This window comes from Blastococcus sp. SYSU DS1021 (assembly GCF_054050995.1).
Map to the genome: position 1 here is coordinate 111,012 of NZ_JBJHAL010000009.1, position 56,478 is coordinate 167,489.

Sequence of the window (56,478 nt, forward strand, 5' to 3'; positions counted from 1 at the left end):
TCGTGGAGCTGCACGGGACGCCGGAGCGGTGGACGGTCGACCGGGTCGAGCTGACCGGGCTGGAGGGCGCCCTGTACCCGGACGACCCCGAGCCGGAGTACGTCGACATCGACCGCCGGGGCATCGCGGCGGTGACGCTGCAGGAGAACAACGCCATCGCCCTGGTCGACCTGCGTTCCCGCACGGTCGTCGGGTCCTTCTCGGCCGGGACCGTGACGCGCACCGACGCCGACACGTCCGACGACGGCGTGATCGCGTTCGACGACGCGCTGACCGCTCCCCGGGAGCCCGACGCCGTCCAGTGGACGCCGGGGGGCAACCTGGTCACCGCGGACGAGGGCGACCTGGCCGAGGAGCCCAGCGGCGGTCGTGGCTGGACCGTCTTCTCCCCGGACGGGGAGGTCGTCTCGACCTCCGGGGGAGCGGCGGAGCAGGCCCTCGCCGCGGCGGGCCGCTACCCCGACGGGCGCAGCGACGACAAGGGCGCGGAGTTCGAGGGCGCGGAGGTCGCCACGCTCTACGGCACCACCTACGCCTTCATCGGGTCCGAGCGCGGGGACGCCGTCCTGGTCTACGACCTCGCCGACGAGGGCGCCCCCGAGCTGCTGCAGGTGCTGTCCACCGGGGAGGCGCCCGAAGGGCTGCTCGCCGTCAAGCGCGGCCACCTGTTCCTCACCAGCAACGAGGACGACGGGACGATCTCGCTGTTCCAGCTGACGAAGCCCTGAGCACCGCGGCCGGGGGCGCCCACCGCGCCCCCGGCCCGGGTGGTCAGGCGGCGACGGCGGTGACGAACGTGCAGATGCCCTCGCCCGAGTCCGCCCGGTGGCGTATCCCGATCAGCCAGAGCAGGGCGGTCTCGATCCGGTGGGCCAGCTTGCGCGGTCCCTCGTACCAGGTGGAGCCACCGGTCGTGACCGTGATGTCCTCGAACCCCGCCAGCCGGATGTGCTCGACGAGCATCCAGTCGGGGAGGATCGAGATGTGGCCCGGCTGGTAGTAGTGCCCGGGCCCGAAGATGAACGGGGCACCGCGCAGGAACATCTTCAGCCGTGAGTGCGGGTGGGTGATGTTCGGGGTGCTCACGACGAGCCGGTCACCCGGCCGGAGCAGGGCCCGGATCGAGCGCAGCACCTGCCGCGGGTTCTCCACGTGCTCGAGCGTCTCGACGCACATCACCAGGTCGAAGGGGCCGCGGGTCTCCTCGGTCCACTGGGGGTCGTCGAGGTCGAGGCGGTGGATCCAGTCGTGCGGCGGGTCCAGGTCGGTGGGGACGACGTCGAACCCGGCGTCCCGGAGCCGGCAGGCCAGCGCGCCGCAGCCGGCACCGACCTCCAGGATCCGGCCGCCGGTGGGCAGGGCCCGCCGCGCCAGCTCGACGGCGTACTCGTGCACTCCCGGGGCGGCGTGGATGCCGTGCCCCTGGTACGACCCGGTCGCGGCGGTTCGGGACGTGGTGGTGCGCTCGTCGGCGGTCACCTTCGGGAGTGTGACCCAGCCGCCGCGTGCCCGCTCGTCGCGGCGTCGGCCGGGCCTCGGGGCGGGCCTGTGCAAGGGTGGGCGCGTGCAGACCCCCGCCCGGTTCGCCGCCCCGTGACGGGAGCGGTCGTCGCCGTCGCCGCGGTCGGTGGCCTGCTCGTGGGCGCGGCCGCGAACCGGGCCGCGGGCGCCTTCCCGTGGGGCGCCGCCGACGAGGCCACCCGGCGGTCCGCGGTGCGGCCGCCGGTGCTGGAGCTGCTCACCGCGGGGCTGTTCGCGCTCCTGGCGCTGCGGCTGGGGGCGGTCGCGGAGCTGCCGGCCTTCCTGGTCGTCGCCGGGGCGGGCGTGCTCCTCGCGGTGATCGACCTCCGGCACCGGCTGCTGCCCGACCGGGTCACCGGTCCGGCCGTCGTGGCGACCGCGGTGCTGCTCACCGGAGCGGCAGCGGTGGAGGGCTCCTCGGACGCGCTGCTGCGGGCGGGGCTGGCGGCCGCCGCGCTGTTCTGCGGCTACCTGGTCCTCGCGCTGATCTCGCCCGCCGGCCTCGGCATGGGCGACGTCAAGCTGGCCGGCCTGCTCGGCCTGCCGCTGGGCTGGCTCGGCTGGCAGGCGGTGCTGCTGGGGGCGCTGGCCGGCTTCGTGGTCCAGGCCGCGCTGGCGCTGCTCCTGCTCGCCGCGCGGCGGATCGGGCTCAAGGGGGAGCTGCCGTTCGGGCCGGCCATGCTGCTCGGTGCGGCGATCGCGATCGCCTGGAGCGGAACGCTCCCCGGCTGACGGCGACACCGGCGGTGACGCTGGGCCACCAGCGGACCGGAGCCGTCCCTCGATGGGCGGAGTGCCGTCCCCGGATCGGGTGACCCGCCCTCAAGCCCCGGTGTGTTCCGCACGACAACTCCCTCCAACGCCGCGAGGCCGGATCAACCCGATCCGGACCCGACGGCCCACAACCGGAGGAGCACCCATGCTGATCAACGCCTACGCCACCCTGGCCAGCCTCGTCGCCGTCGCCCAGGACCGCCTCAAGAACGAGGAGAAGGGCGCCACCGCCGTCGAGTACGGCCTGATGGTCGGCCTCATCGCCGTCGTGATCATCGGCGCGGTGGTCCTGCTGGGTGAGCAGCTCAACGAGCTGTTCGGGGACGTCAGCGAGAAGCTGCCGGCGGTCGAGGGCGCCACCACGGGCACGACCGGCAGCTGACCACTCGCTGCTGCGGACGACGTAGCGGAACCGGCGCAGCGGCCCTCGTCCCGAGGGCCGCTGCGCCGTCGCACGAGAAGGGCGGTGGATCGGGATGAGGGGACGGCTGCGCGACGAGCGCGGTGCCAGCGCCGTGGAGTTCGCCTTCATCGTGCCGCTGCTGATCGTGCTGGTCATCGGCATCGTCGAGTTCGGCCACGCCTTCCAGGTGCAGGGCACGCTGTCGGCCGCCGCCCGCGAGGGGGTGCGGGCCATGGCGCTGCGCAACGACCCGGTGGACGCGCGCAACGTCGTCCGCACCGCCGCCGCCTCGCTGCACCCGGCGATCACCGACGACCAGATCCACATCACCATCGTCGGCGGCACCGCCGAGACCTGTCCCACCACCGGCGCCGGCGACACCGCCGTCCGCCTCACCATCACCTACCCGAAGCCGTACCTCACGGACTTCTTCGGCGCGGGGATCGAGCTCACCGGAACGGGGGTCATGCGATGCAACGGCTGATCTCGCGGGCCCGGCGCCGGCTGGACGGCGAGCACGGCGCGAGCGCCGTCGTCCTCTCGCTGCTGATGGTCCCCATGCTGGGGTTCGCGGCCATCGCCGTGGACATCGGCGCGCTGTACGCCGAGCGCGCCCGGCTCCAGGTCGCGGCCGACGCCGCCGCCATCGCGGTGGCCCAGGACTGCTCCCGCGGCAACTGCGGCGACATGCTGGCGACCGCCCAGGAGCTGATCACCCTCAACGACCCCACGGGCACGGCCGGCCAGCCCGTGCTCAGCAGCGACCCGGTCAGCGTCACCGTCACCGGTGGCGCCCCCAAGGAGCACTGGTTCGCACCCGTCATCGGGCACGACTCCAGCCACGTCTCGGCGACCGCGACGGTCGGCTGGGGCGCGCCGAGCCATGGCACCGCGGTGCTGCCGCTGACCTTCTCCTGGTGCTCGTTCCGGGCGCAGACCGGCGGTGGGCTGCCGTCGACCGAGACGCTGCAGACGATCATGTTCAGCAAGTCCGACGACGTCGGCGGGTGCACCGGGCCGTCGGGCAACTTCGTGCCCGGTGGCTTCGGCTGGGTCGTGCCCGACGCGGGCAGGTGCCACGCCACCTCCGCGATCGGCCAGCGGCTCTCCTCCGACACGGGTGTGTCGCTGCCGTCCGGCTGCTCGGAGGCCGACCTCCAGGGCTGGCTGGGCCGGACGGTCCTGCTGCCGCTCTTCGACGAGTTCGGCGACGGCGGCAGCAACGGCTGGTACCGCGTCTACGGCTACGCCGCCTTCACCCTCACCGGCTACGCGGTCAACGGCTCGATCAGCAGCGGCAAGAAGGTCTGCGGGCCCGGCACCAACTCCAGTGACCGGTGCGTCACCGGCTACTACACCCGCTTCGTCGAGCTCTCCGACGCCTGGACCTACAGCCCGGACGCCCCGCAGCTCGGGGCCTCGATCCTCCGACTCATCCGTTAGGGGCGCCCACGTGAGACGTCGACTCCTGGCCACCGCGGTGGCCCTCGCGCTCGTCGTCGCCGGCACGGTCGTCCTCGTGGGCTACGTGCGCGGCGCGGAGACCCGCGCCCTCGCCGGCGTGCAGACCGTCCAGGTCCTGGTGGCCGAGGCCCTCATCCCCGCCGGCACCCCCGGCGCGGCCCTGGGCGAGCTGGTGGGCATCGAGCTGCTGCCGGCGAAGGCGGCGCTGCCGGGCCGGGTCACCGACCTGGCGACGCTGGCCGACCGCGTCGCCACCGTCGACCTCGCGCCCGGCGAGCAGCTGCTCGACAGCCGGTTCGTACGGCCCGAGGAGCGGCAGGCGCCCGGCACGGTGCCGGTGCCGGAGGGGATGCAGGAGGTGAGCATCGTCCTGGAGCCCCAGCGGGCCGTCGGCGGCCGGCTGGCCGCCGGCGACACCGTCGGCGTCTTCGTCTCCATGGGCGACCCGGCGACGACCCACGCCGTCCTGCACGAGGTCCTGGTCACCCAGGTGCAGGGGGCACCCGCCCCGCCCGCGGCGCCCGCCGACGGGGCGACGCCGGCCGTCTCCGCACCGGCCCCCTCCGGCAGCCTCATGGTCACCTTCGCCGTGACGGCCGCGCAGGCCGAGGCCGTCGTCTTCGCCGCCGAGCACGCCAGCGTCTGGCTGTCCCTCGAACCGCCCGACCCCGACGTCTCCCGCACCCAGGTGCTCACCCCCGACACCATCTACGGAAAGGCCTACTCATGAGCCGCGTCGTCCTGGCCGGAGCCGGCGAGGACCTGGTCCTGCGCGTGAAGGAGGCCACCGGCGGCGATCTGCAGGTGCTGCCGCCGGGCCGGCTGCCCAGCGATCCGGCGCGGCTGTTCGAGCAGCTGGTCGACGACGAGCTGCCCGACGTGCTGCTCGTCGGCCCGCACACGCCGGCGCCCGAGGTGCTGACCCTGGCCGGCCGGCTCGACGTGCAGTCACCGGGCATCACCGTCGTCCTGGTGGCCGACCCGTCCCCGGACATGTGGCGGTCGGCGATGCGCGCCGGCATCCGCGACCTGCTCCCGCCGGACGCCGACGTGGCCGAGATCGCCGCCGCGGTGGAACGCGCCGGGCACGCGGCGGCCGGCCGTCGTCGGGTGCTGCGGCCGGTGGCCGAGACCGACCGCTACGCCGGCCGGGTCATCACCATCGCCTCGCCCAAGGGCGGCGTGGGCAAGACGACGGTCTCCACGAACCTGGCGATCGGGCTGACCGCGGCCGCACCCCAGTCCACGGTGCTCGTCGACCTCGACGTGCAGTTCGGCGACGTCGCCTCCGCTCTGAGCCTGGTGCCCGAGTACACGCTGCCCGACGCCGTCCACGGGCCGGCCAGCGAGGACACCATGGTCCTCAAGACGTTCCTCACCCAGCACCCCAGCGGGCTGTACGCGGTGTGCGGGTCCGAGTCGCCGGCGGCCGGCGACACGATCACCGGTGACGACGTCAGCCGGTTGCTGGCCTCGCTGGCCCGGGAGTTCCGGTACGTCGTCGTCGACACCGCCCCGGGGCTGTCGGAGCAGACGCTGGCGGCGCTGGACCGCGCCTCCGACGTCGTGATGCTCACCAGCATGGACGTGCCGGGGGTGCGCGGGCTGCGCAAGGAGATGGACGTGCTCCGCGAGCTGTGCATGATCCCCGCCGGCCGGCACGTCGTCATGAACTTCGCCGACCCCAAGGGCGGCCTGACCGTCCGGGACGTCGAGACGACGATCGGCACGGGGGTCGACGTCGTCCTGCCCCGGTCGAAGGCGGTGCCGGCCACCACCAACCAGGGCGTGCCCATCCTGACCAGCGGCGGCCGCCGCGACCCGATGGTGCGCGAGCTGCGCCGGCTGGTGTCGCGCTTCTCCGCCACCCCGCTCATGAAGGCCAGCCGCTACCGGGCCAAGCACCGGGCGGAGGCGTGAACCTCGCCCAGCGGCTGGAGGCCGCGCGCCAGGGAACGGGGCCCGCCGCGCCCGCGCCCGCGGCCCGGCCCGCAGCCGACGCCGGCACCGACCGGCCGGCGACCGCGGTGCCCGCCCCGGTCGTGCGCCCGGCCGCCGTCCCCCGCCCGACCGGATCGCCCGCTCCCGCGCCGCCGACCGACGCACTGGCGCGGCTGAAGGACCGCGTGGGCAAGGCGCTGTTCGAGCGCATGGGCAGCCGGATGAACGACCCGTCCATGGCCGAGGACGCGCTGCGCGCCGTCGTGCTCAAGGAGCTCGACGAGGTCGTCGAGGAGGAGAACGTCCCGCTCAGCGCCGAGGAGCGGCAGCGGCTGACCGCCGAGCTCGCCGACGACGTGCTCGGCTACGGCCCGCTGCAGCGGCTGCTCGACGATGACGCGGTCAGCGAGATCATGGTGAACGGGCCGGACTCCATCTACGTCGAGCGCGGCGGCAGGCTCCAGCGCACCGCGACCCGGTTCACCTCCGAGGAGCACCTGCGCCGGGTGATCGACCGGATCGTCTCCCGCGTCGGACGGCGCATAGACGAGTCCTCCCCGCTGGTCGACGCCCGGCTGGCCGACGGCTCGCGCGTGAACGCGGTGATCCCGCCGCTGGCCTTCAGCGGCTCCACCCTGACCATCCGGAAGTTCGCGAAGGACCCGTTCCGGGTCGACGACCTGATCGGCTTCGGCACGCTCTCGCCGGAGATGGCCGAGCTGCTGCACGCCTGCGTCGACGCCCGGCTCAACATCATCGTCTCCGGCGGTACCGGCACCGGGAAGACGACGCTGCTCAACGTGCTCTCCTCGTTCATCCCGGAGGGCGAGCGGATCGTCACCATCGAGGACGCCGTCGAGCTGCAGCTGCAGCAGGAGCACGTCGTCCGGCTGGAGTCGCGCCCGCCGAACATCGAGGGCAAGGGCGCGATCACCATCCGCGACCTGGTCCGCAACTCGCTCCGCATGCGGCCCGACCGGATCGTGGTGGGGGAGTGCCGCGGCGGGGAGTCGCTGGACATGCTGCAGGCGATGAACACCGGGCACGACGGCTCGCTGTCGACGGTGCACGCGAACTCCCCGCGTGACGCCATCGCGCGGCTGGAGACGCTGGTGCTCATGGCCGGCATGGACCTGCCGCTGCGGGCCATCCGCGAGCAGATCGCCTCCGCGGTCGACGTCGTCGTCCAGCTCACCCGGCTGCGCGACGGCACCCGGCGGGTCACCCACGTGACCGAGGTGCAGGGCATGGAGGGCGAGACGGTCACGCTGCAGGACGCGTTCCTGTTCGACTACTCCGCCGGCGTGGACGCCTCGGGCAGGTTCCTCGGCAAGCCGGTGCCCACGGGGGTGCGGCCGCGGTTCACCGACCGGTTCGACGAGCTGGGCATCACCCTCTCACCGCGGGTGTTCGGCGCCGCGGAGCCGGCCCGCCCCTCGAGGTGGGAGCGGTGAGCGAGCTCCTCCTGGTGCTCGGCGTCGCCGCGATCTCCGCCGCCCTGCTGATCCTCGCGCTGGTCGTCGTCCCGGCCGGCCCCCCGCGGGTGCCCCTCACCCGGCTCGACCCGTCCGTGGCACCCCCCGCGTCCGCGCTGGCCGGCGCCGGCGCGGCGGCGGGAGCCGCGGTCGAGAAGGTGCTGCTCAAGCGTGGCCGGCTCGCCGCCGGCGCCGCCGCCCTGGAACGGGCCGGCATGGCGACGACGTTGCCGAACTTCGTCCTCGCCGTCGGGCTGACCACCGTCGTCGCCGGGCTCGTCGGCGGGCTGCTCGGCGGCCCGCTGCTCGCCGTGCTGTTCGTGGTGCTGGTGCCCGTCGGCGCCAAGCTGCTGCTCGGCTTCCGCGCCGGGCGGCGGCAGGCCGCGTTCGCCGACCAGCTCGACGACTCCCTGCAGCTGATGGCCAGCAGCCTGCGCGCCGGGCACAGCCTGCTGAGGGCGGTCGACTCGGTGTCCCACGAGGCCGAGGCGCCGACCTCGGAGGAGTTCGCGCGGATCGTCAACGAGACGCGCGTCGGCCGCGATCTCAGCGACGCGCTCGACGAGGTCGCCGCCCGGATGGGCAGCGACGACTTCACCTGGGTCGCCCAGGCGATCGCCATCCACCGCGAGGTCGGCGGCAACCTCGCCGAGGTGCTGGACGCCGTCGGGAACACCATCCGCGAGCGCAACGCCATCCGCCGTCAGGTCAAGGCGCTGTCGGCCGAGGGCAAGCTCTCGGCCGTCGTGCTCATGGCGCTGCCGTTCGGCGTGACCGGGTTCATCTCGATCACCAACCCCGCCTACATCGCGAAGTTCACCGAGAGCCTCGTCGGCTACGCCATGCTCGCCGCGGCGGCCGTGATGCTGCTGGTCGGGGGCCTGTGGCTCAAGAAGACCGTGGCGATCAAATTCTGATGAGCAGCGTCCCCGTTCCCGTCCTGCTGGCCGCCCTCGCGGTCAGCGTCGCCGTCCCGCTGCTCGGCTGGGCGCTGCTCGCCCGCTCCTCCGCCGCGACGGCCCAGGCGCGCGACAACCTGGTGCGCGGCCTCGGCCCGACCGGCGCGGCCGCCGCGGCCAGTTCCGGGCCGGGGGTGCTGACCCGCGTCGCCCGGGGCCTGACCCCCCGCGGAACGGTGGCCCGGCTCAACCGTCTCGCCGGCACGGCCGGTCGCCCGGCGGCCTGGCCGGTCCCGAGGCTGGTGGCGGCGAAGCTGGTGCTGGCCCTGATCGCGGGGGCGCTGGGGCTGCTCGTGGCCACCGCCCGGCCCGGCCCGCTGATGGTCGTGGTCGCCGTGGTGGCGACCGTCGTCGCCTACTTCCTCCCCGAACTGCTCCTGTACAGCCGCGGCCAGGAGCGGCAGGAGGCGATCGCCCTCGAGCTGGCCGACACGCTCGACCAGATGACGATCGCCGTGGAGGCGGGGCTCGGTTTCGAGTCGGCGATGGCGCGGTCCGGGAGCAACGGCACGGGGCCGCTGGCGGAGGAGCTCGTGCGCACGCTGCAGGACATCGCCGTCGGCCAGCCGCGTCGCGACGCCTACCTGGCGCTCGCCGAGCGGACGGGCGTCCCCGACCTGCGCCGCTTCATCCGCGCCGTGGTGCAGGCCGACCAGTACGGCGTCTCGATCGCCGACGTGCTGCGCACCCAGGCGCAGGAGATGCGGCTCAAGCGCCGCCAGCGCGCGGAGGAGAAGGCGATGCAGATCCCGGTCAAGGTGATCTTCCCGCTGATCCTCTGCATCCTGCCGACGCTGTTCATCGTGCTGCTCGGCCCCGCGGTCATGGACATCGCCGCAGCGTTCAGCGGCTGAGCACATCGTCGTCCTCCGGACGACACCGCGGCCCATGGCCGTTCCCCGGCGACGTGGAGCCGTTTCGTCGTCCCTGCGCGGAGGCCTCCGGCCCCCACTCGGGCCGACCCTGCACGGGCCGGCCCGAGTCAGGTCAGCCGGTGGAGCGGGGCTGGGCGGGGTTCGTCGGGTCGCCCTGCGAGGGCGGGTTCATCGCGGGCCCCGTGGTCGCCTCGGAGACCTTGGAGCCGGCCGCGGCGTGCGACGGGTCGTCGGCCGCCGGTGCGGCGGGGTCGCCACCCGAGGGCTGGGCGCCCTCGCGGAGCGCCTGGAGCCGGTTCTCCATGATCGCCACCACCTGCGGGCGGTCGGCGTGGGCGCGTTCGTACTCGAGCACGGTCTCCAGACCCTGGGCGTCCAGCGTCCGGATCCGCGAGGCCAGGCCCTCCACCGGCAGGTGGTCGTAGTCGGGCAGTGGCAGCTGGTCGTGCTCCGTCATCCCTCGTCCTCTCTGCGGGTCCGTGTCGCCGCACCGCCTACCCCCGCCTCCCGGAAACGACACCGGGTGTGAGCTTCCGGCCGGTGGGTAGGCGGCGACGGCGGGAGTCGCGGCTCCGCGCCGCCCCGCCATCCGAACACCCCCGATCGACCGAGGAGTTGTCCCCCCGACATGGACGTGTCCTTCCTGGAGCCGGTGTTCGCCGCGCCCGGGCCCTACGCCACGGTCTGCGCCGACGTCACGCACACCAACGAGAACGCCGACGCGGAGCTGGAGCTGCGCGTGCGTGCGCTCACCGAGCAGCTCGCGGAGCAGGGTGCGCCGGAGACGGTCGTCGAGGCCGTCCGCGGCCGGCTGCTCGAGGGCAACGAGGGCGGCGAGGCCGGCACGCTGAAGGGTCGCGCCGTCGTCGTCGCCTCCGACGGCTCCGTCGTGCTCGACGAGGCGCTGGCCGACGCGCCGGCCCGGGAGACCGCGGAGTGGGCCGACCAGCCCGACCTGGTGCAGATCCTGCCCCAGCTCGCGGGCCGCCTGCCGCACGTCGTCGTGGTCGCCGACCGCACGGGCGCCGACATCACCACGGCCGGGCTCCCCGGCCGGCCCGACCAGGAGAAGCAGGTGGAGGGCGACACCTTCCACATGCGCAAGGTCAAGGTCGGCGGCTGGGCGCACAACACGTACATGCACACCGCCGAGAACCAGTGGGAGGAGAACCTCGGACTGGTCGCCGACGAGCTCGACTCCCTGGCCCGGCGGCTGCCGCTGCGGTTCATCCTCGTCGCCGGTGACGTGCGGGCCCGGCAGATCCTGAGCGACAAGGCGCACGCCGCATGGTCGGACCTGGTGGTCACCATGGAGGAGGGGGGTCGCGCCGCCGGTGCCGAGCGGGCAGCGATCGACGCCCGCACCGCCGAGCTGATCGCCGAGCACGAGGCACGCGACATCGCAGACGCCCTCGAGAAGGTGCAGGCCGCCGGTGCGCACGGGCTCGCGCTCACCGGCACCGCCGCCGTGGTCGAGGCGCTGCGCAAGGGGCAGGTCGAGACCCTCCTGCTCGCCGACGAGCAGGACGACGCCACCCTCCTGGTCGGCAACGGCCCGCTCGAGCTCGGTGTGAAGCAGCAGGACATGGACTCCCTGGGCGTGCACGGCACCGTCGTGCCGGCCGGCCGGGCGCTGGTCGCCGCCGCCGCCGCCAGCGCGGCCGGGGTGCTCGTCGCGCCCCGTGCGGCGCTCCCCGACGGCGAGCCGGTCGCCGCGATCCTCCGTTACACCGACGACTCGACGCCGTCGGCCTGACATCCGCAACGAAGCCCGAAGGAGAACCACCCGTGAGCGACCCGCACCAGCCCGGCACCGCGCCCGGAACCGATCAGCGCGGCATCGAGCGCCGCGCCGCACTCGCCGAGGCCCTCGGCAAGGAGGTGTGGCCGGCCGACCGCGACCAGTTGATCGCCAAGGCGCAGGAGGGGCCCGCGGCCGACCGGGTGCTCTCGGACCTGCAGCGCCTGCCGGCCGGCCGGCAGTTCGAGAACGTCCAGGAGGTGGCCGAGGCCCTCGGCCTCGGCACCGAGCAGCAGCGGTTCTGACGTGACCACGCAGAAGCAGCCCAGCGCCGAGGCGCTGGACAACGTCACCGAGGACAACGTGGAGACGCGGTCCCAGCTGCTCCCGGAGGAGGCGGCGTTGCAGGGCAGCGGCATGGAGGAGGTCGCCGCCGAGGTCATCCTGGCCGAGTCGGAGGAGCGGACGGTCAACGCCGATCCCGACGACGCCCAGGGTGCCCACCGGCAGTCCGCCGAGACCGCCGACCTGCCCTGACGTGCGGCACGAGCACCCGGTCCGGCTGCGCTGGTCGGACCCCGACATGCTGGGTCACGTCAACCACGCGCGGGCGCTGAGCCTGCTCGAGGACGCGCGGCTCGCGCTGGGCGAGGATCACGCCGGAGGCGGCCTGATCCTCGCCCGGCTCGAGGTCGACTACCTGCGCCAGCTCTACTACCGGGTCGGCGAGGAGCTCTGCGTGCGCAGCTGGGTGACCCGGCTGGGCACGAAGTCCTTCACGATGCGGCAGGAGCTGGCGCAGGACGGCGAGGTGGCCATCCGGGCCGACGTCGTCCTGGTGGTCTTCGACTTCGCGGCGAACACGAGCCGGCCGATGACCGACGCCGAGCGCGCGCACTGGAGCAGGTACCTGGAGGGCTAGCTAGCTCTGGCCGTAGGCGGCCCAGAGCCGCGGGAAGCGGGCGGCGAACCACTCGTCGTCATCCTGCGGGAACGGCTCACCGGACGGCTCACCGAACTGGTCGTCCACCTCGTCGGGCTCCGGGTCCAGGTCCTCCTCGGCGAAGCCACGGTCCTCCAGCACCTCCAGGGGTGCGTAGGCCCACTCCTCGGCGCACCCGAAGTCGTCCTCGTCCTCGTCCCACTCGAGGTCGGCCAGGGCGTCCGGATCGGCGAGCACGCGCTCGTAGGCGGCCTGTCCCTGGCTGATCAGCCAGTTCCGGAAGTCGAGGAAGGCGTCGTCGCTCGCGCCGCCGAGCGCGAGGTACGCGGCGGCCCAGAGGTCCCAGCGGTTGGCCCGGGCGCGGGCGGCCATCAGCTGGCGGTAGAAGCCGAGGACGTCGTCGTCCGAGAGCTCCTCGAGGGCGGCCGTGAGGGTCGCGACGTGCTCGGCGACCACCGAGTCCTTCGCGGTCTCGGCCGCCTCCGCGCGGGTGTCCTCGACCAGCGTCCAGAAGGTGTTCGCGTCCACGGCGGGAACCTACCGGCGCGCGCGGTGGTGCCGTGGTCGTCCCGGCCCTCCCGTTCCTAGGAGGAGACCGGCTCGGCGGGGCGCAGCCGTGACGGGGTGGTGCTGTCACGCACGACGAGCCGCGTGGCCAGCTCCAGCCGCGGGCTCTCGATGGTTTCGCCGTCCACCATGCGCAGCACCGTCCGTGCTGCCAGCACGCCCATCTCGGTCAGCGGCTGGTGCACCGTGGTGAGCGGCGGGGAGGACCAGCGGGCCTCCGGCAGGTCGTCGAACCCGACGACGCTGACGTCCTCGGGCACGCGCAGGCCCCGGCGCCGGACTCCTTCGTAGACCCCCAGTGCCATCTGGTCGTTCGCGGCGAAGACGGCGGTCGGCGGGTCGGGCAGGGCCAGAAGGCGGTCGGCCGCGCGGGCTCCCGAGGCGTAGCCGAAGTCGCCTTCCACCACCAGGTCGGCGTCGAACGGCAGCCCGGCGGTCTCCAGGCCCGCCCGGTACCCGGCCAGGCGGGCGCGGCTGGCCCAGAGATCGGGCGTGCCGGCGACGAAGGCGATGCGCCGGTGGCCGAGCCCGGTCAGGTGCTCGGTGGCGCTGAGGCCGCCCGCCCAGTTGGTCGCGCCGATGGTCGGCACGTCCAGCTCCGGGACGCCGGCCGGGTCGACGACGACCGCGGGGACCTGCAGGTTGCGCAGCTCCGCGTCGAGCTCGGGGTCCAGCTCGCTGGTGACCAGGATGGCGCCGTCGCTGGCCCGGGCGCCGAGGTTGTCCAGCCACCCCCGGGTGGCGCTGGCCCGGCGGTGGATCGCGGTGACCACGGTGCCCACGCCTGCCGCGTGGGCGACGTCCTCCACCCCGCGGATGATCTCCAGCGCCCACGGGCTGTCGAGGTCGTTGAAGACCAGGTCGATCAGCCGCGCCCGGGCCCGGCCGCCTCGGCGCTGGTAGCCGTGGTCGCGGAGCAGCTGCTCCACGCGCTCGCGGGTCTGCGGAGCCACGTCGGACCGCCCGTTCAGGACGCGGGAGACCGTCGGGACCGACACCCCGGCCGCCGCGGCGATCGCCGCGATGGTCACCGCGCCGGTCTGCTCGTCGGCCAACGGACCTCCTCCTGGTCGGGGCGGCCAGCCTACGGCCGGCCCCGCGGCCCCGGGCGGGTGCGCCGCGGAGCTCCCCCCGACGGGCGAGGGCCGGCCTCCGGCGACGGCGTCCGATGCCCGCGGGTTCCCGTATTGACGCCCACATGTGACCTACGTAACGTCCGGGCTCCGGTTTCCGGAAACTTTCGGAAGCTGTTCCGACGTCTCGAGGGAAGGCACACCATGCGCTCTGTGAGGTTCGGTTCGCGGGCGGCAGCCCGTTGCGCGGTCGGGGTGGCCCTGGTCCCGGTCGCGATCTCCGCCGCGGTCCTGCCCGCCGCGGCGGCGCCCCAGGACCAGGCGGCACCGACGGCCCAGGCCCAGGAGGACCGGGCCGGCGGCCCAGCCATCCGGAACGGCCTGCGCACCGTCGCCCCCGACGACCTGGTCATCGGGACCGCGGTCGCCGGCGGGGGGCACCACGTGGACGCCGGCTACCCCGATCCGTTCACCCGCGACCCCCGGTACCGGAAGGTCCTCGCCACGGAGTTCAGCTCGGTCTCCCCCGAGAACCAGATGAAGTGGGAGTTCATCCACCCGGAGCCCGGGGTCTACAACTTCGGGCCGGCGGATGCGATCGTCGCCTTCGCCGAGCGGCACGGGCAGGAGGTCCGCGGCCACACGCTCCTCTGGCACAGCCAGCTGGCCGACTGGGTCACCGAGGGCGACTACACCGACGAGGAGCTCCGGACCATCCTCAAGGAGCACATCCAGACGGTGGTCGGCCGCTACGAGGGCCGCATCGACCAGTGGGACGTCGCCAACGAGATCTTCGCCGACACGTGGGACGACGGCGGCGTGCGGCTACGGGACGGTTCGACGGGCGCGACTGCCAACATCTTCATCCAGCGGCTCGGCCCGGGGATCATCGCCGACGCCTTCCGCTGGGCGCACGAGGCCGACCCGGAGGCGAAGCTCTTCCTCAACGACTACGCCGTCGAGGACATCGGCCCGAAGAGCGACGCCTACTACGAGCTCGCCAAGCAGCTGCTCGCCGAGGGGGTCCCGCTGCACGGGTTCGCCTTCCAGGCCCACCTGGACCTGCAGTACCCCTTCCCGGAGACCCTCGACGAGAACATGCAGCGCTTCGACGACCTGGGGCTGGAGACCGCGATCACCGAGCTGGACGTCCGGTTCACGCTCCCCGAGAGCGGGGTGCCCACCGCGGAGCAGCTCGCCGAGCAGGCGGACACCTACGAGGGCGTCCTCGAGGCCTGCCTGTCGGTGGACGACTGCAACTCCTTCACCATCTGGGGCTTCAACGACAAGTACTCGTGGGTCCCGAGCTTCTCGCCCGGCCAGGGGGCGGCGACCGTGATGTTCGAGAACTACGAGCGCAAGCCCGCCTACTGGGCCCTGCACGAGACGCTCGCGGAGGCGCAGGCCGGGCGGTGACCGGCCCGGTCCGACCCGCCGGACCCGCCTGAGCGCCGGGCGGTCGCTCCTCGACCCGGGGAGCGGCCGCCCGGTCCCGTCGGGCGGGTGGACCCGCCGTCCGGCGGGACGGCGGCCCGATCAGGTGATCATCTCCGTCCCCCGGGGTAGGGCCGCACCCGAACCGAGAGGAGACAGCGATGCCGAAGACGACGAAGAAGGGCGACGCGAAGCAGTCCGAGCTGCCCAGCACCCTGCGACGCTCGGACAAGAAGGCCCAGCGGACGTTCACCAAGGCCTACGACTCGGCGGTGGACGAGTACGACGACGAGGAGCGCGCCAACCGCGTCGCGTGGGCGGCGGTCAAGCACTCCTACGAGAAGGTCGGCGACCACTGGGAGAAAAAGGAGGGCGGCAAGAAGGGCCCCTCGGACGCCCAGGCCGCCGGCGGCCGCGGCACCGGCAAGCAGACCAAGGGCGGCGTCGACGCGAACGCCACCAAGGAGCACCTGCAGGAGGTCGCCAAGAAGCTCGACATCTCCGGCCGCTCGAAGATGAAGAAGCAGGAGCTGGTCGACGCCATCCAGAAGGCGAACGACAAGAAGACCGCCCAGGCCCGCACCAAGTGAGGTCACCGCGTCGCCGCTTCCCTGGTCCAGGGGAGCGGCGGCGCGTCAGCCGATGAGCTGGAACTCCGTCTGCCGGCCGGCGAGGTACTCGACGCCGTCCGCAGTGAGCGCGATGCCCTCCTCGAGCCCCAGCCGCACGCACTGGCCGTCCCACTCCGGCACGGGCCGGCGCACCGCGAGCTCCAGGGCGTAGGCCGTGTCGGCGTGCACCGGGTAGTCGCCCGCGCCCGGCACGTCCCGCTGCTGGTCCCACTGGCCGATGGCCGGCCCCGCCCCGTGGCCGTGGTAGCCGATCGGGTGCGAGTAGACGTCCCCGTCCAGGCCCTCCGCTGCCGCGGCGGCGCGGGCGGCGGCCAGCACTTCGTTGCCCGTCCGGCCCGGGAGGAGCGCGGCCGCGGTCAGCTCCTGCAGCCGGTTGGCCGCCCGCATGGCGGACCGCAGGCCCTCGGGGGCGTCGGTCTCGCCGGGCCGCAGGACGTAGGCGTTGCGCTGCGTGTCGGTCCGCAGCCCCAGCGAGCTCAGGCCCACGTCGCAGTGCAGCAGGTCCCCGGCCCGGACCACCGCGTCGGAGGGGACGGCGGGCAGCAGCGTCCCCCCGTCCTCGACCAGGGGCACGCCGGCGCGCTGCACCAGCACCGACGGCTGGAACCACGGCTCCACGCCCAGGTCGTGGAGCCGCTGCCTCAGCCACCACGCCACGTCCAGCGCGGTGGTCCGGCCCGCCCGGACGACGGCGGGGGAGAAGGCCTCCGCGATCACCTGGTGCGCCAGCCGGTTCATCCCCCGCAGCGCCTCGATCTCCTCCGGCAGGCGGGTCTCCAGCCAGCTCACCGCGAGCTGCTCGGCCGACACCAGCCGGTCCGCGTACGGGCCGAGCGCCTCGGTGAGCAGCCGGTGCTCGGTGTGGGAGAGCCCGTCGGCCAGGGCGAAGCGCTCGGAGACGTCGATGCCGATGCGGCGCGGGCCGGCCTGCTCCACGAACCGGCGGACCTCCGCCCACTGGGCGCGCTCGGCGGGCTCCCGCGGGTCGGCGGTCCACGCAGGCAGGAACTGGCCGACCGGGTAGCGGGAGACCGCGGCGGGGGTGACGCCGTCGTCGCTGCGGTGCAGCAGCAGGATGGTGCGCCGGCGGGCGGACAACCAGGTGGCCGGGAGCAGCGTGGCGAGGACCGGGTCCTCGTCGTACTCCCGTCCGGCGACGATCCACAGATCGATGCCCGCCCGGTCCATGAGACCGGGGAGGACGTCGAGCAGCCGCTGGGTGAGCCATCGGTCGCGCACGTCGGCCTGCTCGCGCAGAGGCAGAGGCACCGTCCGCGTCGGGTCGGGCGCGACGAGCGTCATGCACCTAGCGAAGCAGAGAACCGCCGAACGCACCGGTCGAGAGCACCGTCCGGCCCCCGCCGGCGGCCGGGCTAGGAGCTGGCCTGCTCCGCCCGGGGGCTGCGGGCGCGCGGGACCACCGCGGTGGCCACCCGGTCCCGCCCCTCACGCTTGGCCCGGTACATGGCGGCGTCGGCCTCGTCGACCAGCCGCCACAACGCCGCGACGGCGTCATCCCCCTCGCCCGGCCGGGTGACGGCCAGGCCGATCGACGCGGTGACCACGTGCCCGCCGGCGCCCTGTCCGCGGGCGACGGCAGCCCGCAGCCGCTCGGCCAGCCGGCGGGCCTCCGCAGGGTCGCCCACCGAGCCCACGACGACGAGCTCCTCGCCGCCGGTGCGGGCGAGCACGTCCGCGGGCCGGACGGCGGCTGACAGCGCGGCGGCCACGGAGCTGAGGACGGAGTCGCCGACGGCGTGCCCGAACTCGTCGTTGAGCCGCTTGAAGTGGTCGAGGTCCAGCACCATGGCGCAGATCCGGGTCCCGTCCCGCCGGGCCTGTCCCCAGAGGCGCTCGGCCTGCTCGACGAGGTACCGGCGGTTGTGCAGCCCGGTGAGCGGATCCAGGTGGGTGAGGGTCGCGGTCTCCACCAGCAGGCGCTGCACCCGCCGGCGCAGCAGGTAGACCGCCGTCGCCGCGACGTTCAGCGTGACGGCGCTGACCCCGACCTGGACGCCGAGGGCCACGGCGCTGTCGTAGCTGGGCCACAGCGCGGCGAGGCAGACGCCGGTCGTCACCGCCATGTGGACCGCCAGCGCCCGGAGCTCCAGGAACCAGGCGGCCGCCAGCGCGGGGAACAGGAGCATCAGCGGGGTGGCGTAGCGCAGGGGGTCCTGGATGCAGAGGACCACGACGAGGTAGATCAGATCTCCGAGCAGCACCAGGACGAGCGTGTACCCGGGGCCGATCCGGCGGCGCGCGGCGAGTGCCGCGGCGAGGGCGAGCAGCAGCAGCATGGTGCCCGCGTAGGCCCACCGCGCCACCCCCTCGCGGAGCACGCCGTCCACCAGGAGGTTGACCGAGCCCATCACACCGCCCATGGCCAGCAGCACGGCGACGGTGACGGCGGCGACGCGGTGCTCGTGCCCACCGGGGGCGGCCGGCCCGGAGCAGACGGGGGCGGAAGTGCGCAGGTCCGGGCCGATCACGGATGCAGGATGCCGCACCAACCGGCGTTCCGGCACCCCCTGTGCGCCGCCGGTCACCCTGGGGTGCGAGCCCGGGCGGTCGTCGTCCGAGCGGACCCGCGCGCCGGGTGGAAGGCTGAGGTCGTCCGACGAGTGGAGGAGGTCGCGCATGGCCGGGGGGCCCTGGTTCTTCTGTCTCAAGCACCACCGGGTCGAGGACCGCGACGGGTGCGCCGAACGCCACCGGCTCGGGCCGTACGAGACCCGGGAGGAGGCCGAGCAGGCGCTCGCGGCCGTCGCCGAGCGGAACGAGCGGCTCGACGCGGAGGACCGCGAGTGGGAGGAGCGCTGACCCCCGTCCCGGGGGCCAGGCATGATCGGTCCCAGCCGCCGGGTCGTCCGGCGCCGTGGAAGGGGTGGACGTGACGGACGGTCGCGCGGTCGAGGAACTGGTCGTGGGAGTGCTGGGCGGCACGGGCCCGCAGGGGCGTGGGCTGGCCGTCCGGCTGGCCGCCCAGGGCCAGCGCATCCTGCTGGGCTCCCGCGACGCCGAGCGCGCCGCCGAGGTGGCCGCCGAGGTGGCCGAGCGTGCCGCGACGGTGGCCGGCGGGGTCGAGGTGTCGGTCACCGGGGGCTCCAACGTGGACGTCGCGGGCGCGGCGGACCTGGTCATCGTCGCCGTCCCCTTCGCCGGACACGCCGCGACTCTGGCCGAGCTCGCCACCCCGCTGGCCGGCAAGATCGTCGTCGACTGCGTCGTGCCCATGGGCTTCGACGAGCTCGGTGCCTACGTGCTCGACGTCGAGGAGGGCAGCGCCGCGCAGCAGGCGGCCGCGCTGCTGCCGGACTCGCACGTGGTCGGCGCCTTCCACCACCTGTCGGCCAAGCTGCTCGAGGACCTCTCGAAGCCCACGATCGACGGCGACGTCATGGTGGTCGGCGACGACCGCGCCTCGATGGACACCGTCCAGGCGCTGGCCGGCCGGCTGCCGGGGATGCGGGGGATCTACGCCGGCCGGCTGCGCAACGCCCGCCAGGTGGAGGCGCTGACGATCAACCTCGTCTCGGTCAACCGGCGCTACAAGGTGCACGCGGGCGTCCGGATCACCGACGTCTGAAAGGACCCCGTCCTCCTCACCCTTCGCAGGCTCAGGGTGAGCCTCTGGGCGGGGCCAGGGGAGTTGAGCCGTGACCGGCGCTGGAATCCGCGACGACCAGCGGCGGCCCTACGCGGGGCCGCCGCCGCGGCGGGTCGTCTCGCTGGTGCCGTCGCTGACCGAGGCGATCGCGGCCACCGACACCGGGCTGCTGGCCGGGGCGACCGACTGGTGCACCCATCCGGCCGGGCTCGACGTCCCGCGGGTCGGCGGCACCAAGTGGCCCGACGTAGGCCGGGTGCTGGAGCTCCGCCCCGACCTGGTGGTCGCCAACGCCGAGGAGAACCGGGACTCCGACGTCGCCGCGCTCCGGGCCGCCGGTGTACCCGTGTGGGTGACCGCGCCGGCCACCGTCGACCAGGCGCTGGACTCGCTCGCCCGGCTCTGCGGCGTGCTGGGCCGCCCCGACCCGGGCTGGCTGGCCGACGCCCGCGCGGCCTGGGAGGCACCGGCGCGGCTGCCGGACGTGCCGGCGGTCGTCCCGATCTGGCGCCGCCCGTGGATGGTGCTGGGCCGTGACACCTTCGCCGGTGACGTGCTGGCCCGGCTCGGCGTCCGCAACGTGTTCGCCGGGCATGCCGACCGGTACCCGAAGCTCGGCCGGGACGAGCCGGCGACGGTGCCCGCGGAGCTCGTGGTGTTCCCCGACGAGCCCTACGCGTTCACCCCCGACGACGGCCCCGAGGCGTGGCCGCAGGCTCGGCCGGTGTTCGTCAGCGGCCGGCACCTCACCTGGTACGGCCCCTCGCTGGCGGAGGCGCCGCAGGTGCTGGCCCGGCAGCTGACCACCTGAGCGGACCGGTGACGTGCTGCGCCGCGCGCGGCCGGCTCCGGGGGTCGTGCGCACGCACTGGGGGCGTTGCAGGGCGCCGACAGCGGGAGCTCGACCCCCAGAGCGAGCTGAGTGGCTACTCGAAGGAGTGCTCGGGGCCGGGGAACGCCCCGCCGCGGACGTCGTCGGCGAACTCCTGCGCGGCCCGCAGCAGCTCGCCCCGCAGGTCGGCGTACTTCTTCACGAACTTCGGCACCCGGCCGCCGTTGAGCCCGGCCATGTCCGGCCACACCAGCACCTGCGCGTCGCACTCGACGCCGGCGCCGATGCCGATCGTGGGGATGGCGAGCTCCTTGGTCACCTGGGCGGCGACGGCCGCCGGCACCATCTCCAGGACGACGGCGAACGCACCGGCCTCCTGCACCGCGTGCGCATCGGCCAGCAGCTGCTCGGCCCCGGCCCCCCGGCCCTGCACCCGGTAGCCGCCGAGGGCGTGCTCGCTCTGCGGCGTGAAGCCGACGTGCGCCATGACCGGGATCCCGGCCTCGGTCAGCAGCCGGATCTGCGGCGCCACCCGCACCCCGCCCTCCAGCTTCACCGCCTGGGCGCCGCCCTCCTTCATCATGCGGACGGCGGTGTCGAACGACTGCTGCGGGCCCGACTCGTAGGACCCGAACGGCAGGTCGGCGACGATCAGCGCCCGCTTGGTGGAGCGGGTGACCGCCTTGGTCATCAGCAGGATGTCCTCGACGGTCACCGGCACGGTGCTGGTGTGCCCGAGCACGACGTTGCCCGAGGAGTCGCCGACGAGCATGACCGGGATGCCGGCCTCCTCGAAGATGGCCGCGCTGTAGGTGTCGTAGGCGGTGAGCATCGCCCACTTCTCGCCGCGTGCCTTGGCCTGCTGCAGGTGGTGGATGCGCACCCGCGCCGTCGACTGGCCGCCGTAGAGGACCGACTCGCTCACGCCTGTGCTCCTTCCCGCACGGTGGGGAGGGTCTCCCGCCAGCGGCTGGTGATGGGCAGGCGCCGGTCGCGCCCGAACGCCTTGAGACTGATCTTGGTGCCCGGCGCCGACTGGCGGCGCTTGAACTCCGCGGCGTCCACCAACCGGAGGACGCGCGCCACCACTTCTGGGTCGTGCCCCCGCTCGAGCAGCTGGGCCATGCCGAGGTCGCGGTCGACGTAGTCGGCGATCACCGCGTCGAGCTCGTCGTAGGAGGGCAGCGAGTCACTGTCCACCTGACCCGGCGCCAGCTCGGCCGACGGCGGCTTGTCGATCGAGTTCTGCGGGATCGGCTCGGTCTCGCCACGGCGGCGGGCCTCGGCGTTGCGCCAGCGGGCCAGCTCCCAGACCAGGGTCTTGGGCACGTCCTTGATCGGGGCGAAGCCGCCGGCCGAGTCGCCGTAGAGGGTGGAGTAGCCGACGGCGATCTCGCTCTTGTTGCCCGTCGTCAGCAGGAGGTGGCCGTGCTGGTTGGACAGCCCCATCAGGAGCGTGCCGCGGACCCGGGCCTGCAGGTTCTCGGCGGCGACCCCGGAGAGCTCCACCGAGGACTCGTAGGCGTCGACCATCGGCGCGATCGGCACGACGGAGTAGTGCAGGCCGGTGCGGCGCGCGAGGTCCTCGGCGTCGGCGAGCGAGTGCTCGCTGGACCACTTCGACGGCAGCCCGACCCCGTGCACCCGGTCGGCGCCCAGCGCGTCGACGGCGAGGGCGGCGCAGACGGCGGAGTCGATGCCCCCGGAGAGACCGAGCACCACCGAGGGCATGCCGTTCTTGTCGATGAAGTCGCGCAGGCCCAGCACCAGGGCCCGCCACACCTCCTCGCAGTCGCTGAGCGGTTCGGCGACCGTGGCGGGGCGCGGGTCGAAGGCGGGCACCGGCTCCTCGCTCAGCACGTGCCGGGTGACGGTCATCGGCCCGACCCGGCCCGAGCGGCGCTCGGGCACCGCGGACGGGTCCAGCGCGAGGTCGACGGTGAGCAGGTGCTCGACGAACTGGGGGGCGCGGGCCAGCAGTTCCCCGGTGGGGGAGACGGCCATCGAGTCGCCGTCGAACACCAGCTCGTCCTGCCCGCCCACCTGGTTGCAGTACAGGATCGCCGCCCCCGCCTCGGCCGCCCGGCGACGCACCAGCGGGAGCCGGAGGTCGTCCTTCGCCCGCTCGTACGGGGAGGCGTTGGGGGAGACGACGAGGTCGACCCCGGCCTGGCCGGCGACCCCGCACGGCCCGCCCTCGACCCAGAGGTCCTCGCAGACGGTGAGCGCGACGTCCACGCCGTGCAGCCGCACCACCGGCAGCTCGGTGCCGGGCACGAAGTAGCGCGCCTCGTCGAAGACCCCGTAGTTGGGCAGGTGCCGCTTGTAGTAGCGGACGACGACGTCGCCACCGTGCAGCAGGGCCGCCGCGTTGCGGGGAGCACCCCGGCGGGGGTTGGCGTCGCTGGGCCGGTCGTCGTCGGTGGGCGGCTCGTCGACCGGGGCCGGTCCGCTGCCCTCGGTGTGCGCCAGGTACCCCACGACGACGGCGAGCTCGCCCAGCCCGTCGGCGGCCAGCCGGGCCGCGAGGTCCACCAGCGCCTGCTCGCTGGCGCGGGCGAACGACTCGCGCAGCACCAGGTCCTCCGGCGGGTACCCCGTGAGCGTCATCTCCGGGAAGACGACGAGGTGCGCGCCGGCGGCCGCGGCCTCCGCCGCCCACCGGAGGACCAGGTCGCTGTTGCCCGCGAGGTCACCGACCCGCGTGTCGACCTGGGCGAGGGAGACCCGCATCTGCACCGGCTGCTGATCGCTCACGCCGCCAGTCTCGTCGCCCACCAGGGCCGACGGCCAGGTGGGGGCGCGACACGGGCACCGTCGCGGCCGGGAACCGTGTGCGGATCGCCCGGATTGGGCAGGCTTGCGCCGACGTCACACACCTGAAACGAGCGGACTGGATCATGGCCGGTATGGACCGACAGCAGGAGTTCGTCCTGCGGACCCTCGAAGAGCGCGACATCCGTTTCGTGCGGCTGTGGTTCACCGATGTCTCCGGCTACCTCAAGGCCGTCGCGGTGGCCCCGGCCGAGATCGAGGCCGCCTTCGCCGAGGGCATCGGCTTCGACGGCTCGGCGATCGAGGGCTTCGCCCGCGTCTACGAGTCCGACATGCTCGCCAAGCCCGATCCCGGCACCTTCCAGGTGATGCCGGCCCGCGAAGGCCGGGCCAGCGACACCGCGCGGATGTTCTGCGACATCACGCTGCCCGACGGCTCGCCCTCGTGGGCCGATCCCCGGCACGTGCTGCGCCGGACCCTGGCCAAGGCGGCCGACATGGGGTTCACCTTCTACACCCACCCCGAGATCGAGTTCTTCCTGCTCAAGGACCTGCCCACCGACGGCACCGCACCGGAGCCCGCCGACACCGGCGGCTACTTCGACCTCTCCACGCACAACGTTGCGCACGACTTCCGCCGCGAGGCGGTCTTCGCCCTGGAGGCGATGGGCATTTCCGTGGAGTTCAGCCACCACGAGGTCGCCCCGGGCCAGCAGGAGATCGACCTGCGCTACGCCGACGCGCTGTCGATGGCGGACAACATCATGACGCTGCGGCACGTCGTCCGGGAGGTCGCGCTGGCCCAGGGCGTGCACGCCACGTTCATGCCCAAGCCGTTCACCGAGCTGGCGGGCTCGGCGATGCACACCCACCTGTCGCTGTTCGAGGGCGACCGCAACGCCTTCCACGACCCGGCCGACCCGATGCGGCTGTCCACCACCGGCAAGCAGTTCATCGCCGGCCTGCTGACCCATGCCCGCGAGGTCACCGCGATCACCAACCAGACGGTGAACTCCTACCGCCGGCTGCTGGCCGGTACCGAGGCGCCCACCGCGGCGACCTGGGGTCGGGCGAACCGCTCGGCGCTGGTCCGGCTGCCGAGCTACAAGCCCAGCAAGGCGCAGTCGGCCCGGGTCGAGGTGCGCTCGCCGGACTCCGCGTGCAACCCCTACCTCACCTTCGCCGTCCTGCTGGCCGCCGGCCTGCGCGGCATCGAGAAGGGCTACGAGCTGCCGCCGGAGGCCGAGGACGACGTCTGGTCGCTCACCGACACCGAGCGCCGCGCGGCCGGCTACGAGGACCTGCCGGTCAGCCTCGGCGAGGCGCTGACGGCGATGCAGGGCAGCGAGCTGGTCGCCGAGACGCTCGGCGAGCACGTCTTCCAGTTCTTCCTGCGCAACAAGTGGGAGGAGTTCAACTCCTACCGGCAGAACGTCACGCCCTTCGAGCTGCGCCGGTACCTCCCCGGCCTCTGACCCGCCCGCTCTGGGAGTGCTGCTCGTGCTGTGCGGGTCCTGCAGGACTGCCAGGGCGCGGACAGCACCCGCAGAGCGCGGGTCAGCCCCGACGGCGCGGGCCACTAACCTCGGTCGCGTGACCTCCACCGGCCGCCTGCTCGTCGTCGTCCCGAGCGAGACCGATCCGCCGGCCCGGCTGGGGGAGTGGCTGCGCGACGCGGGCATGGAGCTCGACGAGCGCCGGCTCGGCCTCGGCGCGCAGCTGCCGGACGGCCTCGAGGGCTTCGACGGGCTGCTCGTGCTGGGCGGCCCCCAGTCGTCGATGGACGACGAGGAGACCAGCCCCGAGCTCGTCGGCGTGCGACGACTGCTCGGGCAGGCGCTGCGGGACGATCTGCCCACCCTCGCGATCTGCCTGGGCGCCCAGCTGCTGGCCCAGGTGGGCGGCGGCCGGACCCGGGTCGGGGTGGACGGGCCCGAGGTCGGTGCGACGCTGGTGGCCAAGCGGGACGCCGCGGACGCCGACCCCGTGTTCGGGCCGCTGCCGCTCTCGCCGGACGTGATCCAGTGGCACCACGACGAGATCTCCGAACTGCCGGGGGGCGCCACCCTGCTGGCCGGCAACCCGCACTACCCGCACCAGGCCTACCGGGTGGGGACCTCCGTCTACGGCCTGCAGTTCCACATCGAGACGACGCCGGAGATGGTGCGGGCCTGGGCCGGCAGCGACCCCGTCGGCGTCGCAGCCTCCCCGCTGGACCGGGAGACGCTGTGCGCCCGGGCTGCCGCCGCCCACGACGACGTGGCCGAGGCGTGGCGCCCGTTCGCCGAGCGGTTCGCCGAGCTGGTCCGGGCGAGGGCACAGGTGCGCGCGTGAGCGCGCCGCAGGTGGAGATCCCGCGGCGCGCGATCGTCCGCCTCGTCCGGTTCGGCTTCGAGGACGGCGAGCGCGCCGCCCGGCTGCTGTCGGACCCCGCCCTGGGCCTGTGGGACCTCGAGCGCAACGAGCCCGCCGACCCGGAGGCCGGGCCGGTCGTGGCCGCACTCGCCCGGGCAGGGGACCCCGACCTCGCCGTGCGGTCGCTGCAGCGGCTGATCGAGGCGCTGGACGCCGAGGACGACACGGGCGATGCAGCGGCCGCGCTGCTGGCGCGGCTGCGGGGGTCGGGTTCCCTCCGCGCCCGTCTGCTGGCCGTCCTGGGCGCGAGCGCCGGGCTGGCCGACCACCTGGCCGCCTACCCGCTGGACTGGGAGGTGCTCGACGACGGGAACGGGCCGAGCCGGCCCACCCCGCACGCACTGGAGCAGCAGATGCTGGCCGCCGTCGGCGCCGACCCCGACGACCCCCCGTGGGGCGTGCGGCTGGGGAAGGGAGCCCCGGACGCCGGCCCGTCGCGCATCGCGGCCCTGCGGCACGCCTACCGCCGGGCGATCCTCTCCCTGGCCGGGCGGGACCTCGGCGACGGCGTGCCGGCAGAGGAGGCCGCGGCCGAGCTCGCCGACATCGCCGCCGCCGTGCTCACCGCCGGCCTGGCGCTCGCCGTCGCCGAGCAGCCGGCGGACGCCGCCGCCTGCCGGCTGGCCGTCATCGCGCTGGGCAAGACCGGTGGGCGGGAGCTGAACTACGTCAGCGACGTCGACGTCGTCTTCGTGGCCGAGCCCGCCGACCCGAGCGACCCGGAGAGCCCGGCGCTGGCCACCGCCACCCGGGTGGCCGCGTCGCTCATGCGCATCTGCCACGAGGCCGCGTGGGAGGTCGACGCCGCGCTGCGTCCCGAGGGCAAGGCCGGTGCGCTGGTGCGCACCGTCGCCGGGCACGCCGCCTACTACGGCCAGTGGGCCGACACGTGGGAGTTCCAGGCGCTGCTGAAGATGCGGCCGGTGGCCGGCGACCCCCACCTGGGCCGCGCCTACGTCGAGGAGCTGTGGCCGCTGGTCTGGAAGGCCGGCAACCGGCCCGGCTTCGTCGGCCAGGTGCAGGCCATGCGTCGCCGCGTGGAGGCCAACATCCCGCCGGCGCAGGCCGAGCGGGAGCTCAAGCTCGGCCGCGGCGGGCTGCGCGACGTCGAGTTCGCCGTCCAGCTGCTGCAGCTGGTGCACGGCCGTTCGGACCCGAACCTCCGGGTGGGCGGGACCCTGCCGGCGCTCCTGGCGCTGTCGGCCGGTGGGTACGTCGGTCGGGAGGACGCGGCGACGCTCATCGCCTCCTACCGCTTCCTGCGCACCGTCGAGCACCGGCTGCAGCTGCTCCGGCTGCGGCGCACCCACCTGCTGCCCACCGACGAGCAGCAGCTGCGCTGGCTGGCCCGCTCGATGGGGTACAAGCCCGACCACCGCGGCGACGCCGTCGACGTGCTGCGGGCGGAGCTGGCGCTGCACACCCGCGAGGTGCGGCGCCTGCACGAGAAGCTCTTCTACCGGCCGCTGCTGTCGGCCGTGGCCAAGGTGCCGTCGGAGGCCGCGCAGCTGGGCAGCAAGGCCGCCGGTGACTGGCTGCGGGCGCTCGGCTTCGCCGACCCCGACGGCGCGCTCCGGCACCTGGCGGCCCTCGCCGGCGGGGTCTCCCGCTCGGCCTCGATCCAGAAGTACCTGCTGCCGGTGCTGCTGCAGACGTTCGCCTCCTGCCCCAACCCCGACGCCGGGCTGCTGGCCTACCGGCAGGTCAGCGAGGCCCTCGGCGGGAACCAGTGGTACCTGCGGCTGCTGCGCGACGAGGGGCAGGTCGCCGAGCGGCTGGCCCAGCTGCTGGGCTCCAGCCAGTACGTCGCCTCGCTGCTCACCCGGACGCCGGAGGCGCTGCGGCTGCTCGCCGACGACGCCGAGCTCGAGCCGCGCTCGGCGGCGACCCTGGCCCGGGCGTGGCGGCAGGCGGCCGGCCGCGCGCCGGACCCGCAGGCCGGCGTTCGGGTCATCCGCGGGCTGCGCCGGCAGGAGCTGCTGCGGATCGCGGCGGCGGACCTGCTCGGCCGGCTCGACGTGCACCGGGTGGGGCAGGCGCTGACCGACGTCGCCGCCGCCACGCTGCAGGCCGGGCTCGACGCCGCGCTGCGGACGCACGCCCTCGAGTCGCGCATCGACGTCGCCGACCTGCCGATGGACCTCGCCGTGATCGGCATGGGGCGCCTGGGCGGTGGGGAGCTCGGCTACGGCTCCGACGCCGACGTGCTGTTCGTCCACCGGCCCCGGCCGGGAGCGGACGAGGCCAGGGCCTCGGCCGCGGCGAACGCCGTGGCCCACACCCTGCGGCGGCTGCTCGGTGAGCCGGCACCGGACCCCGCGTTCGAGGTCGACGCCGACCTGCGGCCCGAGGGGCGGCAGGGCGCCCTGGTGCGCAGCCTCCCCGCCTTCCGCGAGTACTACCAGCGCTGGGTGTCGGTGTGGGAGGTGCAGGCGCTGCTGCGCGCCGTCCCGGTGGCCGGCGACGAAGCCCTGGGCGCGGAGTTCGTCGCGCTGGTCGACCCCGTCCGGTACCCCGCCGACGGGTTGTCCGGCGAGCAGGTCGCCGAGATCCGGCGCATCAAGGCGCGGGTGGAGCGGGAGCGGCTGCCCCGGGGGGCCGACCCCGCCACCCACACCAAGCTCGGCCGCGGCGGGCTGGCCGACGTCGAGTGGACCGTCCAGCTGCTCCAGCTGCAGCACGCCGCCGCGAGGCCGGCGCTCCGGGTGGCCTCCACCCCGGGGGCGCTGACCGCGCTCGCCGAGGAAGGGCTGCTGCCGGCGGAGCAGGCCGAGGCGCTCACCGCGGCGTGGGAGCTGGCCACCCGGGCGCGCAACGCGATCTTCCTGGTGCGCGGGCGGCCCAGCGACCAGCTGCCGAGGCCGGGGCTGGAGCTGGGCGGCGTCGCCCGGGCGTGCGGGTACGGCGCGGACGACGACCCGGGCCGGTTCCTCGACGACTACCGCCGCACCACCCGGCACGCCCGGGCCGTGGTCGAGCAGGTCTTCTACGGTCAGCCGCAGTCCGGTCCGGTGCCCTGACCGGAGCCCCGGCGGTACATGACGATCAGGTTGCATCGGGACGGCGGAGGTTCACCGCCGGGCGCGGCGGCAAGGGGACAGAGGTGACCTGACGCCGAGATCAAGGCAGGATCTGCGATGCGCTTCCTCCCCGCCGGAGTCTGCGCGGCTCTGCTCCTCACGGCCTGCACCGCGGACGGCGGCAGCTCGGACGGCGGCAGCTCGGACGGCGACGCCGCCGCGACCGCTTCGCCGACGGCGTCGCCGACCACGACGGCGCTGAGCGACGATCAGGCCGTCGAACCGGTCGGCGACCCGGGTACCGCCGCGGTGCAGGGTGGTGGTTTCCCCGATGCCGACCGGCCGGTCGCCCACCTGGCCGATGTCCGGGCCGCCGAGCACGACGGCTTCGACCGGGTGGTCCTGGAGTTCGAAGGCGACCGGGTGCCCAGCTACCGGGTGTCCTACGTCGAGCCACCGGTGACGCAGGACGCCTCGGGGCGCCCGGTGGAGATCGAGGGGAACGCCTTCCTGGAGCTGCGCACCAGCCCGGCCAGCACGGTCGACCTGTCCGGCGAGCGCCCCGAGCAGGTGTACGAGGGCCCCGAGCGCATCGAGCCGACGGGCGGGTCCGTGGTCACGGAGGTGGTCCAGACCGGGGACTTCGAGGCGAACATGGCCTGGACGGTCGGCCTGCAGGAGCGCGTGTCGTTCGGCGTGGCCACCCTCGCGGACCCGCCGCGCCTGGTGGTCGACGTCCGCCACCCGTCGGACGAGGAACCGGGCACCCTGCAGCCGGTCGGCGACGGCGACACCGTTGAGTCCATCGCTGCCGGCGACGCGCCGCTCGTCGCACTCACCGACGTGCGGCTCGGCGCCCACGAGGGGTTCGACCGGATCGTGTTCGAGCTGGCCGGTGAGGGCGAGGCCGGCTGGCGGGTCGGCTACACCGACGAGCCGCGTGCCCAGGGGTCCGGAGCCCCGGTCGAGGTGCCCGGCGACGCAGTCCTCGGCATCACGCTGACCAACATCGCGCTGCCGTTCGACGCCCCCGAGGGCGTGCAGCCCTGGGAGGGGCCCGACCAGCAGGCGATCGCCGGGGCGACCGTGCTGGACACCCTGGTCGAGGACACCCTCTTCGAGGGCCACTACACCTTCTTCGCCGGGGTGGACCGGGAACGGCCGTTCGCGGTCGGACTGCTGAACTCGCCGCAGCGGATCGTGGTCGACATCCTCGCGGAGGAGCCGGCCGCCCCGGTCGCGCTGTCGCAGCGCTGCGAGAGCCTCGCCGGGTTCGCCCTGTCGTATCCGGAGTCGTGGGCGGTGAACCCGGGGGACACGGTCCCCGCGTGCACGCGGTTCGCGCCCGACCCGTTCACCGTGCCGCCCGGCACCGACGCCCGGGTGGGCGCGGTGACCGCCTCGGTCGAGCCGGCACCGTTCGACCGGGTCGCCAACCCCGCGGGCGCGGAGGAGCTGAGCCGGACCGACACCACCGTCGGCGGCCGGACCGCCGTGCGGGTCGAGCGGGTCTCCTCGGGTGAGGGCCTCTGGCCCGAAGGGGTGCGGACCACCAGCTACGTCGTCGACCTCGGCGAGGGGGAGGACGGCCCGCGCACCCTGGTGGTCAACACGGTGGGCCTGCCGCAGTTCGACTACGCGCGCAACGTCCGGGTCCTGGACCGCATGGTCGAGACGTTGGAGCTCACCGAGCCCTGATCCGTTGGACCGGCGCCGTGTACCCGGGAGCCGGCAGGGCATGCTGGAGGCGTGTCGTCACCGTCGGCCGAGCCCGAACCCCCCGAGGACATCGCCGGCACGGACCCCGGCGGTGGACCGGCCGACGGCGCCACGATCACGCCCTACCGCGACGGGCCGCTGATCGTGCGCGGCAACTTCCGGTTGCTGGACCAGGACGGCGCCGAGATCGATCCCGGACGCGACACCATCGCGCTCTGCCGCTGCGGGAAGTCCGGCATCAAGCCGTTCTGCGACGGGTCCCACAAGCGCTCCGGCTTCTCCGCGCCGAGCGGGCCGAGCAGGCCGCGACCGGCCGCGCGGATCCTCCGGGACGGGCGCCGGGAGACCTGACCCGTCGCCCGTCCCGGCTCAGCGCGCGGACTCGAACGCCCGGGCCATCCGGACCTGCTCCTCCAGGATCTGCGCGATCCGGGCCTGGACGGCGTCGAGCTGCCCGATGACGGCGCTCGTCGCGCTGATGCCGGAGGTCACGGATTCCGTGCCCGCCTGGATGCCGGCGACCTGCTCGGACACCCGGCTGGTCGCCTGAGCCGTCTCCCGGGCGAGCTCCTTGACCTCGTTGGCCACCACGGCGAACCCCTTGCCGGACTCCCCGGCGCGGGCCGCCTCGATGGTCGCGTTGAGGGCCAGCAGGTTGGTCTGGTCGGCGATCGCCGAGATGATCCGGATGACGTCGCCGACGGCGGCCGACGCGCTGGCCAGCGCCTGCACCTGCGTGGTCATCGACGAGGCCTCGGCGACCGCGCTCTCCGCCACCCGCCCGGCGTCGTCGCCGGCCTCGCGGAGCCGGGAGACCGTCTCCAGCAGCTCCCGGGAGTTGGCCCGGTCGGCCTCCGCGCGGCGCAGGATGTCCAGGCGCTGGGAGACCAGCTGCTGCACGTTGCGCAGCGCCGCGGCGCGTGACTCGGACAGGTCGATGGTCTCGGTGACGAAGAAGTCCATCGTGCCCACGACGCGCCCGTCGCAGAGGATCGGGAAGCAGACGCCGGAGCGCACCCCGGCCCGCTGCGCGGCGGGTGCGCGCACGCAGTCGGTCACCTCCGCGAGGTCGGGGACGAAGACCAGGTCACGGGAGCGCCAGGCGCGCCCGGACAGGCCGACGCCCTCGGCGAAGCTGGCGGCCAGGGTGACCTGGCGGAACTCGTCCCCGGCCGAGCCGGACTCGACGGAGAACCGCAGCACGCGTTGCTCCTCGTCGAGCGCCCAGAACGAGCCGTAGGCCCAGCCGAAGGCGGTCCGGACCGTCTCGAGCGCCACCCGCAGGGCGGTCGCCTCGTCGTGTGCCTCGCCCACCCGGGCGACGACGGTGGTCACCGCCTCCCGGTCGTCCAGGGTCTCGCGGAGCGTGGCGGCGGTCAGCGCGCTGCGCCGGGCGTGGGCGATCAGCCGGCCCAGAGCCTGCCACTTCTCGGCCCGCCCGCCGAAGAACGGCAGCTCGCGCTCGCTGTAGTACTCGAGGACCGCGGTCACCCGGTTGCCCTCGACGACGGGGAGGAAGCAGCCCTGACGTGCGCCGGCCGCGTGGGCGGTGGCCCACCGCAGGCAGGTGCCGGTGGCCGTGCCCGCATCCATGAGCACCGGCGTCCGCCGGCGCAGGGCCTCGCCGCCGTAGCCCGCGCCCGCCACCATCGCCTCGCCGGTGGGCCATCCGGCGGCCATGGCCGCGGCGGCCGTGCCCTCGGTGACCCGGAGGACGTAGTTGCCCTGCCCGTCGGGCAGCCAGGCGGCGCCGTAGCTCAGCCCGAGCGCCTCCACGAGCGTGCGCATGATCCGCCGGTGGGCGTCCAGCTCACCGGTCACGTCGCCCTCCAGCGACGCGATGACGCGCTCCAGGGCCTCGACGTCGCGCGGTTGCTCCGCCTGCTCCGGCGTCCGACGCGTCTCCCGCCTGCGCATGGCACCCTCCCGTGGTCCGCGCCGCGCCCGGTGGGGAGCGGTCTGATCGCGCACGAGGTTTCGGCCTGCAACCACGGTTGTTGAGCCGTACCCGAGACGGGCCGGGAACGGAACGGCCGGGCCCGCGACACGGAGGGGTGGCCTGCGGCGGGGCCGGTTGCTCGATGTGACCCGCATCGCACAGGATGCGCGCAACGTCCTGCCCGGCGGGCTCCCCGGCCGGTGCCCGAACGGAGGACCCATGGATTCCGCGCTCACCGCCGTCGCGCTGCCCCTGGCGCTGGCCGTCGTCATGTTCGGGCTCGGGCTCTCGCTCACCCCCGGCGACTTCACCCGCATCGCCCGGCAGCCGAAGGCGGTCGTGATCGCCCTGGGCCTGCAGCTGCTGGCGCTGCCGGTGCTCTGTTTCGGCTTGGTGCTCCTCTTCGACCTCCCCCCGCTGCTGGCGGTCGGCATGCTGCTGCTCGCGGCCTCGCCCGGGGGCACCACGGCGAACCTGTTCAGCCACCTCTACCGGGGCGACGTCGCACTGAACATCAGCCTCACCGCGCTGAACTCGGTGATCGCCGTCGTCACGCTGCCGGTGGTCACCAACCTGGCGATCGGCTACTTCGAGCCGGCCGCCGGCGGCAGCCTGGGCCTGCAGTTCGGCAAGACGCTGCAGGTCTTCGCGATCGTGCTGGTCCCCGTGGCCCTCGGCATGCTCGTGCGCCGGTCGGCCCCCGCCTTCGCCGACCGCTCGGACAAGCCGGTGCGCGCCCTGTCGGCGGTGGTCCTCGCGCTGGTCATCGTCGGCACCATGGTCGCCGAGCGGGAGAACATCGGGGGCTACCTGCGCGACGTCGGGCTCCCGGCGCTGCTGTTCTGCCTCTGCAGTCTCGCGATCGGGTTCGCCGTGCCGCGCCTGTTCGGCATCGCCCGGGCGCAGTCGATCGCCAGCTCCTTCGAGATCGGCGTGCACAACAGCACCCTGGCGATCGCGGTGGCCGTCAGCGTGCTCGGCAGCGTCGAGCTGGCCGTGCCGGCCGCGGTCTACGGCGTGCTGATGTTCCCCGTCGCCGCGGCGTTCGGCTGGGTGATCACCCGGAACCGCGCCACCGCTCCGGGCCGGGCCGACACCGCGGGAGTCGGTGAGGTGACCGGCCCGTCGCGGTAGGGCGGTCGAACGGTCAGGCCGCCAGCGCCGGGCGCCGGAACAGGCCCGACTGGCCGGCCTCCCACGCGCCCAGCAGGTGGTGGGCGGCCAGCCCGTCCATGGCCAGCGAGCTGGCCGCCCCGAACAGCACGTCGGGGGCCAGCTCCGGTTCCGCGGCGACCAGTGAGCCGCACATGTCCACGGAGGCGATCTGCTCGTGCACGGCGTCGGCCTCCACGTGCTCGTCGTAGAAGACGGTGGTCCGCTCGTCGAACCCCAGCCGGCGCAGCCCGGCCGAGTACCGCCGGCTGGGCTCGGAGGAGGTCATCTCCACGGTCGCCAGGTGTCCCAGGGCGGCTCCGCGCCAGCGGCGGTGCAGCCCGAACAGCGACATGGTGTTGACCGAGGCGAACGCCACGGCAGGCGCCTCGTCCCACAGCGCCCCGTAGCCGGCGTCGAGCCCCAGGTCGCGCATCAGCCCGGCGAACAGCTCGCTGTGCATCCGCTCCGCCGAGCCGCCGCCGTACTCGTCGGCCTGGATCTCGACCATGGCGGCCTTGGTGCGCCCGCTCAGCCGGGGGATGGCGAACGTGTGCGGGTCGGCCTCCTTGAGGTGGTAGACCGACCGGAGGACGAGGTACTCCCGCCACTGCTCCAGCGTGCCCCGCTTGGCCATGTAGGCCGACAGCGACGGACCGTCGTCCGCCGCGATCAGGGCGGTCAGCTGCCGGTCGATCGGCTCACCGGTGACCGCCACCTCGCCCACCAGCCCGCGCAGCGCGGCGAGGTGCCGCCGTTCCAGCCCGGTGCGCAGCCGGAGCAGCTCCGGGTCCCACTCCCAGTCCTCCGACACCCCGTCGAACCCGCGGTAGTGGAGCTCGTAGCAGATCGCGAGGGCGAGCTGCAGGTCGTCGTCGAGGAGGGCCCCGGAGCGGTGGGGCTCCAGGCGCTGGGCGCACTCCCGCGTCGCGGCCGACAGGTCGGCGCGGGTGGCGAGGTCGCGCGCGAGGGCGTCGCTGAGGGGGCCCCGGGGCTCGGGCAGGCGCATGATCGTGAGCATGCCCAACGAACGTCGGTTCGATGCGCCGGCGGATGTGATGTCCCCCGCGGGTAGGACAGGGGCATGACCACCTCGGCTGAGCGCGTCGTCCTCGTCACCGGCGGCAGCGCCGGCATCGGTCGTGCCACCGTCGCCCGGCTGGCCGCGGACGGTGCGCGGGTGGCGACCTGCGCCCGGGACGGTGAGCGGCTGCGGGCGGCGGTGACCGGGGTGCCCGGGGTCACCGCCACGGAGGCCGACGTCGCCGACGCGGCGGCCCGGGCCGAGCTGGTCGACCGGGTGCTGGCCGAGCACGGCCGGCTGGACGCGGTCGTCCACAACGCGGGCCTCGGCTGGGCCGGCCTGCTGGAGGACATGCCGGGGGAGGTGGTCGCCGGCGTGGTCGCCACCAACCTGGTCGCGGTCGTCGAGCTGACCCGGCTGGCGCTGCCCCACCTCCTGCGGTCGGCCGCCGAGCGGGGCCGGGCCGACGTCGTGACGGTCTCCTCGGTCGCCGCCTGGTCGCAGGTGCCTCCCCTGACCGTGTACTCGGCGACGAAGGCCGGGGTGCAGGGCTTCTCGTCGGGGCTGCGGCGGGAGGTCGCGGCCCGGGGCGTCCGCGTGCACACGGTGAACCCGTTCTTCGTGTCGACCGAGTGGCTGGCACGCGGCCACGGTCACGCCCCGGCGTCGGACGCCGACGCGCGCGGGCGGCTGTCCCGTGGCATCGCCCCCGAGCGGGTGGCCGACCGGGTGGCCGAGTGCCTGACCTCGCCCCGGGCGCGGACGATCTCGGTCCCTCGCTGGTCGGGGCTGGCGCGGTTGGGGGAGCTCCCCCCGGTGGACCGCCTGCTGGACCGGGCGCTGTCGGCCAACGCCGGCCACATCCGGGCGGCCGCGGAGCGGGCGGTGCGCCGCCGGGTGTGACGCGGCAACCCGCCGCTGGCTGATGTGGTGCGCCGTGCGGTGGGCCGCCTTCGCCGACCCGGTCCGGGGACAGGGGTGGTGGCGCAGCGCGCCGGCCGTACTCGGTATCTCGCTGCTCGCGGCGCCGGTGGTCGTGCCGCCCGCGGCGCTCGTCGCGGTCGCCCTGGTGGTCTACGGCCTGGCGGAGGCGGCGGTCGGGGTGCTCACCGGCACCGCACCGGAGGACGCCGGTTCGATGCGGACCTGAGCCCGGCCGGCCGTTGCTGCCGGCGCTGGGTCAGGCGGCGGCGAGGAAGCGGTCGAGCGCCTCGGCGATCTGGCGGTGCCCGGTCGGGGTCGGGTGCACACCGTCGCCCGACATGCCGAAGTCCGGCAGCGCGGACAGGTCGGCGAACGCGTACCCCTGGTCGGCCGCCACGTCCGCCATGGCCTGGAGGTAGGCGTCCCAGGCGGCGACGGAGACGTCGGTGCGCCGCGGGTACCCGACGATCAGGACCGACGGGTCGGGACCGACGTCCGGTCCGCGGAGGTGCCCGATGGTCGCGGTGAGGTAGTCGCGGAACTGGGCGGCGGTGAACCCGGCGACGACGTCGTTGTAGCCGAGCGCCACCACGACCAGGTGCGGCGCGGCCGCGGCGACCGCCTGGCCGTGCTGCGGCGCGGTGGGCAGGTTGGCGTAGTCCTCGGCCTGCCAGCCGGAGTGGCCGGCCTCCCACACGCGGACACCGGCGGCCTCGTCCCCGTCGTACACGCTGATGCCCTCGATCAGCACGGTGCGGCCGCTGGTGTTGGTCAGGGTGACCGTGTGCGGGCCCGGGGGCAGCGGGGGCGAGGTCCAGCTGCCGCCGTCGCTCGGGGTGTAGCCACCGCCGGTGGTCGTGACCGGGATGCCTGCCGTGCCGTCGACGGAGACGGTGATCGTCCCGGTGTTGAGGCTGCTCGCGTAGTGCAGCTCGAACGAGGTGCCGGTGAAGGTGGTGGTCATCGAGTTGCCCGCGCCGGAGGGCATGTGGTTCGCCCGCATGCCGAAGCCGTACTGGGAGCCCAGCGTGGACGTGCCGCCGAAGGTGAACCGGTCCACCATGCCGGCGGCGGCGTAGTAGGCAGGGACGTAGCCCTCGCCGCCGGCGACGCCGGGCGGCTGGTGGCGGGCCCGCAGGAGCCCGAGCAGGTGATCGACCCAGCGGTTGCCCTTGCCCACGTCGCGGCCCTCGGTCACCGAGTCACCGACCACGACCACGTCGAGCGGGCCGCGCCCCGCGGCGCTGTCGGTACGGGCCGCGCGGAAGGCGTCGAGCCCTTCCGTGCCGCCCGAGGGAGGCGGCGTGGTGGTGGGTGCGGTCGTGGTGGTCGGTGCAGTGGTGGTCGTGGGTGCGGTCGTGCTGGTCGGCGTCGTGGTGGTCGGGGCCGAGGAGGTGGGCGCGGGGGTCGTCGTGCTCGGCGCCGGGGAGGTGGTGGGGGTGGGCGACGGCGCCGGGGTGAACGACGCGGCGATCTCCCTGGCCGCCTGCAGCATCAGTGGGCGGTAGCCGGTCCCGGTGTGGATCTGCGACGCCTGCTTGAGCGCCGCGAGGGACGGGGAGACGCCCTGGTGCAGGAGGCGCGCCGCGTCGAAGTCGCAGGCGACGTCCCGGGCGAGGCAGAGGTCGAAGACCGGGGACGTCGTCACGACGTCCCGTGCGCCCGGCTGCAGGGCCGTGCGGACCCCCTGCGCGGTGGCGGGCGCGGTGCCGCGGCGGGTGGCGGCGGTCTGGCCCACCCGGTCCCCGTCGGCGACGAGGACGCTGGCGGTGATGCGGGACAGCAGCCCCGCCCGGCCGTCGTCCGCGAGCCGGGCCAGCGCCTGGTGCACCACCATGGCGCCCTGCGAGTACCCGGCCAGGACGAAGCCCGCGCCCGGGCACCGGGTGTGCAGCGCGACCATCTGGTCGACGGCGGAGCCGACGCCCTGGTCGACGCTGTGCGTGTAGGTCCCCAGGCGTTCGGTCGTGTAGCGCTCCATCGCCGCCGGCCGCCGCGCCGGGTCCGCCAGCTGGGTCAGCTCGGCCCTCGTCGGCGTCAGGACGGTGACCGACGTGGGGGAGTGGGTGACCGCGACGTTCTCGACCACCAGCCCGCTGCCGTGCCTGGCCCTGAGCTCGCGCTCGAGCCCGTCGGCGAAGTAGTCGGCGTTCGTTCCCATCCCGCGGTTGGCCGTGGTGATCGGCTCCGTCGATCCCCGGGCGCCCACGATCGCCACGTCCGGGCAGTCGTCGTCGGCCGCACCGGCCGCCAGGGTCACGGCGACGGAGGAGGTGAGCAGCGCGAGGACGCTGCCGATCGTCAGCGCGCTCCGACGTGCACGTCCCACGACACGACCCCCCGTGATCGGGATGGGCGCCGACGGCGGGAGCCCGTCGCCGGATGCGCATCCGCCTGAGGGTTCCGGACGCTACGCCACGGCGCGGACGTCGGCTACGCTCCCGCGCCCGGCTCCTCGAGGTCCGGACGCACCGCGGCCCGCTCACGCCAGGGCTGAGCGTTCGTCGCAGTCCTCCGGGGAGCACAGGGGAAAGCAGGTGCGCTGTGCGGCCGTGCGCCGTATGCCGTGGCGACGTGCGCCTGGAGTCGATCCGTACCGATCCCGTCGATGGCTCACTGCTGGTGCCCTGGGCGCTGGCGCTGGCGCTGATGCTGATCGGGGCCTGGTCGCTGGCCCGCTTCGTCACCGACCGCCTCTGACCGTCGGCATCACGCACCGCGGCCCCCGACCTGGAGGAGGTCGGGGGCCGCGGCGTCAGCAGGCGAGATCAGATGTCGTAGTACATCGCGAACTCGTGCGGGTGCGGGCGGAGGCGGATCGGGTCGATCTCGTTCTCCCGCTTGTACTCGATCCACGTCTCGATCAGGTCGGGCGTGAAGACGCCGCCGTCGATGAGGTACTCGTGGTCGACCTCGAGCCGGTCGAGGACGGCGTCCAGGGACGCGGGCACCTTGTCGATGCCCAGGGCCTCCTCGGGCGGCAGCTCGTAGAGGTCCTTGTCCACCGGAGCCGGCGGCTCGATCTTGTTCTTGATGCCGTCGAGGCCGGCCATGAGCATCGCCGAGAAGGCGAGGTAGGGGTTGGCCGACGGGTCGGGCACGCGGAACTCGATGCGCTTGGCCTTGGGGTTGTCGCCCGAGATCGGGATGCGGCAGCAGGCCGAGCGGTTGCGGGCCGAGTAGACCAGGTTGATCGGGGCCTCGTAGCCGGGGACCAGGCGGTGGTAGCTGTTCACCGTCGGGTTGGTGAAGGCCAGCAGCGACGGGGCGTGGGCCAGCAGGCCACCGATGTAGTGGCGGGCGGTGTCGGACAGCCCGGCGTAGCCGGTCTCGGCGTGGAAGAGCGGCTGCCCGTCCTTCCAGAGGCTCTGGTGGCAGTGCATGCCCGAGCCGTTGTCACCGAACAGCGGCTTGGGCATGAAGGTGGCGGTCTTGCCGGCGGCCCAGGCGGTGTTCTTCACGACGTACTTGAAGAGCATCAGGCTGTCGGCCGACCGCAGCAGCGTGTCGAACTTGTAGTTGATCTCCGCCTGCCCGCCGGTGCCCACCTCGTGGTGCCCGCGCTCGAGCTCGAGCCCGACACCGATGAGGTTCCGCATGATGTCGGCGCGCAGGTCGCTCTGCTGGTCGTAGGGCTCGACCGGGAAGTAGCCGCCCTTGGGGCGGGCCTTGTAGCCGCGGTTGGGGCTGCCGTCGAGCTCGGTGCGGGCCCCGGTTCGCCAGGAGCCCTCCTCCGAGTCGATGTGGTAGTACCCCTCGTTGATCGAGGTGTCGTACCGCACGGAGTCGAAGACGTAGAACTCCGCCTCGGGGCCGAAGTACGCGGTGTCGGCGATGCCGCTGGCGGCGAGGTAGGCCTCGGCCTTCTTCGCCACGTTCCGCGGGTCGCGGCTGTAGGCCTCACGCGTGATCGGGTCGTGGATGAAGAAGTTGACGTTCAGCGTCTTGTGCTTGCGGAACGGGTCCACGAACGCGCTGTTGGCGTCGGGCAGCAGCAGCATGTCCGACTCGTTGATCGCCTGGAACCCGCGGATCGAGGAGCCGTCGAAGCCGAGGCCCTCGCTGAACGTGTCCTCACCGAACGTCGATGCCGGGATGGTGAAGTGCTGCATGACGCCGGGCAGGTCGCAGAAGCGGACGTCGACGAACTCGACGTCGTTGTCGCGGATGTAGGCGGCGACCTCGTCGGGACTGGTGAACATCGATCCTCCGGGTGTGGGCGGACTGCCGGGCGACAGGTTATGAGCCGGGAGTTGCCCCGCGGTGTCCCGAGTGTTTCGTGGCGGTAACAACGCCCTGGGCGTGTCGCGGGTCACGCGGCTCCCTGCGCGGTCCCGCTGCGGGCGTGCGAGCGCCGGGGGGCGGGGGGTCCGGTCATTACGCTGGCGGTCATGGTCAGTGATGCCGGACAACCCTCTCAGGCCCCCGCCCGCGGCGCCTCCCTGGGGTTGCCGTCCAGCGGACCCGGCTCGCTGGCGCCCTTCACCCGGCGGGTCGGCGGCTACCTCGTCGACGCCGTCGCCTCGGCGCTGATCGCCTGGGCGTTCACCGCCCCCGAGGGCCCGGGCAACTGGAGCCTGCTGGTCTTCGGCGTCCTGACCGTCGTCACCCTGGTGCTCTTCGGCCAGACCCCGGGGCACCGGGTGCTCGGCATGCGGCTGGCCCACCCGACGCCCGGCGCGCGGCTCGCGCCGTGGCGGGCCGTGGTCCGCACCGCTCTGCTGATGCTCCTCGTGCCGGCCCTGCTGGTCGACGCCGACGGCCGCGGCCTGCACGACCGGCTCACCGGCACGGCCGTCGTGCTCGACTGAACCCGTAACCCGGTGGACCGGTAGCGCCGGCGGACAGCACACTGCGCCGGTGATCGTCCGCCGCGAACGCCCCACCGACCACGCCGCCGTGGGTGCGCTGCACCGCTCGGCCTTCGCCACCGACCCCGCCGCGGGCGCCGTCCGCGCCGCGGACGACGTCCCCGAGGCGCGGCTGGTCGACGCGCTCCGGAACGATCCGGGCTTCCTGCCGCACCTGTCCCTCGTCGCCGTGGACGGGGACGACGTGCTCGGCCACGTGATCGCGACCCGGGGATGGCTGGAGCCTTTCGGCACCTCGGTGCTCGGGCTCGGCCCACTCGGCGTGCACCCCGCCCGGCAGGGCCGCGGGGTCGGCACCGTGCTGGTGCACGCCCTCCTGGCCGTGGCCGAGGCGGCCGGCGAGCGGCTCGTCGCGCTGCTCGGCTCACCGGACTACTACCGGCGGTTCGGGTTCGCCCCGGCCGCCGACCTCGGGGTCACCGCGCCCGATCCCCGGTGGGGCGCGCACTTCCAGGCCAGGCACCTCGACGGCCCGCGGCTGCGGGGCACGTTCCGCTACGCCGCGCCGTTCGACCGGCTCTGACGGCCTCCCTGCAGGGAGGCCGTCAGCGGCGGCGGACCTGGCGCTGGCTGATCGACATCTGGCGGCCGCCCGGGAGCGGGCCACCGGGAACCGGCATCCGCGGCCCGCCCAGCGCGCTCATCCGCCGGCCCAGGGCGTTGACCTCGGCCGCGCTGAGGTTGCGCGGCAGCTTCATCACGTGGGTGCTGAGCTTCTTCAGCGGCACCTGTCCCTCGTCGTCGCCGATGGTGACGTCGTAGATCGGCGTGTCACCGACGACGCGGGCGATCTTCTTCTTCTCCTGCGCGATCAGGCCGCGCACCCGGCTCGGGGAGCCCTCGCCGACGAGCACGATCCCCGGCCGGCCGAGCACCCGGTGCACCGCGTCCATCTGCGGGGTGCCGGCGACCCCGGAGGTGACCCGCCAGTCGCCGCGCATGCCCTCCAGCACCCAGGCGGCCGCACCCGGCTGGCCCTCGACCTGGGTGTAGGCCGAGCGCTGGGCGCGACGGCCGAAGACGATGAGCGCCGCCAGGCCACCGAAGAGCAGCGCCAGCGGGATGAACAGGAACGGCGCGCTCAGCAGGATGCCGATCAGCTCGATCACTGCCGCGACCGCGACGAACCAGATCAGCATGATCCACGGCAGCTTCGGGTCGTTGCGCCGCGTCAGGGTGTAGGCCTGCTTGAGCATGCCGACCTGGCTGCGCACCTTCTTGAGGCGGCCGACCTTCGGCCGGCCGTTCTTGTCGAGCTTGGGGGCCTTGCCCGCCTTGCCCGAGCCGGCGGCCGAGGCACCCGAGCTCCGGCCACCGTCCTTCGGGGTGCGCCCGGCGCTGCCGCCCGGGGCGGTGGGGTCAGAGGACCTGCTGCGTGCCATGACCCCAGGATAGAAGAAGGACCCTCCTGCCCCCGACGCTCGCACGCTCGCGTCGGGACCCTGCAGCAGGGCCGCACCCGGGGTCAGCCCCGGGGGGTGAGCCCCCGCGCCTCGACCGCCTGCTGGTAGAGCCGCCCGGCGCGGTAGGAGCTGCGCACCAGTGGCCCGGCCAGGACACCCGGGAAGCCGATCTCCTCGGCGTCCTTCTGGAACTGCACGAACTCGTCGGGCTTGACCCACCGGACGACGGGGTGGTGCCGGGGCGAGGGGCGCAGGTACTGGGTGATGGTGAGCAGGTCGCACCCGGCGTCGTGCAGCGCCTGCATCGTCTCCACCACCTCGTGCGGCTCCTCGCCCATGCCGAGGATGAGGTTGGACTTGGTGACCAGCCCGGCCTCGCGCGCCGCGGTGATGACCGCCAGCGAGCGCTCGAAGCGGAAGCCCGGGCGGATGCGCTTGAAGATCCGCGGCACCGTCTCCACGTTGTGCGCGAGCACCTCCGGCCGGGAGGAGAACACCTCGGCGAGCTGGTCGGGGTCGGCGTTGAAGTCCGGGATCAGCAGCTCGACACCGCAGCCGGGCAGCGCGGCGTGGATCTGCCGCACCGTCTCGGCGTACAGCCACGCGCCGCCGTCGGGCAGGTCGTCGCGGGCGACGCCGGTGACCGTGGCGTACTTCAGACCCATGGTCGCCACGCTCTCGGCCACCCGGCGCGGCTCGTCGGCGTCGAACTCGGCCGGCTTGCCGGTGTCGATCTGGCAGAAGTCGCACCGCCGGGTGCACTGGTCCCCACCGATGAGGAACGTCGCCTCCCGGTCCTCCCAGCACTCGTAGATGTTGGGGCAGCCGGCCTCCTCGCAGACCGTGTGCAGGCCCTCGCGGCGGACCAGCGACTTCAGCTCGGTGTACTCGGGCCCGGTCTTGAGCCGGGTCTTGATCCACTCGGGCTTGCGCTCGATCGGGACCTGGCTGTTGCGCACCTCGAGGCGCAGCAGCTTCCGGCCGGCGGGCTCGATCCGGGAGTCCTGGGCGGTGGTCGGTTCCGGGATCCTCGGCGGTGCCTCGCTCATGATCCCCACGGTACTCGCGAAGACGCCGCAGCCCCCGTCGCGCGAGGCGGCGGGGGCTGCGGCGGTGATCCGTCGTCGAGTAGCTCAGACCTGCTTGTCGTCCGGGCCGGCGGTCGGGCCGGCGTCCGAGCCGCCGCCCGAGGTGAAGGGCTTGGGCGCGTCGCTGCCGTTCTCCGTCGCGGCGTCGGGGCCGTCGCCCTCCACCAGCTGCGCGTCGCGGACGCCCATGTCGGACTCCGCCGGCGCCGAGTCGCTGGTCTGCGACGCGGTGGAGACGGTCTTGCCGGAGTTGCTGTCGGAACTGGGCACGGGGTCCTCTCGGTAGCTGGGCACCGGGCCGTCACCGGCAGGTGCGGGCGTCCACGCGTCGGCCTTCTTGCGCCGCAGCAGGACGAACGCGGCCGTACCCAGGGCGAGCACCGCGAACACCCAGGGCCAGCGCTTCGGCTCCGGCTGCACCCCGCCCCGCCGCTTGACGGTCGTCGCGGTGGCCTGGGCGGCCTTCTCGAACTCGCGGCGCTTCTTGCCGGCCTTCTTGCGGGCCTTCTTCGCCGTCTTCCGGGCCTTGCGGGTGGACTCGGCGGCCGCTGCGGCCACCTCGGCGCGCCGGGCGTCGAGCTCGCTGCGGGCGCTGTCCACCCCGGCGAGGAGCGTGCCGCGGGCGCTCTCCAGGGCCGGCGTCACCACGTCGCGGGCGGCGGTGACCCGTGGCGTGGTGTACGCCAGCGCCGCGGCCTGGGCCGCGGTCAGCCGCGGGGCGACGTCCTCGGTGAGCGCCCGCTGGGCCGCCCCGCGCGCCGCCTCCACCCGGGGGCCGAAGTCGGCCGCGGCCCGCGCGGCGGCCAGCTGTGCGGCGGTGAGCCGTGGTGCGGCGGCCTCCCGGGCCGCCTCCACCCGCGGGGTCAGGGCGTCACGGGCGGCCTCCACCCGGGGGCCGAGGGTGTCGCGCGCCGACGCGACGGCCGGCGCGGCCGCCGCCACCGCGGCAGCCATCTTGGGCGCCACGGCCCGCTGGGCCGCCTCCACGTGCGGGGTCAGTTGATCTGCGGCGGCGCGACCTGCCTCGGTCACCGCCGTTCCCAGGTGGGACAGGCCCTCCTGCACTTCCGCGCTGATGATTTCGCCGCGCGTCTTCTTGCGGAACACGAGCTGCACCTCCGAGTTGATCGTCTGGCGGTCATCCTGCCCGGTCCGGCCGGTGCCCACACCCCGAGGACGGAGGTGGGTGAGTGACGTGGCGGCGATCTGGTTACGGTCCGGCGGTGCAGTTGCGCATCTTCACCGAACCGCAGATGGGCGCCACCTACGACGACCTGCTGGCCGTCGCCCGGCGCACGGAGGACACCGGCTTCGACGCCTTCTTCCGGTCCGACCACTACCTGACCATGGGTGGGGACGGCCTGCCCGGCCCCACCGACGCCTGGATCACCCTCGCCGGGCTGGCCCGCGAGACCAGCCGGATCCGCCTCGGCACGCTCATGACCGCCGGCACGTTCCGCCTGCCCGGCCCGCTGGCGATCTCCGTCGCGCAGGTCGACCAGATGAGCGGGGGCCGGGTCGAGCTGGGCATCGGCTCGGGGTGGTTCGAGGCCGAGCACACCGCGTACGGCATCCCGTTCCCGCCGCTGGGGGAGCGCTTCGACCGGTACGAGGAGCAGCTCGCGGTCGTCACCGGGCTCTGGCGCGCGCCGGTGGGGGAGACGTTCGACTTCGCCGGGCGGTACTACCAGCTCTCGGGCTCCCCGGCCCTGCCCAAGCCGGTGCAGGACGGCGGCATCCCGGTGCTCGTCGGTGGCCGCGGCAAGCAGCGCACCCCGCGGCTGGCGGCCCGGTACGCGAGCGAGTTCAACGTGCCGTTCATGTCCGCCGCGGACAACGCCCGGTTGTTCGCCGGCGTCCGCGAGGCCTGCGACGAGGTGGGCCGCGACCCGTCGTCCCTGGTGTACAGCTCGGCGCTGGTGCTCTGCGTCGGCCGGGACGAGGCGGAGCTCGCTCGCCGGGCGGCGGCCATCGGCCGTGACGTGGACGAGTTGCGCGAGCACGGCGTCGCCGGCACGCCGGCCGAGGCCGTCGACGTGCTGGGCCGGTACGCCGAGGCCGGCGCGCAGCGGGTGTACCTGCAGGTGCTCGACCTCGCCGATCTCGACCACCTGGACCTGGTGGCGGCCGAGGTGGCACCGCAGTTGCGCTGAGCGGCCCGGCGAACACGCCTCTCGCCCGGGAGCTCGCCGCTCAGCCGGACGGTGCGACGTCGGCCTCGGCGACCGGTGGCCGAGGCGCCGGCACGTGCTCCCGTGCCTCCGGGACGTACTGCCGCACTCCGCCGCCGGCGCGCTTGGCGGCGTACATCGCCACGTCGGCGTGGCGCAGCAGCGCAGCGGGGTCGCCGGCGTCGCGGGGGGCCAGGGCGAGGCCGATGCTGACGCCCACCCGCACCGGCACGCCGGCGACGGTCACGGGCAGGCGCACGACCTCGGCCAGCCGCTCGGCGCAGTCGGGGGCGGTGCCGGGATCCGTGGCATCCAGCACCACCACGAACTCGTCCCCCCCGAGACGGGCCACCAGGTCGCCGGGGCGCAGCGCCGCGCGCAGCCGCTCGCCCAGCCGACGCAGCAGCTCGTCCCCTGCCTCGTGCCCGAGGCCGTCGTTGACCGCCTTGAACCCGTCGAGGTCCAGCAGCAGCAACCCGGTGGGCCTGGCGGCGCCGAGGTCGTCCGCCAGGCGGCGCATCAGGGACCGGCGGTTGGGCAGACCGGTCAGGTCGTCGGTGCCCGCCTGGCGCCGGGCCTCGTGCAGGGCCCGGCTCTCCGCGAAGGTCACCGTGCTGCGCAGGAGGAAGGCCGCCACGCAGGCCACGGCGCAGATCTCGCCGGGGCCGGTGCGGCCGTCGCCCCACTGGGCACCGAGCACCCCGAGCGAGCCCACCGCGCACGCCAGGGGGATGGCCAGCGACCGCCAGCGGACGCGGTGTTCCGGTACGTCGGGGGCGCGTCGGCGGGGCCGGGTCAGCGAGGCCCCGGCAGCGGTCAGGCTGGCGTTGACCATCCAGAGCAGGTCCAGCGGGCCGCCCGGGACGTACCCGCCGGACGCCTGCTCCCTGGCCAGCAGCAGGTCACCGGCGAACTTCACGGCCACGATCACGCAGACGATGGTGAGAACGAGGTCGGCCCGGTGCCCGATCATCGCCAGCACCGCGCCCACGAGCGCCAGCAGCAGCACGTCGGCGACCGGGTAGGCCAGGTTCACGGCCACGCCGAACCCGGACATGCCCGGGGCCCCGACGGCCGGGTCGAGGACCGTGACGGCGACCGCGGTGGCGCCCAGGGCACCGACCAGGCCATCGAGCCAGGTGCCGGGACGGGGGCGGGTGAGCCGGGCGTACACCATCAGCACCGGGGTCGCGAACAGCGCCGGGTAGGCGCCGAGCCAGAACGCGTCGGCGGCCGAGGGGAACGGCGGATCCGGGTTCCCGGCCAGCAGCAGCCGGTGAGTGAGGTCGCCGGCCAGGTTGAACAGCCAGGCGGCGGCCGCGGCCCACCAGACGAACCGTTCCGCGGGCACCCGCTGGGCCGCCCGCAGGCACACCGCGACCGCGAGCAGCGGGGCGCCGATGCCGAGCGCTCCCGAGTCGACGAGGTCGGCTGCCGGCGTCCCCGGAGCCTGCCACAGCCCCAGGGCGAACACAGCCGTGCAGACGAAGGTCGCCGCCACCACCAGCCGCCACCCCGCGTCCGACCAGCCACTTCTCACCGTCTGGGCGCGACCTCGGGGCACGCGCGCACCTTGGCACACCGACGGCTCAGGGGGTGGCGAACCGCGGCCCGACGCGCGCATTCAGGTGCGAGCCCGTTCCCCGGCCGCGCGGGGGGCGGGTACCGCCCGGCGGGGCGGCGCGGTCCGGACGCGGTCGGCCAGCCAGGTGAGGAAGTCCGCGACCGGCATCGGCCGCGCGACGGCCCAGCCTTGGGCGACGTCGCAGCCCAGGCCGGCGAGCACGGCGGCCGTCTCGTCGTCCTCCACGCCCTCGGCGACGAGGCTGAGCCCGAGGTCGTGGGCCAGCGCCACGGTGTGCCGCACGATGGCCGTCGCCCGGTCGTCTCGACCCACGTCGTGGGTGAGGCTCCGGTCGAGCTTGAGCTCGTCGGCCGGGAGGTGCCGCAGGTAGGCCAGCGAGCTGTACCCGGTGCCGTAGTCGTCGATCGAGGTCCGGATGCCCAGCCGGCGCAGTTCGCCCAGCACCGTGCGGCCCCGGTCGGGATCGGCCATGAGGGTGTCCTCGACGAGCTCGAGGGTGAGCGCCCGGGCCGGCAGGCCGTGCGCCCGGAGCAGGCCGGACACGGTGGCCGGCAGGTCCGGATCGGTCACGTTGGCCGCCGACAGGTTCACCGACACGGGCACCGCCCGCTCCGGCCACCAGCGGGTCGCGGCAGCCAGCGCGAGGCCGAGGACCGTGTCGGTCAGCGGCCGCATCAGGCCGGCCTGCTCGGCGGCGGGCAGCACCACGGCCGGGGAGAGCAGACCGCGCACCGGGTGCTCCCACCGCACGAGCGCCTCGACGCCGACGACGTCCCCGCTGGCCAGGGAGACCTGGGGCTGCAGGTGGACCACGAGCTGCCCCTCGTCCAGGGCGGTGCGGAGGTCCTCCATGGTCCGGAGCCGGTCGCCGGAGCCGCTCGCCGGGTCCGGGACGTAGGAGCGCACCCCCTCGCGGGCGTTCTTGGCCGCGTACATCGCCACGTCGGCGCAGCGCAGCAGCTCGGTCACCGTGGCGGCCGGCACCGGGCCGGTGGCGATGCCGATGCTGACCCCGACGTGCAACCGGACCCCGTCGACGACGAACGGCTCGAGCACCCGGGCGCGCAGCCGGTCGGCGCGGGCGACGGCGTCGTCCAGACCGCAGCCCGGCAGCAGGACGGCGAACTCGTCCCCGCCCAGCCGCGCCAGCAGGTCGCCCGGCCCCAGCTCCGGGCACAGGCGGGGGCCGACCATGCGGAGCAGGTCGTCGCCCGCGGCGTGCCCCAGGCTGTCGTTGACCTCCTTGAACCCGTCCAGGTCGAGCAGCAGCAGGGCCACCGGCCGGCCGGTGCCCGACCGGAGGGCGGTCCGCGCCCGCTCGAGCAGCTCACGCCGGTTGGGCAGGCCGGTGAGTTCGTCGGTGCGCGCCTGCTCGCGGATCTCGTGCAGCCCACGCAGCTCCTGGACCGACATGGCCGTGCGCGCGAGGATCGCCAGCAGGCAGGTGACGGCGGCCCAGCCGGCGACACCGAGGGCGCCCGATCCCCAGGTGGAGACGAGCACCACCACGCTCATCACGCTCGAACCGAGGGGGACGAAGGCCACCCGCCAGCTCAGGCGTGCGACCGGATCGGCGTCCGCGGGCTCGATCCGGTCGGTGCGTCCCGCGACGTGCGCGGCCGCGGCGGCGAAGGCCGCACCGGACAGCCAGATCAGGGTCAGGGTGCTGTGCGGGGCGATCTCCCCGCGCACCGCCTGCTTCAGGTAGAGGGCGTCCGCGGTGAGGGTGCACAGCAGGCCGGCGACGAGCAGCACCAACGGCCAGTCGCGCCGGAACCCCATCACTGCGCAGACGGCCGACACGGCGGCCAGCAGCAGGGTGTCGGTGACCGGGTACAGCTGCACGACGGCGAACGGGCCGTCGGCCGGGCCGGCCGCGATCGACGGCAGCAGGGTGACGGCGAAGATGACCGCACCGCACGCCCCGGTCAGCGCGTCGAACCACATGCTGGGGTGCGTCGCGGTGACCCGGGACCGGACCACTCCCACCAGGGCCACGCCCATCGCCGGGTAGGCCGGTGCCCAGAGGGTCAGCAGCAACCACGTCGGCACGTCACCGAGCAGGGGGACGAACACGAGCGAGTAGAGGAGCGTGCTCGTCGCGGTGGCGGCGAACGCCACGGTGAGGGCGTTCCAGATCAGCCGGTCCGGCCCGCCACCTCGCGCGGTCCGCCGGCAGACCGCCGCCCCGAGCAGGTACACGGCGGTGTAGAGGACGAGGTCGTAGACGACGGTGACCGCGGTGCCGGGCGGGCGCCCGAACGCCCCGGTGGCGTAGGCCGCCACCACCCCGGCGCAGGCGAGCAGCAGCCCGCCGGTCGCGGGTGCGCGCCCACCACGGAGCTGCGTGTCTGGTCCGGCCACGGGGACGTCATCGGTACCGCACCGCCCGCGCCGCAGCCGGATCGCGCGCTTCCCCTCCAAGGGGGGAGGCCGCCGCGTGGCTCGCGGAGGCGTCCGGGCCGCGGCCCCGGCGCGCCGCGATAGCATCGGGCGCGTGACCGGGCGGCTCCTGCTTCGCCGGCCGTGCTGACCGCAGACCCCTCGGACAGCACGGCGACCCCTCCTGCGTGAGGGGTTTTTTGTTGCCCACCACCGGTACCGCACCGCCCGCACCACGATCCGGGAGCACGAGACGATGAGCCAGACCGACAGCCACAGCACCGAGGCCACGGGCGGCGGGGACATACCTCGGCACCGGTACACCCCGGCGCTGGCCCAGCGGATCGAGCTGGCCTGGCAGGACCGCTGGGAGGCCGAGGGCACCTTCCACACGCCCAACCCGGTCGGCCGGCTGAGCGGTGGCTTCGAGCGCGTCGCCGACCGGCCGAAGTTCTTCGCGATGGACATGTTCCCGTACCCCTCGGGCGCGGGCCTGCACGTCGGTCACCCGCTGGGCTACCTGGGCACCGACGTCACCAGCCGGTTCCGCCGCATGGACGGCGACAACGTGCTGCACCCGATGGGCTACGACGCCTTCGGGCTGCCCGCCGAGCAGTACGCCGTGCAGACCGGGCAGCACCCGCGCATCACCACCGAGGCGAACATCGCCGCGATCAAGGCGCAGCTGCGCCGGCTGGGGGTCGACCACGACCAGCGGCGCACCTTCGCCACGATCGACCCGGGCTACTACAAGTGGACCCAGTGGATCTTCCTGCAGATCTTCGGTTCCTGGTTCGACGAGGCCGCCGGGAAGGCGCGGCGGATCGAGGAGCTGGTGGCCGAGCTGGACGCCGGCACCCGTGAGCCGGCCGAGGGGACGAATCCGTACGGCCGCCCCTGGGCCGAGCTGGACGAGGTGGAGAAGGGCGCCGTCGTCGACGCGCACCGGCTCGCCTACCTGCACGAGGCGCCGGTCAACTGGTGCCCGGGCCTGGGCACCGTGCTGTCGAACGAGGAGGTCACGCCCGACGGGCGTTCCGAGCGCGGCAACTTCCCGGTCTTCCGGCGGCCGCTGAAGCAGTGGATGATGCGGATCACCGCCTACGCCGACCGGTTGCTGGCCGACCTGGACCGGCTGGACTGGTCGGACTCGCTGAAGCTGATGCAGCGCAACTGGATCGGCCGCTCCACCGGCGCCCGGATCCGGTTCGCCGCCGGGTCGCAGACCATCGAGGTCTTCACCACCCGGCCGGACACCCTGTTCGGCGCCACCTACATGGTGCTGGCGCCCGAGCACCCGCTGGTCGAGCAGCTGACCGCGGACGCCTGGCCCGCGGGCACCGACCCGCGGTGGACCGGCGGTGCGGCCACCCCGGCCGAGGCGGTGCGCGACTACCAGCGGCAGGCCTCGCGGCGCTCGGAGCTGGACCGCCAGGACGCCGGCCGGGAGAAGACGGGTGTCTGGCTGGGCGCCACCGCCGTCAACCCGGTGAACGGACGCGAGCTGCCGGTGTTCATCGCCGACTACGTGCTGACCGGCTACGGCACCGGCGCGATCATGGCGGTGCCGGGCGAGGACCAGCGGGACTGGGAGTTCGCACGGAAGTTCGGCCTGGAGATCGTGCCGACCGTCGAGCGGCCGGAAGGCTTCGACGACGACAGCGGCGCGTACACGGGCCCCGGACGGATGATCAACTCGGCCAACGACGAGATCTCGCTGGACGGCCTGGACAAGGCCGACGCCATCGCCCGGGTCACCGACTGGCTCGTGCAGCACGGGTACGGCGAGGCCACCACCACCTACAAGCTGCGCGACTGGCTGTTCAGCCGGCAGCGCTACTGGGGGGAGCCGTTCCCGATCGTCTACGACGAGCACGACCGGCCGGTCGCCGTCCCCGAGTCGATGCTGCCCGTGCTGCTGCCCGAGGTCGACGACTACTCGCCCAAAACCTTCGCCGACGACGACGCCGACTCCGCGCCGGAACCGCCGCTGTCGCGCGCCGGCGACTGGACCACCGTCGAGCTCGACCTCGGCGACGGCCCGAAGAAGTACCGCCGTGAGACCAACACGATGCCCAACTGGGCCGGGTCGTGCTGGTACTACCTGCGCTACCTCGACCCGGGCGACGACAGCCGGATGGTCGACCCGGAGCTGGAGCGGTACTGGATGGGCCCGCGGGAGCCCGGTGACACCGGCGGTGTCGACCTGTACGTCGGCGGCGTGGAGCACGCGGTGCTGCACCTGCTGTACGCCCGCTTCTGGCACAAGGTGCTGTTCGACCTGGGCCACGTCTCCAGCGAGGAGCCGTTCCGCCGGCTGGTCAACCAGGGCTACATCTCGGCCTACGCCTACACCGACGAGCGCGGGTTCTACGTGCCGGCCGCCGACGTGGAGGAGAAGGACGGCCGCTTCTTCTACGAGGGCAAGCCGGTCAACCGCGAGTACGGGAAGATCGGCAAGAGCCTGAAGAACATGGTGACGCCGGACGAGATGATCGGCGCCTACGGTGCGGACACCTTCCGCGTCTACGAGATGTCGACCGGCCCGCTGGAGCAGTCACGGCCGTGGGAGACCAAGGCCGTCGTCGGTTCGCAGCGCCTGCTGCAGCGCATCTGGCGGGTCGTGGTGGACGAGGAGACCGGCCGGGTGCGGGCCGACGACGTCGAGCCGGCCGAGGAGACGCTGCGCGCGCTGCACAAGGCGATCGACGGCGTCCGCGACGGCTACGCCACCCTGCGGTTCAACATCGCGATCGCCCGCGTCACCGAGCTGACCAACCACCTCACCCAGGCCTACGGCGCCGACCGGCCGGTGCCGCGTTCGGTGGCCGAGCCGCTGGTGCTGATGGTCGCCCCGCTGGCGCCGCACCTGGCCGAGGAGCTGTGGTCGCGGCTGGGCCACGAGGGCTCGTCGGCGTGGGCGCCGTTCCCGGTGGCCGACGAGCGCTGGTTGGTCGAGGACACCGTGCAGGTCGCCGTGCAGGTGAACGGCAAGGTGCGGTCGCAGGTGACGGTGCCGGCCGATGCCGACGCCGCGGCTCTGGAGGCGGCGGCGCGGTCCGACGAGAAGATCGCCGGCTACCTGGACGGCGCGACGATCCGCCGCATCGTCGCCGTCCCCGGCCGGCTGGTCAACTTCGTCCTGGGCTGAGGTCCGGGCCCGTCACCGCGGGGAAGGGTGCGCCGGCTCCTCAGGAGCCGGCGTGCTTGCCCGCTTCCCAGCCCGCGTCCCGCAGGTGGTCGGCGGCCCAGGCCAGCGGCGATCGCTCCAGCTCGGTGGCCATGGTGTCGTTCCACCGGTTGAGGAAGCCGAAGTTCGCGATGACGGCGACGATCTCGACGACCTGGTCGTCGTCGAAGTGCCGGCGCAGGTCGGCCACCTCCTCGTCGGTCACGGCGTTCGGCGTCACTCCGGCACCCCGGGCCACGCGCAGGGCGGCCCGCTCGCCGTCGGTGAAGAGGGGGCTGGACTCGAACTCCCAGACGGCGGCGAGCTTGGCGGCGTCGGCGCCCCGCTTCTCGGCCACGTGGGCGGTGTGGGCCTGGCAGTACGCGCAGCCGGCGGCGCCGGAGACGACGGTCGCGACCAGCTGCTTGAGCACGCCGCCGACCGTGCCCTCGGCCATGACCACCGCGTTGAGGTGGGCGAAGGCCTCCATGATCTCGGGGCGGCGGGCCATGGTCAGCGTGCTGTTGGGAAGGACACCCAGCGCGGCCTCCACGGCGCGGAAGGTCTCCTCGTACTGCGGCAGCGACTCGCGCGCCAGCGGCTCGATCCTGGGCATGGCGGCTCCTCCTCGGGACGGAGCCTTACCTTAGCGCTGAGATACCGCTGGGCGCCGACCGTGCCGGAGTGGCTAGCGCGCCGCCGCGGCCCCGGTGGCGGAGAGGGCGGCGCGCATCGCGCTCTCGACCGGCGGCAGCGCGTCGGCCACCGTCACGTCGCGCCCCAGCTCGGCCGAGAGCGACGTGACGCCGGCGTCGGGGATGCCGCACGGGATCATGTTGGCGAAGAACGACAGGTCGGGGTCGCAGTTGAGCGCGAAGCCGTGCATCGTCACGCCGCGGGCGACCCGGATGCCGATCGCCGCGACCTTGCGCTCGGGCCGGTGGGTCGCGGGGTCGGCGGGCAGCCACACCCCGCTGCGCCCCTCGACCCGCCCGGCGTCCACCCCGAACCCGGCGCACACGTCGATGAGCGCGCCCTCCAGCCGCCGCACGTAGGCGACGACGTCGACCGGATCGGGCAGCGCGACGATCGGGTAGCCGACCAGTTGGCCCGGTCCGTGCCAGGTGATCTTGCCGCCGCGGTCCACGTCGACGACGGGGGTCCCGTCGAACGGTCGTTCGTGCGCCTCGGTGCGCCGGCCGGCCGTGTAGACGGACGGGTGCTCCAGCAGCAGCATCGTGTCCGGGATGTCGCCGGCGACCCGCCGGGCGTGCAGTTCGCGTTGCGTCTCCCAGGCCTCCTCGTAGGGCACGGTCCCGGCGCGCACCACCCGCAGTTCGGTCACGCCACCAGCCTAGGCCCCGTCCCGAGGCTCGTCCCGAGCATGCGAGGGGGAGGAGGACGGGGTCCTTCTAGAGGCGGCGCGGTTCGAGCCGGGTCTCCACCGCCGTGCCGTCCGGGCCGCGTTCCACCCGGTAGGCGGCGGCGCCGGGGCGGTCGCTCACGACCTCGACGAGCTCGGTCCCGCGGTACACCAGCCCCGCGCCGTCGTCGGTGGCATGGCCCGCTGGCAGCGTGCCGTCGGCGACCAGGCGGTGGTAGAGCGGGCGGCGCTGTTCCTCGGAGTCGTAGTGGACGCCGTTGCTGGTGGGGATCAGCCCGAGTCCGTTCGTGACCGGCCGGAGGTCGGGACCGTAGGAGTCGGTGGTCCCGCCCACGTGCCAGCACAGCGACCCGGCCGACACCCCGGCCAGCACGACGCCGGCCCGCCACGCCTCGCGGAAAACCTCGTCCAGCCCGTGCACCCGCCACACGGCGAGCAGGTTCGCCACGCTCCCGCCACCCACCCACACCACGTCCTGCGCGAGCAGGTGCGCGCGCAGGTCGGCGACCGTGGGCATCGGGAACAGGCTCAGGTGGCTGACCTGCACGGAGCTGCCGGCGAACGCGCCGTAGACGCCGGCGACCCGTGCCGGGTCGTCGCCGGTGGCGGTGCCGAGGTAGCACAGGCGCGGGCGCTCGGGGCGCCCGGCGAGCTCGGCGGCGAGGTCGAAGACCGGTCCGGGCCGCCAGTCGGTGGGGCCGCGGCCGCGCGGGGTGAAGCCCATGCTGGTCGCCACGATCGTCGGTACCGACGCGGGCATCAGGGAGCTCCTCCGGACGGGGCCGGGCGCAGGCGGCGCAGCACGGCGCGGGCGGCGCGGGCACCGCTGGCCATCGCGCCCTGGATGGACGGGGTGTCCCGGTGGTCACCGCAGACGTACAGGCCCTCGCCGAGGTCGACCGGCCGGCGCAGCCGCAGCGGCGGGAGCGCCGCCGGTTGCGCCCCCGGCACGGTGACCGACGTCAGGTGCTCCAGGTCCGACGGCGCGACCCCGTGCGCCGCCGCGATCTCGCCGCGCACCTCGTCCTCCCGGCTCCGCGCGAGGGTGGAGCTGGCGACGAGCGCCCGGTCGTCGGGGCTGTAGCGCGGCTGGGCGTCGGAGAGCACGGCGCTGTTCACCAGCCGGCCCCGGGGCTGCCCGAGCACGATCAGCGGGGCGGGCCAGGGGGAGTCGGGGAGCACGTGCAGGTGGGTGGTGACCTCCCGAGGCGCGTCGGCCTCGACGGTGGGGAGCAGCCGCGACGCCGTGGCCGGATCGGTCGCGACGACGACGGCGTCGGCCGCCCAGCTGCCCGCGCCGGTGGACGCGGAGCCTGGCGACACCGAGCGCACCGGCGTGTGCAGGTGCAGCCGCCCGGCACCCAGGCGCCCCGCCAGCTGCTCGCCGACCGCCTGCATCCCGGCCGCCGGCAGCCCGATCGAGCCTCGGACGAAGCTGCGCCACAGCAGGTGCAGGTACCGGCTGGAGGTGACGAGCTCGTCCTCCAGGAGCACCCCGGCCAGGAAGGGGCGCAGGAACCGCTCCAGGGCGGCGTCCCCGACGCCGGCCGCGCGGAGAGCCTGCTCCGCCGAGTCCTCCGGCGCCCGCAGCAGGCGGCCGACGGGGGAGTACCCGGCGCGGAGCGAGTAGGTCACCAGCGCCGCCTTCTCCCGTGGGGAGCCCAGCGGCGCCGCTGCGGTGCCGACGACCGAGGCCGGCCGGCGGCGCGGGTCGACCACCTGGTGCGCCCGTCCGGCCACGCGGATCACCGCGCCCCGCTCGAACCAGCCGAGGTCCAGCGCGTCGAGGTCGAGGTCGGCCGCCCTCGGATAGCCGGTGTTGAGCACCTGGAAGCCACGGTCGACGACGAAGCCGTCGATGTGCTCGGTCGCCAGCCGCCCGCCGGCGTGCCCCCCGGACTCCAGCACGTGCACGTCCAGGCCGGCGGCGGCCAGCCGGGTGGCGGCGGACAACCCGGCCAGGCCGGCCCCGACGACGAGGACCTCCGCCCGCAGCGACGTGGACACCGCCCGACGGTATCCGTCGCCGGGGAGCCGTGCGGGCGCGCCCGTGGGCTGTGGACGACCGCGGCGCCGGCGACCCGACTGCGCCTACGGTCCTCCCTCGTGACCACCGCCGTTCCGCCCGCGGCACCGGGGGCTGCGCAGCCACCCGCGGTGCCTGGCTACGTGCTGCAGACCCTGCTCGGCCGCGGCGCGTCGGGGGAGGTGTGGCAGGCGGTGCCCCGGGAGGGCGGGGAGCCGGTGGCGGTGAAGGTCCTGGTGGCCGGGGACCCTGCGCGCCAGGCGCGCGAGGCCGTGCTGCTGGGCCGGCTGGACCACCCGCACCTGGTCCGGTTGATCGAGGTGGTGCACCAGCCCCGGCGCGGCGGCGGGTCGCGGGTCGCGCTGGTGCTCGAGCTGCTCGGTGGGGGCAGCCTCGCCGCGCTGCTCGCCCGGCGCGGCCGGCTCCGGCCCGGTGAGGTGGTGACGGCGATCGCGCCGGTGGCCGCGGCTCTGGCGCACGCCCACGACCACGGAGTGGTGCACGGCGACCTGGCGCCGGGGAACATCGTCTTCACCGGTGACGGGCGGCCGGTGCTCACCGACCTCGGGGTGGCCCGGGTGCTGGGGGAGACGGCGACGGCCGAGGTCACCCCGGCCTACGTCGACCCGGCGGTGGCCCGTGGCGGTGCGCCGGGTCCCGCCTCCGACGTCTTCGGCGCCGCGGCGGCGGCCTTCCACGCGCTCACCGGCATCGCCCCGTGGAACGCCGCGACCCCCGCCGGCGCCCTCGTCGTGGCCGCGACCGCGCAGCTGCCCAACCTGACCGAGCTGGCTCCGGAGGCGCCGCCCCGACTCGTCGAGGTCATCGCCCGGGGTCTCGCCGCCGATCCGCACGACCGCGGCACCGCGGCGGAGTTCGCGCGCGACCTGCGGCACGCCTGCCGGGCGGAGCCCGTGGCGCTGGGCGCCGTGGCGGGGGGCGGCCACGGCCGCCCCGACGTGCGCTCCGCGGTCACCCACGTGGTGCCGGGGCGCCGTCCCCGTCCCGGGCCGGTCGCCGTCGAGCCGTCGACGCGGCGACGGCGGTTCCGGCCTCCCGGCGTCGGCGTGGCCGCGGTGACCCGTGGGCTGCTCGCCACGGCGCTCGTGCTGGCGGCGCTCGCCGTCACCGCCTGGCTCGGTACGCGCTGGGGGAGTGACGCCGACCTGCCGCGCGCGGCCGCCGCCGGG

Annotated in this window: 54 protein-coding genes (2 of these 54 running past the window's edge); 33 read left to right on the top strand and 21 right to left on the bottom strand. The window is 74.4% G+C overall.

The genetic code is table 11. The features are described from left to right. Positions 1–728 carry the 3' portion of a choice-of-anchor I domain-containing protein gene (locus ACI8AP_RS09065; protein ID WP_456589010.1) on the top strand. 556 nt of this gene lie to the left of the window's left edge, so the window shows 728 of its 1,284 coding nt (coding positions 557–1,284); the start codon falls outside the window, past its left edge; its stop codon occupies positions 726–728. A gap of 43 nt (positions 729–771) precedes the next feature. Here the strand turns inward: ACI8AP_RS09065 and ACI8AP_RS09070 are convergent, their stop codons facing one another. Further along, positions 772–1,479, bottom strand: coding sequence for a class I SAM-dependent methyltransferase (locus tag ACI8AP_RS09070; protein WP_456589011.1), 708 nt, complete (start codon positions 1,477–1,479; stop codon positions 772–774). Between the two features lie 114 nt (positions 1,480–1,593). On the opposite strand from ACI8AP_RS09070, the gene ACI8AP_RS09075 reads away from it, so the two are divergent. From ACI8AP_RS09075 to ACI8AP_RS09115, 9 genes are all read left to right on the top strand, one after another. Then, on the top strand, positions 1,594–2,253 hold the full coding sequence (locus ACI8AP_RS09075; RefSeq protein WP_456589012.1) for a prepilin peptidase: 660 nt from the start codon (positions 1,594–1,596) through the stop codon (positions 2,251–2,253). 187 nt (positions 2,254–2,440) lie between these two features. Then, positions 2,441–2,677 carry a Flp family type IVb pilin gene (locus ACI8AP_RS09080; protein WP_456589013.1) on the top strand — a complete coding sequence of 79 codons (237 nt, stop codon included), beginning with the start codon at positions 2,441–2,443 and terminating at the stop codon, positions 2,675–2,677. Between the two features lie 94 nt (positions 2,678–2,771). Next, a complete protein-coding gene (locus ACI8AP_RS09085) occupies positions 2,772–3,182 on the top strand; it encodes a TadE/TadG family type IV pilus assembly protein (protein ID WP_456589014.1) in 411 nt (136 codons plus the stop codon). Further along, on the top strand, positions 3,170–4,141 hold the full coding sequence (locus ACI8AP_RS09090; protein ID WP_456589015.1) for a pilus assembly protein TadG-related protein: 972 nt from the start codon (positions 3,170–3,172) through the stop codon (positions 4,139–4,141). The genes ACI8AP_RS09085 and ACI8AP_RS09090 overlap by 13 nt, the downstream gene beginning before the upstream one ends. A 10-nt stretch (positions 4,142–4,151) precedes the next feature. Continuing rightward, the gene (gene cpaB / locus ACI8AP_RS09095; RefSeq protein ID WP_456589016.1) at positions 4,152–4,892 is read left to right on the top strand and encodes a Flp pilus assembly protein CpaB; all 741 of its coding nucleotides are present in this window, start codon (positions 4,152–4,154) and stop codon (positions 4,890–4,892) included. Beyond that, positions 4,889–6,082, top strand: coding sequence for an AAA family ATPase (locus ACI8AP_RS09100; RefSeq protein WP_456589017.1), 1,194 nt, complete (start codon positions 4,889–4,891; stop codon positions 6,080–6,082). The genes cpaB and ACI8AP_RS09100 overlap by 4 nt, the downstream gene beginning before the upstream one ends. Continuing rightward, positions 6,079–7,557 (top strand): CpaF family protein, encoded by a 1,479-nt coding sequence (locus ACI8AP_RS09105; RefSeq protein ID WP_456589018.1) that lies wholly within the window; start codon positions 6,079–6,081, stop codon positions 7,555–7,557. Before ACI8AP_RS09100 ends, ACI8AP_RS09105 begins: the two co-directional genes overlap by 4 nt. Beyond that, complete coding sequence (locus ACI8AP_RS09110; RefSeq protein WP_456589019.1) at positions 7,554–8,495, top strand: type II secretion system F family protein; 942 nt, start codon at positions 7,554–7,556, stop codon at positions 8,493–8,495. Before ACI8AP_RS09105 ends, ACI8AP_RS09110 begins: the two co-directional genes overlap by 4 nt. Beyond that, positions 8,495–9,391, top strand: coding sequence for a type II secretion system F family protein (locus tag ACI8AP_RS09115; RefSeq protein ID WP_456589020.1), 897 nt, complete (start codon positions 8,495–8,497; stop codon positions 9,389–9,391). The genes ACI8AP_RS09110 and ACI8AP_RS09115 overlap by 1 nt, the downstream gene beginning before the upstream one ends. A 133-nt stretch (positions 9,392–9,524) precedes the next feature. Here the strand turns inward: ACI8AP_RS09115 and ACI8AP_RS09120 are convergent, their stop codons facing one another. Further along, positions 9,525–9,869, bottom strand: coding sequence for a hypothetical protein (locus tag ACI8AP_RS09120; RefSeq protein ID WP_456589021.1), 345 nt, complete (start codon positions 9,867–9,869; stop codon positions 9,525–9,527). 171 nt (positions 9,870–10,040) lie between these two features. On the opposite strand from ACI8AP_RS09120, the gene ACI8AP_RS09125 reads away from it, so the two are divergent. The 4 genes from ACI8AP_RS09125 to ACI8AP_RS09140 are packed head-to-tail and all read left to right on the top strand — an operon-like array spanning position 10,041 to position 12,075. Continuing rightward, positions 10,041–11,168, top strand: coding sequence for a baeRF2 domain-containing protein (locus tag ACI8AP_RS09125; protein ID WP_456589022.1), 1,128 nt, complete (start codon positions 10,041–10,043; stop codon positions 11,166–11,168). A gap of 32 nt (positions 11,169–11,200) precedes the next feature. Continuing rightward, entirely contained in the window at positions 11,201–11,458 is a 258-nt protein-coding gene (locus ACI8AP_RS09130; RefSeq protein WP_456589023.1) for a DUF2795 domain-containing protein, read from the top strand. 1 nt (position 11,459) lies between these two features. Continuing rightward, positions 11,460–11,690: a hypothetical protein gene (locus ACI8AP_RS09135; RefSeq protein WP_456589024.1), complete on the top strand. Its 231-nt coding sequence runs from the start codon at positions 11,460–11,462 to the stop codon at positions 11,688–11,690. Position 11,691: 1 nt separating this feature from the next. After that, positions 11,692–12,075, top strand: coding sequence for an acyl-CoA thioesterase (locus ACI8AP_RS09140; protein ID WP_456589025.1), 384 nt, complete (start codon positions 11,692–11,694; stop codon positions 12,073–12,075). On the opposite strand, the gene ACI8AP_RS09145 is transcribed toward ACI8AP_RS09140, so the two are convergent. Both ACI8AP_RS09145 and ACI8AP_RS09150 read right to left on the bottom strand, forming a co-directional pair. Further along, positions 12,076–12,624, bottom strand: a complete 549-nt coding sequence (locus ACI8AP_RS09145) for a DUF4240 domain-containing protein (protein ID WP_456589026.1) — start codon at positions 12,622–12,624, stop codon at positions 12,076–12,078. It lies immediately after the preceding gene. A 56-nt stretch (positions 12,625–12,680) separates the two neighbouring features. Then, on the bottom strand, positions 12,681–13,718 hold the full coding sequence (locus ACI8AP_RS09150; protein WP_456589027.1) for a LacI family DNA-binding transcriptional regulator: 1,038 nt from the start codon (positions 13,716–13,718) through the stop codon (positions 12,681–12,683). A 231-nt stretch (positions 13,719–13,949) separates the two neighbouring features. Here ACI8AP_RS09150 and ACI8AP_RS09155 point away from each other — a divergent pair, with 231 nt between their 5' ends. Further along, positions 13,950–15,152 (top strand): endo-1,4-beta-xylanase, encoded by a 1,203-nt coding sequence (locus ACI8AP_RS09155; protein ID WP_456589028.1) that lies wholly within the window; start codon positions 13,950–13,952, stop codon positions 15,150–15,152. A 179-nt stretch (positions 15,153–15,331) separates the two neighbouring features. After that, positions 15,332–15,760: a ChaB family protein gene (locus tag ACI8AP_RS09160; protein ID WP_456589029.1), complete on the top strand. Its 429-nt coding sequence runs from the start codon at positions 15,332–15,334 to the stop codon at positions 15,758–15,760. Positions 15,761–15,805: 45 nt separating this feature from the next. On the opposite strand, the gene ACI8AP_RS09165 is transcribed toward ACI8AP_RS09160, so the two are convergent. Together ACI8AP_RS09165 and ACI8AP_RS09170 are read right to left on the bottom strand one after the other, a co-directional pair. Then, positions 15,806–17,104 (bottom strand): M24 family metallopeptidase, encoded by a 1,299-nt coding sequence (locus ACI8AP_RS09165; protein WP_456589030.1) that lies wholly within the window; start codon positions 17,102–17,104, stop codon positions 15,806–15,808. A gap of 71 nt (positions 17,105–17,175) precedes the next feature. Further along, entirely contained in the window at positions 17,176–18,291 is a 1,116-nt protein-coding gene (locus ACI8AP_RS09170) for a diguanylate cyclase (protein ID WP_456589031.1), read from the bottom strand. A gap of 148 nt (positions 18,292–18,439) precedes the next feature. Here ACI8AP_RS09170 and ACI8AP_RS09175 point away from each other — a divergent pair, with 148 nt between their 5' ends. From ACI8AP_RS09175 to ACI8AP_RS09185, 3 genes are all read left to right on the top strand, one after another. Continuing rightward, positions 18,440–18,622: a hypothetical protein gene (locus tag ACI8AP_RS09175; protein ID WP_456589032.1), complete on the top strand. Its 183-nt coding sequence runs from the start codon at positions 18,440–18,442 to the stop codon at positions 18,620–18,622. Positions 18,623–18,692: 70 nt separating this feature from the next. Continuing rightward, positions 18,693–19,388: an NADPH-dependent F420 reductase gene (gene npdG, locus ACI8AP_RS09180; protein ID WP_456589033.1), complete on the top strand. Its 696-nt coding sequence runs from the start codon at positions 18,693–18,695 to the stop codon at positions 19,386–19,388. 70 nt (positions 19,389–19,458) lie between these two features. Continuing rightward, entirely contained in the window at positions 19,459–20,220 is a 762-nt protein-coding gene (locus ACI8AP_RS09185; RefSeq protein WP_456589034.1) for a helical backbone metal receptor, read from the top strand. A 115-nt stretch (positions 20,221–20,335) separates the two neighbouring features. Here ACI8AP_RS09185 and panB read toward each other — a convergent pair whose 3' ends face one another. After that, the gene (panB, locus tag ACI8AP_RS09190; protein WP_456589035.1) at positions 20,336–21,166 is read right to left on the bottom strand and encodes a 3-methyl-2-oxobutanoate hydroxymethyltransferase; all 831 of its coding nucleotides are present in this window, start codon (positions 21,164–21,166) and stop codon (positions 20,336–20,338) included. Beyond that, positions 21,163–22,998, bottom strand: coding sequence for an NAD+ synthase (locus tag ACI8AP_RS09195; RefSeq protein WP_456589036.1), 1,836 nt, complete (start codon positions 22,996–22,998; stop codon positions 21,163–21,165). The genes panB and ACI8AP_RS09195 overlap by 4 nt, the downstream gene beginning before the upstream one ends. Before the next feature lie 152 nt (positions 22,999–23,150). On the opposite strand from ACI8AP_RS09195, the gene ACI8AP_RS09200 reads away from it, so the two are divergent. The 5 genes from ACI8AP_RS09200 to ACI8AP_RS09220 all read left to right on the top strand — a co-directional run bounded on the left by ACI8AP_RS09200 (position 23,151) and on the right by ACI8AP_RS09220 (position 30,521). Then, a complete protein-coding gene (locus ACI8AP_RS09200) occupies positions 23,151–24,491 on the top strand; it encodes a glutamine synthetase family protein (protein ID WP_456589037.1) in 1,341 nt (446 codons plus the stop codon). A 118-nt stretch (positions 24,492–24,609) separates the two neighbouring features. Next, positions 24,610–25,350, top strand: coding sequence for a type 1 glutamine amidotransferase (locus ACI8AP_RS09205; protein ID WP_456589038.1), 741 nt, complete (start codon positions 24,610–24,612; stop codon positions 25,348–25,350). Beyond that, positions 25,347–28,451 (top strand): bifunctional [glutamine synthetase] adenylyltransferase/[glutamine synthetase]-adenylyl-L-tyrosine phosphorylase, encoded by a 3,105-nt coding sequence (locus ACI8AP_RS09210; protein ID WP_456589039.1) that lies wholly within the window; start codon positions 25,347–25,349, stop codon positions 28,449–28,451. The genes ACI8AP_RS09205 and ACI8AP_RS09210 overlap by 4 nt, the downstream gene beginning before the upstream one ends. A 117-nt stretch (positions 28,452–28,568) precedes the next feature. Further along, a complete protein-coding gene (locus tag ACI8AP_RS09215; RefSeq protein ID WP_456589040.1) occupies positions 28,569–30,149 on the top strand; it encodes an AMIN-like domain-containing (lipo)protein in 1,581 nt (526 codons plus the stop codon). A gap of 51 nt (positions 30,150–30,200) precedes the next feature. Then, entirely contained in the window at positions 30,201–30,521 is a 321-nt protein-coding gene (locus tag ACI8AP_RS09220; RefSeq protein ID WP_456589041.1) for a CDGSH iron-sulfur domain-containing protein, read from the top strand. Between the two features lie 18 nt (positions 30,522–30,539). Here ACI8AP_RS09220 and ACI8AP_RS09225 read toward each other — a convergent pair whose 3' ends face one another. Beyond that, on the bottom strand, positions 30,540–32,087 hold the full coding sequence (locus ACI8AP_RS09225) for a methyl-accepting chemotaxis protein (protein WP_456589042.1): 1,548 nt from the start codon (positions 32,085–32,087) through the stop codon (positions 30,540–30,542). A gap of 241 nt (positions 32,088–32,328) precedes the next feature. Here ACI8AP_RS09225 and ACI8AP_RS09230 point away from each other — a divergent pair, with 241 nt between their 5' ends. Next, positions 32,329–33,243, top strand: a complete 915-nt coding sequence (locus ACI8AP_RS09230; protein WP_456589043.1) for a bile acid:sodium symporter family protein — start codon at positions 32,329–32,331, stop codon at positions 33,241–33,243. 13 nt (positions 33,244–33,256) lie between these two features. On the opposite strand, the gene ACI8AP_RS09235 is transcribed toward ACI8AP_RS09230, so the two are convergent. Then, positions 33,257–34,270, bottom strand: a complete 1,014-nt coding sequence (locus tag ACI8AP_RS09235; protein ID WP_456589044.1) for an iron-containing redox enzyme family protein — start codon at positions 34,268–34,270, stop codon at positions 33,257–33,259. Between the two features lie 75 nt (positions 34,271–34,345). On the opposite strand from ACI8AP_RS09235, the gene ACI8AP_RS09240 reads away from it, so the two are divergent. Together ACI8AP_RS09240 and ACI8AP_RS09245 are read left to right on the top strand one after the other, a co-directional pair. Further along, entirely contained in the window at positions 34,346–35,188 is an 843-nt protein-coding gene (locus ACI8AP_RS09240; RefSeq protein ID WP_456589045.1) for an SDR family NAD(P)-dependent oxidoreductase, read from the top strand. 34 nt (positions 35,189–35,222) lie between these two features. Beyond that, on the top strand, positions 35,223–35,435 hold the full coding sequence (locus ACI8AP_RS09245; RefSeq protein ID WP_456589046.1) for a hypothetical protein: 213 nt from the start codon (positions 35,223–35,225) through the stop codon (positions 35,433–35,435). 30 nt (positions 35,436–35,465) lie between these two features. Here ACI8AP_RS09245 and ACI8AP_RS09250 read toward each other — a convergent pair whose 3' ends face one another. Continuing rightward, positions 35,466–37,538, bottom strand: a complete 2,073-nt coding sequence (locus ACI8AP_RS09250) for a cutinase family protein (protein WP_456589047.1) — start codon at positions 37,536–37,538, stop codon at positions 35,466–35,468. 245 nt (positions 37,539–37,783) lie between these two features. On the opposite strand from ACI8AP_RS09250, the gene ACI8AP_RS09255 reads away from it, so the two are divergent. Next, positions 37,784–37,909 carry a hypothetical protein gene (locus ACI8AP_RS09255; protein WP_456589048.1) on the top strand — a complete coding sequence of 42 codons (126 nt, stop codon included), beginning with the start codon at positions 37,784–37,786 and terminating at the stop codon, positions 37,907–37,909. Between the two features lie 68 nt (positions 37,910–37,977). Here ACI8AP_RS09255 and glnA read toward each other — a convergent pair whose 3' ends face one another. Then, positions 37,978–39,411, bottom strand: a complete 1,434-nt coding sequence (gene glnA, locus ACI8AP_RS09260) for a type I glutamate--ammonia ligase (protein ID WP_456589049.1) — start codon at positions 39,409–39,411, stop codon at positions 37,978–37,980. A 189-nt stretch (positions 39,412–39,600) separates the two neighbouring features. On the opposite strand from glnA, the gene ACI8AP_RS09265 reads away from it, so the two are divergent. Together ACI8AP_RS09265 and ACI8AP_RS09270 are read left to right on the top strand one after the other, a co-directional pair. After that, the gene (locus ACI8AP_RS09265) at positions 39,601–40,020 is read left to right on the top strand and encodes an RDD family protein (RefSeq protein WP_456589050.1); all 420 of its coding nucleotides are present in this window, start codon (positions 39,601–39,603) and stop codon (positions 40,018–40,020) included. 49 nt (positions 40,021–40,069) lie between these two features. Next, the gene (locus ACI8AP_RS09270; RefSeq protein WP_456589051.1) at positions 40,070–40,603 is read left to right on the top strand and encodes a GNAT family N-acetyltransferase; all 534 of its coding nucleotides are present in this window, start codon (positions 40,070–40,072) and stop codon (positions 40,601–40,603) included. Positions 40,604–40,625: 22 nt separating this feature from the next. Here ACI8AP_RS09270 and ACI8AP_RS09275 read toward each other — a convergent pair whose 3' ends face one another. From ACI8AP_RS09275 to ACI8AP_RS09285, 3 genes are all read right to left on the bottom strand, one after another. Further along, positions 40,626–41,462, bottom strand: a complete 837-nt coding sequence (locus ACI8AP_RS09275; protein WP_456589052.1) for a DUF4191 domain-containing protein — start codon at positions 41,460–41,462, stop codon at positions 40,626–40,628. An 83-nt stretch (positions 41,463–41,545) separates the two neighbouring features. Continuing rightward, entirely contained in the window at positions 41,546–42,532 is a 987-nt protein-coding gene (gene lipA, locus ACI8AP_RS09280) for a lipoyl synthase (protein WP_456589053.1), read from the bottom strand. A gap of 84 nt (positions 42,533–42,616) precedes the next feature. Continuing rightward, on the bottom strand, positions 42,617–43,738 hold the full coding sequence (locus ACI8AP_RS09285; protein WP_456589054.1) for a hypothetical protein: 1,122 nt from the start codon (positions 43,736–43,738) through the stop codon (positions 42,617–42,619). Positions 43,739–43,794: 56 nt separating this feature from the next. On the opposite strand from ACI8AP_RS09285, the gene ACI8AP_RS09290 reads away from it, so the two are divergent. Beyond that, complete coding sequence (locus tag ACI8AP_RS09290) at positions 43,795–44,724, top strand: LLM class F420-dependent oxidoreductase (protein WP_456589055.1); 930 nt, start codon at positions 43,795–43,797, stop codon at positions 44,722–44,724. A gap of 40 nt (positions 44,725–44,764) precedes the next feature. On the opposite strand, the gene ACI8AP_RS09295 is transcribed toward ACI8AP_RS09290, so the two are convergent. Together ACI8AP_RS09295 and ACI8AP_RS09300 are read right to left on the bottom strand one after the other, a co-directional pair. Beyond that, the gene (locus ACI8AP_RS09295) at positions 44,765–46,306 is read right to left on the bottom strand and encodes a diguanylate cyclase domain-containing protein (protein ID WP_456589056.1); all 1,542 of its coding nucleotides are present in this window, start codon (positions 46,304–46,306) and stop codon (positions 44,765–44,767) included. A gap of 60 nt (positions 46,307–46,366) precedes the next feature. Then, positions 46,367–48,691, bottom strand: a complete 2,325-nt coding sequence (locus ACI8AP_RS09300) for a putative bifunctional diguanylate cyclase/phosphodiesterase (protein ID WP_456589057.1) — start codon at positions 48,689–48,691, stop codon at positions 46,367–46,369. 274 nt (positions 48,692–48,965) lie between these two features. On the opposite strand from ACI8AP_RS09300, the gene leuS reads away from it, so the two are divergent. Beyond that, positions 48,966–51,860, top strand: a complete 2,895-nt coding sequence (gene leuS / locus ACI8AP_RS09305; protein ID WP_456589058.1) for a leucine--tRNA ligase — start codon at positions 48,966–48,968, stop codon at positions 51,858–51,860. Positions 51,861–51,900: 40 nt separating this feature from the next. Here leuS and ACI8AP_RS09310 read toward each other — a convergent pair whose 3' ends face one another. The 4 genes from ACI8AP_RS09310 to ACI8AP_RS09325 form a co-directional block, all read right to left on the bottom strand. Then, positions 51,901–52,494, bottom strand: coding sequence for a carboxymuconolactone decarboxylase family protein (locus tag ACI8AP_RS09310; protein ID WP_456589059.1), 594 nt, complete (start codon positions 52,492–52,494; stop codon positions 51,901–51,903). A 72-nt stretch (positions 52,495–52,566) separates the two neighbouring features. Beyond that, positions 52,567–53,223: a lipoyl(octanoyl) transferase LipB gene (gene lipB, locus ACI8AP_RS09315; RefSeq protein WP_456589060.1), complete on the bottom strand. Its 657-nt coding sequence runs from the start codon at positions 53,221–53,223 to the stop codon at positions 52,567–52,569. A 67-nt stretch (positions 53,224–53,290) separates the two neighbouring features. Next, positions 53,291–54,022 carry a Type 1 glutamine amidotransferase-like domain-containing protein gene (locus ACI8AP_RS09320; protein ID WP_456589061.1) on the bottom strand — a complete coding sequence of 244 codons (732 nt, stop codon included), beginning with the start codon at positions 54,020–54,022 and terminating at the stop codon, positions 53,291–53,293. Further along, a complete protein-coding gene (locus ACI8AP_RS09325; protein ID WP_456589062.1) occupies positions 54,022–55,269 on the bottom strand; it encodes an FAD-dependent oxidoreductase in 1,248 nt (415 codons plus the stop codon). Before ACI8AP_RS09325 ends, ACI8AP_RS09320 begins: the two co-directional genes overlap by 1 nt. A gap of 99 nt (positions 55,270–55,368) precedes the next feature. On the opposite strand from ACI8AP_RS09325, the gene ACI8AP_RS09330 reads away from it, so the two are divergent. Beyond that, positions 55,369–56,478 carry the 5' portion of a serine/threonine-protein kinase gene (locus ACI8AP_RS09330; RefSeq protein WP_456589063.1) on the top strand. Its footprint extends 477 nt past the window's final position, so only the first 1,110 of its 1,587 coding nucleotides appear in the window; its start codon is at positions 55,369–55,371; its stop codon lies beyond the right edge, outside the window.

Coding starts and splice junctions, on each gene's coding strand:
- ACI8AP_RS09080 (WP_456589013.1), top strand. CDS start 2,441: ATGCTGATCAACGCCTACGCCACCCTGGCCAGCCTCGTCGCCGTCGCC.
- ACI8AP_RS09085 (WP_456589014.1), top strand. CDS start 2,772: ATGAGGGGACGGCTGCGCGACGAGCGCGGTGCCAGCGCCGTGGAGTTC.
- ACI8AP_RS09090 (WP_456589015.1), top strand. CDS start 3,170: ATGCAACGGCTGATCTCGCGGGCCCGGCGCCGGCTGGACGGCGAGCAC.
- ACI8AP_RS09100 (WP_456589017.1), top strand. CDS start 4,889: ATGAGCCGCGTCGTCCTGGCCGGAGCCGGCGAGGACCTGGTCCTGCGC.
- ACI8AP_RS09115 (WP_456589020.1), top strand. CDS start 8,495: ATGAGCAGCGTCCCCGTTCCCGTCCTGCTGGCCGCCCTCGCGGTCAGC.
- ACI8AP_RS09120 (WP_456589021.1), bottom strand. CDS start 9,869: ATGACGGAGCACGACCAGCTGCCACTGCCCGACTACGACCACCTGCCG.
- ACI8AP_RS09125 (WP_456589022.1), top strand. CDS start 10,041: ATGGACGTGTCCTTCCTGGAGCCGGTGTTCGCCGCGCCCGGGCCCTAC.
- ACI8AP_RS09160 (WP_456589029.1), top strand. CDS start 15,332: ATGCCGAAGACGACGAAGAAGGGCGACGCGAAGCAGTCCGAGCTGCCC.
- ACI8AP_RS09165 (WP_456589030.1), bottom strand. CDS start 17,104: ATGACGCTCGTCGCGCCCGACCCGACGCGGACGGTGCCTCTGCCTCTG.
- ACI8AP_RS09175 (WP_456589032.1), top strand. CDS start 18,440: ATGGCCGGGGGGCCCTGGTTCTTCTGTCTCAAGCACCACCGGGTCGAG.
- ACI8AP_RS09200 (WP_456589037.1), top strand. CDS start 23,151: ATGGACCGACAGCAGGAGTTCGTCCTGCGGACCCTCGAAGAGCGCGAC.
- ACI8AP_RS09215 (WP_456589040.1), top strand. CDS start 28,569: ATGCGCTTCCTCCCCGCCGGAGTCTGCGCGGCTCTGCTCCTCACGGCC.
- ACI8AP_RS09225 (WP_456589042.1), bottom strand. CDS start 32,087: ATGCGCAGGCGGGAGACGCGTCGGACGCCGGAGCAGGCGGAGCAACCG.
- ACI8AP_RS09230 (WP_456589043.1), top strand. CDS start 32,329: ATGGATTCCGCGCTCACCGCCGTCGCGCTGCCCCTGGCGCTGGCCGTC.
- ACI8AP_RS09235 (WP_456589044.1), bottom strand. CDS start 34,270: ATGCGCCTGCCCGAGCCCCGGGGCCCCCTCAGCGACGCCCTCGCGCGC.
- ACI8AP_RS09240 (WP_456589045.1), top strand. CDS start 34,346: ATGACCACCTCGGCTGAGCGCGTCGTCCTCGTCACCGGCGGCAGCGCC.
- glnA (WP_456589049.1), bottom strand. CDS start 39,411: ATGTTCACCAGTCCCGACGAGGTCGCCGCCTACATCCGCGACAACGAC.
- ACI8AP_RS09265 (WP_456589050.1), top strand. CDS start 39,601: ATGGTCAGTGATGCCGGACAACCCTCTCAGGCCCCCGCCCGCGGCGCC.
- ACI8AP_RS09275 (WP_456589052.1), bottom strand. CDS start 41,462: ATGGCACGCAGCAGGTCCTCTGACCCCACCGCCCCGGGCGGCAGCGCC.
- lipA (WP_456589053.1), bottom strand. CDS start 42,532: ATGAGCGAGGCACCGCCGAGGATCCCGGAACCGACCACCGCCCAGGAC.
- leuS (WP_456589058.1), top strand. CDS start 48,966: ATGAGCCAGACCGACAGCCACAGCACCGAGGCCACGGGCGGCGGGGAC.
- ACI8AP_RS09310 (WP_456589059.1), bottom strand. CDS start 52,494: ATGCCCAGGATCGAGCCGCTGGCGCGCGAGTCGCTGCCGCAGTACGAG.
- ACI8AP_RS09320 (WP_456589061.1), bottom strand. CDS start 54,022: ATGCCCGCGTCGGTACCGACGATCGTGGCGACCAGCATGGGCTTCACC.